Source organism: Sulfitobacter sp. G5_S2_6_S6, assembly GCF_054968505.1.
On the sequence record NZ_JBQKUI010000003.1, the window covers coordinates 335,022 to 390,102 of the forward strand.

The following is a 55,081-nucleotide window of genomic DNA, read 5'->3' on the forward strand; positions in this document are numbered from 1 at the left end:
ACCTCGGGGTGGGTGTAGATCACGCCGGGGATCACGCCATAGTTCACGTGGCCATGTTTGCCCGCCACGACCTCTGCTGCGGCCATGCCTTCGTCTTCGGCCTTATGCGCCAGCATCGGACCTTCAATGACGTCGCCGATGGCGTAGATGCCTTTGACCGAGGTTTCCCAGGTGTCGCTTACCGCGATCTGGCCGCGTTTGGTCAGCTCGACCCCCAGACCTTCAAGGCCCAGACCGTCGTGGAACGGCTTGCGGCCGGTGGAGACGAGAACGACATCGGCGTCCAGCGTGTGTTCGCTGTCATCCTTGCGCAGCTTGTAGGTCACCTTGGCTTTGGTCTTGGAGGCTTCGGTGCCTTGTACGGCGGCGCCCATGACAAAGTTGACGCCCTGCTTTTTCAGGATACGCATAAAGTTCTTTTGTACTTCGCCGTCCATGCCGGGGGTGATCGCATCGAGATATTCGACAACCGTCACCTCGGCTCCCAGACGCGCGTAGACAGAGCCGAGTTCGAGCCCGATGACGCCCGCGCCGATCACGACCAGCTTTTTCGGGATCTTGTTCAGCGACAGCGCGCCGGTAGAGGTGACGACGACCTTTTCGTCAACCTCGACACCGGGAAGGGCAGAGGGTTCGGACCCTGTGGCGATGATGATGTTCTTGGCCTCGTGGATCTCGTCACCGACCTTGACCTTGCCAGCTTCGGGGATGGTGGCCCAGCCTTTGATCCAGTCGATCTTGTTCTTCTTGAACAGGAACTCGATCCCCTTGGTGTTGGTGTCGATCGTGTTCTGTTTGTAGGTTTGCATCTGCGCCCAATCGACCGAAGGGCTTTTACCCTTGAGGCCCATATCGGCAAAGTTGTGTTCGGCTTCGTGCAGCATATGCGTGGCATGCAGCAGCGCCTTGGACGGGATACAGCCGACGTTCAGGCAGGTGCCGCCCAACGTCTCGCGGCCCTCGACACAGGCGGTTTTGAGGCCCAGTTGGGCGCAGCGGATGGCGGATACATAGCCGCCGGGGCCGGAGCCGATGATGATGACATCGTAGCTGGACATGGAAGGTCTCCTTGGTGGTCGGGAATTGGGGTAGAGTAGAAAGTGTGGCGTTCAGGCATGCAGGGGCGGGGCGTGTTGCGGTCAAGGCTAGGGGGCGCTGCCCCCGTGCGCAAGCGCACGCCCCCGGGATCTATGCCATTTGGAAGATCAAAACAGCGCGGCCAGCAGCATCAGCACCGTAGCACCCAGGCCCACGGCCCAGATCAGCGAGCGTCCGGGACGCAGGCCAAGCGCATAGGCTGGCACATAGGCGACGCGGGCCGCGAGGAAGATCCATGCGAGAATGGCGGTGTAGGTCGTATTCTGGCCGGACATTTGCAGCACCACGACGGCGACGGCGAAAAGCGCCAGCGCTTCGAACATATTGTTGAAGGCGCGGCCCAGACGGGCGGTCCTGTCAGAGAGCGATTTCGACGGTTCTCGGTCGCGCGCGGACATGGTGTAGCCGGGGCCGACCTCGCGGTTGGCAGGGATCGCATAGGCGACAAAGGTCACGACCTGGAGCAGCGCCGCGAGGGTCAGAACAGTGAGTTCGGGTGTCATCTTGGCGGTCCGCTATAGCGCGAGGAAATAGAGAATGGCGGTGGCGGCAAAGCCCGCCAGCCATGCGAGGGTCCGGATCGCGGGCACGCCAAGCGCATAGACCGGCAGATAGATGATCCGCGCGATGAGGAAGACCTGCGCGGCCAGCAGGGACGTGGCATTGGTGCGGTCCAGCATTTCGAGGATCAGCACCGCCGGGGCAAAGAGCGCCATTGCCACGATGGAGTTGTCCAATGCGCGTTTCAGCCGGGCCGTCATTCCGGTCATCGACCGGTCCTCGTCGCGCGACGAGAGCAGATAGCCCAGGCTGAGTTGTTGTGCACCGCCCAGAACCTGAAGCAAGATTGTCAGCATAACGAGCAGGCCATAGGCGGCGAGTATCGTGGTCTCTGTCATCATTTGTCCTTTCTGGGCGGTGGGTGTGGTGGGTTACAGGTCCATCAGCAGGCGGCGTGGGTCTTCGAGCGCTTCTTTCACGCGGACGAGGAAGGTCACGGCACCTTTGCCGTCCACGATGCGGTGGTCATAGCTGAGCGCCAGATACATCATCGGACGGATCACGACCTGACCATTGATCGCCATGGGGCGGTCCTGGATCTTGTGCATCCCGAGGATACCCGATTGTGGCGGGTTCAGGATCGGCGAGGACATCAGCGAGCCATAGACACCACCGTTAGAGATAGTGAAAGTGCCGCCCTGCATTTCCGCCATGGAGAGTTTGCCGTCGCGGGCCTTGGCCCCCAGTTCACCGATTTCCTTTTCGATGTCGGCAAAGGACATCGCTTGCGCGTCCTTGACCACGGGCACGACCAGGCCGGTGGGTGTGCCGGCCGCGATGCCCATGTTGACGTAGTTCTTGTAGACCACATCGGTGCCGTCGATTTCGGCATTCACTTCGGGTACTTCGTTCAGGGCGTGGATACAGGCCTTGGTGAAGAAGGACATGAAGCCGAGTTTGACGCCGTGCTTTTTCAGGAACAGGTCTTTGTATTCGTTCCGCAGGGCCATGATCTCTGTCATGTCGACCTCGTTATAGGTCGTCAGCATGGCAGCGGTGTTCTGGCTGTCTTTCAGACGTTTCGCGATGGTCTGGCGCAGACGGGTCATCTTGACGCGTTCCTCGCGGGCGGCGTCCTGGGGGGCCGATGGGGCGCGTGGCGCAGCGGCGGCAGGCTTTGCCGCGTTCTTGCCAGCGGCAACGGCCTTGGCCACGTCTTCCTTCATCACGCGTCCGTCCCGGCCTGTGCCGGTGACCTGATCGCGGCTGATGCCGGCTTCGGCCATGGCTTTCTTGGCGGAAGGCGCGTCTTCGACATCGCCCGAGGGCGCGTTGCCGGGGGCAGGGACCTGACCGCCCGCTTTAGGTTCGGTCGTATCATCGGCGGGTTTGCTTGCGCTGCCGCCTTCGCCCTGGCTGATCACGGCGAGCTTGCCGTTGGCCTCGACCGTGCTGCCTTCTTCGGCGATGATCTGGGTCAGCGTTCCCGATGTCGGCGCGGGCACTTCGACGCTGACCTTGTCGGTTTCCAGCTCGCACAGCATTTCATCTGCTTCGACGTGGTCACCGACGGTCTTGAACCACGTGCTGACGGTCGCCTCGGACACGGATTCGCCCAAGGTGGGGACCATGACGTCGACATCGTCGGCAGCGTCGCGGGGTTTCACGTCTTCTGCACCGGCATCGACCGCCTTGGGGGCTTCGGATTTCGCCGGGGCCGCATCCCCTTCGGAGATATTGGCCAGCAGCGCGTCAACGCCGACGGTTTCGCCTTCGGCGGCGACGATGTCGGCCAGAGTGCCCGCCACGGGGGAGGGCACTTCGACGGTGACCTTATCGGTTTCCAGCTCGCAGAGCATTTCGTCGACTGCGACGCTATCGCCGGGCTTTTTGAACCATGTTGCCACGGTCGCTTCGGTTACGGATTCACCCAAGGTAGGGACGCGTACTTCGCTTGTCATGGTTATTTTCCTTCGATGGTCAGCGCTTCGTCAACGAGGGCTGCTTGTTGTGCTTTGTGTTGGGAGGCAAGGCCGGTCGCAGGCGAGGCCGAGGTGGCGCGACCGACATAGGTCGGACGGGTGTGGGTGGCGTCGATACGGCCCAGAACCCATTCGATATTGGGTTCAATGAAGGACCATGCCCCTTGGTTCTTGGGCTCTTCCTGACACCATACCATTTCCGCATTCTTGAAGCGTTCCAGCTCTTTCACAGCGGATTGCGCGGGGAACGGGTAGAATTGTTCGAAACGCAGCAGGTAGATGTCGTCGATGCCACGGGCGTCGCGTTCTTCCAGCAGGTCATAGTAGACCTTGCCCGAACACATGACGACGCGCTTGATCTTGTCGTCCGCCGCCAATGTGGTGTCCGAGTTGCCCTGTTCCGCATCGTCCCAGAGGACGCGGTGGAAAGAGGAGCCGGTGGTGAATTCCTCGGCCTTGCTGACGGCCAGCTTGTGGCGCAGCAGGGATTTCGGCGTCATCAGCATCAGCGGCTTGCGGTAGCTGCGGTGCAGCTGGCGGCGCAGCAGGTGGAAGTAGTTCGCGGGCGTGGTGCAGTTCGCAACGATCCAGTTGTCGCCGCCGCACATGGTCAGGAAGCGTTCCAGACGCGCGGAGGAGTGTTCGGGCCCTTGCCCTTCATAGCCATGGGGCATCAGGCAGACGAGGCCGGACATGCGCAGCCATTTGCTTTCGCCCGAGGAAATGAACTGGTCGAACATGATCTGCGCGCCGTTGGCAAAGTCGCCGAACTGCGCTTCCCACAGGGTCAGCGCGTTGGGTTCCGCCAGCGAGTAGCCGTATTCAAAGCCCAGAACCGCGTATTCCGACAGCATGGAGTCGATGACTTCGTATTCTGCTTGACCTTCGCGGATGTGGTTCAGCGGGTAGTAGCGGTCTTCGTTTTCCTGATTGATCAGGGCCGAATGACGCTGCGAGAAGGTGCCGCGGGCGGAGTCCTGACCGGACAGGCGGACCTTGTACCCTTCGGTCAAGAGCGAGCCAAAGGCCAGCGCCTCGGCTGTGGCCCAGTCGAAGCCTTCGCCGGATTTGAACATCTCGGCCTTGGCGTCCAGCAGGCGCGCCACGGTTTTATGCAGCGGAAAGCCGTCGGGTGCGGCGGTCAGCGCCTTGCCCACATCCGCCATGGTTTCGGCGGCGATGGCTGTCTTGCCACGCTGGTATTTCTTTTCCTTGGCCTTATCGAGGTGCGACCACTTGCCATCCAGCCAATCGGCCTTGTTGGGGCGGTATTCCTTGCCGGCCTCGAATTCGGTGTTCATCTTCTCCTGGAAGGCGGCTTTCATATCCTCGATCTCGCCCTCGGGGATCAGGCCGTCTTTCACCAGCCGCTCGGTATAGAGCGTCAGCGTGGTCTTTTGCTTTTTGATCTTCTTGTACATCACCGGATTGGTGAACATCGGCTCGTCGCCTTCGTTGTGACCAAAGCGGCGGTAGCAGATCAGGTCGATGACCACGTCTTTCTTGAACTTCTGACGGAATTCCGTCGCCACGCGGGCCGCGTGCACGACCGCTTCGGGGTCGTCGCCGTTGACGTGGAAGATCGGAGCCTCGACGACCAGCGCGTTATCGGTCGGATAGGGGCTGGAGCGGCTGAAGTGCGGCGCTGTGGTGAAACCGATCTGGTTGTTCACCACGATATGCATGGTCCCGCCGGTACGGTGCCCGCGCAGGCCCGAGAGGGCGAAGCATTCGGCCACGACACCCTGACCGGCGAAAGCCGCATCCCCGTGCAGCAGGATCGGCATCACGGAGGTGCGCTCCTTGTCGTTCAGCTGGTCCTGCTTGGCGCGGACCTTGCCCAGAACAACGGGGTTCACCGCTTCAAGGTGGGACGGGTTGGCGGTCAGCGACAGGTGGACGGTGTTGCCGTCGAATTCACGGTCGGAGGACGCGCCGAGGTGGTATTTCACATCGCCGGAGCCGTCGACGTCATCGGGTTTAAAGCTGCCGCCCTGAAACTCGTTGAAGATCGCGCGGTAGGGTTTCTGCATGACGTTTGCCAGCACCGACAGACGGCCACGGTGCGGCATGCCGATCACGATGTCCTGAATGCCCAGCTGACCGCCGCGCTTGATGATCTGCTCCATCGCGGGGATCAGGCTTTCGCCGCCATCAAGGCCGAACCGCTTGGTGCCCATGTATTTGACGTGCAGGAATTTCTCGAAGCCTTCGGCCTCTACCAGCTTGTTCAGGATGGCTTTGCGGCCATTGCGGGTGAACTGGATTTCCTTGCCGTAGCCCTCGATCCGCTCTTTCAGCCACGCGGCCTGTTCGGGATCAGAGATGTGCATGTATTGCAGCGCGAAGGTGCCGCAGTAGGTGCTTTTGACGATATCGACGATCTGTTTCATCGTCGCGATCTCAAGGCCAAGCACATTGTCGATAAAGATCGGGCGATCCATGTCCTTGGGCCCGAAGCCATAGGCGGCCGGGTCCAGTTCAGGATGGGTGTCGCTGTCGCGCATGCCAAGCGGGTCAAGATCGGCGGCAAGGTGACCACGGATACGGTAGGCGCGGATCAGCATCAACGCGCGGATACTGTCGAGCACGGCACGTTGCACCTGCGCGTCAGACAGTTCGATCCCCTTGGAGGAGGCTTTTTCGGTAATCTTCTGACCGGCGGCTTTCGCTTCGGTCGGGACGGGCCACTGGCCGGTCAATGCAGAGGTCAGATCGTCCTGCGGGACGGGGGGCCAATCACTGCGCGCCCAGGATGGGCCTGCGGCCTCCGCCTGAACATCGGCGTGGTCATCGTCCATCGCTTCGAAGAACGCCTGCCATGCGCCATCAACCGCATTGGGATCGCTGGCATAGCGGGCATACATTGCCTCTAGGTATTCGCCGTTCTGCCCCTCGAGAAAGGAGGTATCGTGGAACTGGTCGTTTTTGGGTTGGTCTGTCATGGCGATACCTCTGATGAGAGCGCGACGTTTAAGTAAGAGCGGCGGGGCCTGCAAAGTCAGGCCCCACCATCTGGCGTTAGCCTTTGTTGATAGCTTCTTGAACAGCTTCACCCAGCGTTGCGGGGCTATCCGCAACAACGATGCCTGCTTCTTTCATAGCTGCGATCTTGGATTCCGCGTCACCTTTGCCGCCTGCGACGATCGCACCGGCGTGGCCCATACGACGGCCGGGAGGGGCTGTGCGGCCCGCGATGAAACCGGCTGTGGGCTTCCAACGGCCTTTTTTCTTCTCGTCGGCCAGGAATTGTGCCGCTTCCTCTTCGGCAGAACCGCCGATTTCACCAATCATGATGATCGACTGTGTTTCTGGATCGGCCAGGAACATCTCGAGGATATCGATATGCTCGGACCCTTTGATGGGGTCGCCGCCGATACCAACCGCAGAGGATTGGCCGAGGCCAAGATCGGATGTCTGTTTCACAGCTTCGTACGTAAGCGTGCCCGAGCGCGAGACAACCCCGCAGGTGCCGCGCTTGTGGATGTGGCCGGGCATGATGCCGATTTTGCAGGCGTCAGGCGTGATCACGCCGGGGCAGTTTGGCCCGATCAAGCGGGATTTGGACCCTTCGAGCGCGCGCTTGACGCGCATCATGTCCAGAACCGGGATGCCTTCGGTGATGCAGATGATCAGCTCCATCTCGGCGTCGATCGCCTCGAGGATGGAATCCGCGGCGAAGGGGGGCGGCACGTAGATGACCGTGGCGTTGGCTTCGGTGACGTGACGGGCTTCGTGGACAGAGTTGAACACGGGCAGGTCAAGGTGCGTCTGGCCGCCTTTGCCGGGGGTCACACCGCCGACCATTTTGGTGCCATAGGCGATGGCCTGTTCGGTGTGGAACGTGCCCTGCGAGCCGGTGAGGCCCTGGCAGATCACTTTGGTGTTTTCGTTTACGAGTACGGCCATGTTATGTGCTTTCTTCTCAAGTTCAATTCAGGTGGCGCCGGTCTCAGGGCGCGGTGGAAGGTGCCGCCGCCGCAAGGCGCGGCAGTCGGTATGTCAGATAGATTGCAACAGCGAACATCAGCGGGATGCCCAGTTCGCCGACTTCCTCGATGACGTAGGCCAGATCGATCTGATCCTGGCCTAGCGTGATGCCAAAGGGTTCCAGCTTGCGCGCCAGCCCGTCGGTCAGCTTGTAGACGACGATGAACAACAGCCCGATCAACACAGCAAGCTGCGGTGCCGCGCCTTTGGCGACCCCACGGATGAAGCCCCATGTCTCGCGGCGCAACAGGATCAAACCGGTTGTGATGATCGCCAGCAGGATGACGCCGGCAACGCCCTTTTCCATCAGGCTGACGCCATCGCTGGAAAATTGCCGCGCTTTCAGCAGGCCTTCGGTGAACGGCTTTTTATCAAGGTCCAGTTCGCGGGCCGCGAACAGGGCCATGAACACCGCAAAGTACCACCGACGCGCCGCCGAAGCCGCGGGCCACAGCACGAACATCAGCAAGATGCATAGGCCATAGCCAACGACCGACAGTGTCTCGAACGGGCCGCCTTCGGCCAGCAGGGAATCCTGCATCGGCATGGGCAGCTGTGCGACGACAGCCATCATTGCGAAGACCAGAACGGTCATCCCAAAGACGATGGCCTTGCCACCGGTGACGGTGTTTTGCGCGGACGCGGTCATTGGCTTGCCTCGTTCAGCGGGATCAGGCGTTCGACGCGGGCAAAGGTTTCAACTCCCTGCGCCCCGTCGCGTACCCCCGATTGTACCACAGCCATGCGGTTGGGGTTCAGCATGACGGCGGCGCGATAGGTGGCCCCCGTCGTGACGGGAAACCCCGCGGGGACATCTACCAGATCGGTCAGGTTTTCCTGTGCCAATCCGGTGGCGATCCCCTGTTGCGCAACCTGCGGTGCCGCCCCGTCAAAGGACACTTCGCAGCGACGGTCTGTGCCCGCCGTTGCTGCCGCGCCAATCACCGGAGACTGTGGTGCCGAGGTAAAGGGACGCAGATCATAGAAATCGACCCGTGCCCCGGTGCTGCCAAGCTGTGCCTGCGCTGTCCGTGCGGTCAGACGCGGGCTGAAACAATGGTCTGCAAAGGCCTGGGCGATGTCCGCCGCGCGCGTTGTCTGTGCCATAGCGTTACTGGCCGCCCCGAAAGGGACAGCCAGCGCGGCAATGGAAAAACAAAAGGCGAGACGATGCATCATCCAAGCTTTCCAGCCAGTTTTAGCCTTTGACCGCTTTCACGATCTTTTGCGCGCCATCTTTCAGGTCGTCCGCAGCGATCACGTCCAGGCCGGAGTTGTTGATGATGGCTTTGCCTTCTTCAACGTTTGTGCCTTCCAGACGGACAACCAGCGGAACCTGCAGGCCGACTTCCTTCACGGCTGCGACCACGCCTTCGGCGATGACGTCACAGCGCATGATGCCGCCGAAGATGTTGACCAGAATACCTTTGACCTGCGGGTCGGAGGTGATGATCTTGAACGCTTCGGTTACTTTCTCTTTGGTGGCACCACCACCAACATCAAGGAAGTTCGCAGGCTCGGCACCGTAAAGCTTGATGATGTCCATTGTGGCCATCGCCAGACCGGCACCGTTCACCATGCAGCCGATTTCACCGTCCAGAGCGATGTAGTTCAGGTCGTACTTGGACGCCTCGAGCTCTTTGGGGTCTTCTTCGGTGGTGTCGCGCAGATCGGCAATATCGCCGTGGCGGTACATTGCGTTGCCGTCAAAGCTGACTTTGGCGTCCAGCACTTTCAGGTCGCCGGCGTCGGTGACGATCAGCGGGTTGATTTCCAGCATTTCCATGTCTTTTTCGACGAAGGCTTTGAACAGCTGGCCCATCAGGGTCACACATTGTTTGACCTGCTTGCCTTCCAGCCCCAGGGCGAAAGCAACGCGGCGGCCGTGGTAGGGCTGGAAGCCCGCGGCGGGGTCAACAGAGAAGCTGATGATTTTCTCGGGGGTGGACTCGGCCACTTCTTCGATGTCCATGCCGCCCTCGGTGGAGCAGACGAACCCGATGCGCGAGGTCTGGCGATCCACCAGCAGCGCGAGGTACAATTCGGTTTCGATGCCCGAACCGTCTTCGATGTAGATCCGGTTGACCTGTTTGCCCGCGGACCCGGTCTGATGCGTGACCAGGGTGCGGCCCAGCATTTTCTTGGCTTCCTCGGCGGCTTCTTCAACCGATTTGGTCAGGCGTACACCGCCTTTGTCGCCAGCGTCGGCTTCTTTGAAAGACCCCTTGCCGCGGCCACCTGCGTGGATCTGTGCCTTGACGACCCAAAGAGGTCCGTCCATCTCGCCTGCGGCTGTTTTCGCTTCTTCAGCTTTCAGCACGACCCGGCCGTCGGATACTGGCGCGCCGTAGCTACGCAAAAGGGCTTTTGCCTGATATTCGTGGATGTTCATAAAAAACGGTCCCGTCTTTGTTCCAGTCTAATCGCGGTATACGATTGAGTCTTGATACTCGGTAAACAGTTTTTCGGAGAAATACAGGGTTTTCCAGATAAAAGCGACATTTGTGATCACACGAATTTCGCGTGTGATCACAAAATAGCGCTAACGGTGGAAAATCTGCGGAATGTTGCCGACGCAGCGGCTGTCGCGCTCGGAAACCCCACGTTTTAAGGGCCGAACGCGACATATAGTTGTTTGTTTTGCGACCGGTCGGCCGTCGTCAAGGGGGCGTCTTACTTGGGAATCAGTGCCCAGTAATCGAGGTCGAGCAGGACATCGGGCAGGTATTTGCCGTCTTCACCCTTCAGCTTGAACGGCTCTCCGCCTTTGGTGGCGACCAAGCGCAAGCGCAATGCGCCGACGCCGGGTTTGTCGGTATCGGCTTTGTCCAAAACCTCGGTCCAGGCGCGGATTGTGTCGCCGGACAGGCAGGGGTTCGCATGCGCCCCGCCGTTCAGCCCCACGATCATCTGCGCATTGGCCAGCCCGTTGAACGACAGCGCCCGCGCCATAGAGATCACATGACCGCCATAGATCAGCCGCGACCCGTCGGGGCGGGCGGAGGTGTCAAAGTGCACTTTCGCCGTGTTCTGCCACAGGCGGGTGGCCATCATATGCTCCGCCTCTTCGACGGTGACGCCATCCACGTGGTCGATCATCTCGCCCACGGTATAATCGCCCCAGCGATGCGCCTCGCCCGCGAGGGTAAAGTCGTAATTGCTGAAGTCGAGCGTTTCGGGAATCGACAGATCGTCAACCGTCAGCGCCTTGGGTAGATCGGGCACGACCGTTTCGGGGGCGGAGGCATCGACATCACGTTTGCGCACCATCACCCAGCGGACATACTCCAGCACCTTGGTGTCGTTCTGGTTGAAGCCGGTGGTGCGTACATAGACGACCCCGGTTTTCCCGTTAGAGTTCTGCTTGAGGCCGATCACCTCGGATTCAGATCGCAGCGTGTCACCTGGCCAGACCGGTGCCAGCCAGCGCCCCTGTGCATAGCCAAGGTTGGCGACCGCGTTCAGCGATACATCCGGCACGGTTTTCCCGAACACGATGTGAAAGGTGATCATATCGTCCAACGGGCTGGCAGGCAGGCCGCAGCTTTGCGCAAACTGGTCAGAGGAATAAAGCGCATGACGTGCGGGATAAAGTGCGTGGTACAGCGCGCGTTCGCCATCCTTGACCGTGCGGGGCACAGCATGATGCAACGTCTCGCCTACTTTATAGTCTTCAAAGAAACGGCCCTTATTGGTCTTTGCCTGTGCCATCAATGCGCCCCCAGTTTGGTGTCGGGCGTATAGGTGCCTTCGACTTCCTTGGTCACGGCCTGACCGCAACGCATGACATTTGCCTTGGCATCCCATGTCTGCGTGGGCGTGCCGTAAAGCTCCCACCCTTTGTTCAGCGCGTCGGTGACCTTGTGGCAAAAGGCGGAAGTGTCCTCTTCGGACAGGAAACGATAGAGTTTCATGGGGGTTCTTTCAGTAACTCAGGAAAAGGGAGAGACGCCAAGCAGGGTATGGATCGCGGTCACAACGACCAGCATCACCAGCGTGATCACCGCCAGGCGGATATAGGTGGCCTTGCCCGCTGGGGTAGGGGGTGTCCAGCTGGGTTCGGCGCGGTTGATCAGGATCACGGAACCGACCGCCCATGCCAGCATAGTGCCAAACAGCAGGATAGAGGCGAGATCCCCGTTCACCAGCAAATGCGCGACCGCCCAGATTTTGACAGCCATCAGCTGCGGGTGGCGGGTTTTATAGGCGGGCCAGGCCTTGGCCCCTTTGGCCGCACTGGACCCGTAGACCCAGAATGCCAGCACCATCAGCAGGTTGTTTAGATGCGTCAGGAAGGGCGGGGGCGTCCAGATGGGGACAAACGCGTCCCCGCGGTATCCGATGATGATCATGACCAGCGCCGCCACGATGGCGACGGCGATGATGCCTTTGCCCTGTCGGCCCATAGCTGCGCGCTGGTCCGGCATGAAACGACGGAAATAATGGGCACCGACCCATAAGATCAGACCAAGGATCAAAAGTGCCATCATCAGGTTTACTCCGTTTGCAGGGCCGCGATCGCGTCCAGCTTTGCCAATGTTTCGCGTGCGGTGGCGACATGCAGGTTTTCAACGATGCGCCCGTCCACAACGGCCACACCCTGACCTGTCGCCTGCATTTCGTCAAACGCCTCGATCTGGCGGCGGGCCAGGTCGGCTTCGGCCTCGGAGGGGGAGAATGCCTCGTTCGCGACGTCCAGCTGCGCGGGGTGGATCAAGGTCTTGCCGTCAAAGCCCATGTCGCGGCCCTGATCACATTCAACGCGGTGGCCTTCGTCGTCCTTGAACGCATTGTAAACGCCATCGACAATCGCGATGCCGTTGGCCTTGGCTGCCAGTACGCAGAGGCCAAGCCCGGTCATGAGGGGTAGGCGGTCGGCGCGCACGCGGGTTTGCAGGTCTTTGTTCAGGTCGTTGGTGCCCATCACCATACATTGCAGCTTGGGATGCGCGCCAATCGCGGCGGCATTCAGCATCGCACCCGGCGTTTCCATCATCGCCCAAAGCGGGATGTCGCCCGTGATTTCGGCCAAAGCGTCCAGATCGGCGGGGTTGCCGACTTTGGGCAGCAAAATGGCGTCGCAGTCCATCTTCGCCGCGGCGCGGGCATCGTCGGCACCCCATTCGGTGTCCAGCCCGTTGATGCGGATCACCTTATACCGGCTGCCATAGCCGCCATCCTTCAGCGCGGTGGCGAGTGTTTCACGTGCAGCGGTTTTTTCTTCCGGGATCACGGCGTCTTCGAGGTCAAAGATAATCGCATCGGCTGGCAGCCCGCGGGCTTTGTCTAACGCGCGGTCCTTGGAGCCGGGGATATACAGAACGGAACGCAGGGGGCGGGTGATTTTCGACATTTGCGACTCTCCAAGAAATAATGTTGCGTGCAGGTCTGCATTTTTAGACGAAAACTTCAAGCGCAAACGCGCCGCAGCGCAGCGTCAGATAATTTGCGGCTTTAACGCGGCCTTCAGGTTTTGCTGCCAGAAGGAAAGGCGTCTTTGTGCAAGTGTAAGTGTAAGAGGTGTAGAATGGTAAAACTGTTTAACCTGATCGGGCTGGCAACTGCCGCGGCGGCGGTGGTGGCGCTGACGCAGGATGTCGCGGCGGGGACGCGAACCGGAGGTTGTGACGGATGCCACAAGATTTCCGCGAAAATTTCGCACCCGCCGCAGGCTCAACAAACTAAGGAGGCGGGCCCCGTTTGATATGTCATAGATTATAAAAGCGGCGAAAAAAGATGCGGATCGCCGGAACGCAATCGCCACATCATCGTTGATATCACAACCGAGTGATTATCACCCGGAACTTCTAAAGGAGTATCAACAATGAAACGTATTCTTGGCACAACCGCAATCATCCTGAGCTTGACTGGTCCCGCATTTGCAGATGCACATGCAGCTGGTTTTGGTACCGTGACAGCGCAAGAAACTGACTTCTTCGCGTCCGACCTGATCGGCATGCGTATCTACAATTCCGAGACAGAAGTTGAAGCAAACTCCACCATCGCCGCTGACGGCGAAAAGGAATGGGACGACATCGGCGAGATCAATGACGTCCTGCTGGATTCGGAAGGCAACGTTAAGGCCGTTATCCTCGGCATTGGCGGCTTCCTCGGCATGGGTGAGCGTGACGTAAGCGTGAACATGGACGAGATTCGCATCGTGACCGAAGAAGGTGACAGCGACGACCGTTTCCTCGTGGTGAACACAAGCAAAGAGATGCTTGAAAAAGCCCCAGCGTTCGAACGTATGGACGACGAAGCTGACATGGAAACCGAAGCTGACATGGAAACCGAAGCGAACATGGACGCCGACGCCGACATGAAGGCTGACACAGACATGGCAGCGACCGACATGAACGCCGAAACTGAGGTCGACACAGAGACCGAAATGGAAGCGGATGCCGAAGCACTGGCAAACGAAGCTGAAATGGAAGCCGAAGAAGCAGCCGCTGAAACAGAGCAGGCCGTTGATGAAGCGACCACCGAAATGGCCGACGGGGCAAACGAACTTGAGCAAGAGATGGAACGCCCCATGCTGACAGCCCCAGCAGTTGAGCGTGAAGGCTATGCAAACGCCACAGCTGATGAAGTTGCCGCGCTGACAGCAGAAGACCTTGAAGGGTCCTATGTTTACGGTGCCAACGACGAGACCGTCGGTGAAATCGGTGCCCTCGTTATGGGTGACAACGGCGAAGTTGGCCAAGTTGTGATCAACGTCGGCGGTTTCCTGGGCATTGGCGAAAAGCCTGTTGCCGTGACTTGGGACGAGCTGCAAATCATGAAGAACGCTGAAGGCGACGACTTCCGCATCTACATCGACAGCAGCGAAGAAGCGCTTGAAGCACAGCCCGAATACCAAGGCTAAGCTTCACGCTCAGTCAAATTCGGCAATAGCTTGCTGAAAAGCTGACCAAGACGGGATCGTTTCGAAAGGAACGGTCCCGTTTTTTATGGCTCTGCGCGATGTGACGTGATGCCGGACCAAGCGCAACTTGCACGGTGCGCTTCATTTCGGTATCCCGAAGCGAAATGTAACCCTGTCGGAGTATACCACATGGCCAGACCCAAGATCGCGCTTATCGGCGCAGGGCAAATCGGGGGCACGCTTGCCCATCTCGCAGCAATCAAAGAACTGGGCGACGTTGTCCTGTTCGACATCGCCGAAGGTATCCCGCAGGGTAAGGCCCTCGATATCGCAGAATCGGGCCCATCCGCCAAATTCGACGCGACCATGACCGGCGCGAACGACTACTCTGAAATCGCTGGCGCAGACGTTTGCATCGTGACTGCCGGTGTTGCGCGTAAGCCCGGTATGAGCCGTGATGACCTGCTGGGAATTAACCTGAAGGTTATGAAATCCGTTGGCGAAGGCATTGCTGCCCACGCGCCAGACGCATTCGTTATCTGCATCACCAACCCGCTGGACGCGATGGTTTGGGCGCTGCGCGAATTCTCCGGCCTGCCCCACCACAAGGTGTGCGGCATGGCCGGTGTGCTTGATTCGGCACGCTTCCGTCACTTCCTCGCGACTGAATTCAACGTCTCCATGAAAGACGTCACTGCCTTCGTTCTGGGCGGCCACGGCGATACAATGGTGCCGCTGACGCGCTATTCCACCGTTGCGGGTATCCCATTGCCTGATCTGGTGAAAATGGGCTGGACCACACAGGATAAGCTGGACGCGATCGTTCAACGGACCCGTGATGGCGGTGCCGAAATCGTTGGCCTGCTGAAAACCGGTTCGGCGTTCTACGCGCCTGCGACATCGGCAATCGAAATGGCCGAAGCCTATCTGAAAGACCAAAAACGCGTTCTGCCATGCGCCGCCTATGTTGACGGTGCCTATGGTCTGGACGGCTTCTATGTCGGCGTGCCCACCGTGATCGGTGCTGGTGGCGTCGAACGTGTGGTCGAGATTGCGATGAACAAGGACGAACAGTCCATGTTCGACAACTCTGTGAGCGCCGTTAAAGGCTTGGTCGATGCGTGCAAAGGTATCGATGAATCGCTGAAGTAATACCCTAAGGTGCAGCGGGCGGACGTGGTCGAGATCACGGTAAACCCCGCCCGCTGCGCCTGCACTTTGCTATTGGACGATCCCGCGGGATGAAGCCAAAGCCGCTTGCTCCCCCCGCTCAGATCAGTCTTCGCAGGTAGCCAAATCTGCCGCATCGCAAGTTGAAGACATACGCATCATGCGGCGCGCAAACGGACGCTAGGGGCTGAGTTTTCGCCCAAACGGCTGCCGAAAAGCCCGATGAATTTGGTTGGCTTTAGTGCTTGTGATCACAGCTGGAAAATTAGTGATCACAAATTGCGGAAATGTCCGGCGCTAACCGAAGGGTTTGGGCAACTGCGCCAATAAACCGCTTCAAATTCACGCCTCTGGACGTGACAGTCCCAAAAATACCGTTATCTATGACCGCAACCTGACGAGAAAAGGAATCCATCATGGCAGATGTGAACCGGGGCAATCGCCCGCTGTCACCCCACCTGACGATCTATCGCCCGCAACTGACCTCCATGACGTCGATCCTGACGCGGATCACCGGCAACGCGATGCTGGTTGCCGCGCTGCTGATCGTCTGGTGGTTCCTCGCGGCGGCAACGTCGGCGGAGTATTTCGATATCGCGAACGGTTTCATCACCAGCTGGTTCGGTGATCTCGTCATGTTCCTGTCGCTGCTGGGGCTGTGGTATCACACGCTGGCTGGTATCCGGCACCTGATCTGGGACAACGGCTATGCGCTGGATATCCCGACGGCTGAAAAGCTGGGCTGGGCCGCGCTGATCGGTTCAGTCGTATTGACCATCATCACCGCGCTGATCATCTGAGGGATAGACACATGGCTTATTTGACAGACCGCAAACGCGCTATGGGCATGGGCTCGGCCAAATCGGGCACCGCACATTTCTGGGCGATGAAAGTCAGCTCTGTTGCGCTGCTGATCCTGATCCCGCTTTTCGTCTTTACCTTCGGGTCCGCCCTTGGGGGCACCTACGAAGAGATCATCGCCTACTACAGCAGGCCTTTCCCCGCGATCGTCGCCGCCCTGACGCTGATCGTTGGCTTCAAACATTTTAACGACGGTGTCCAAGTGCTGATCGAGGATTACGTCCACGGGCTGTCGCAGAAAGTTGCGATCATCCTGATGACCTGCCTCAGCTATGGTGCGGCCGCGGTTGGCGTTTTCGCCATCGCCCGCATCGCGCTTTAACACACGCCTACGCTATACCGGAGACCGAGACATGGCTGCATATGAATATGAAACGCATGAATATGATGTCGTTGTCGTGGGGGCTGGCGGCGCTGGCCTGCGTGCGACACTTGGCATGGCAGAGCAAGGGCTGAAAACAGCCTGCGTGACCAAAGTTTTCCCGACCCGTTCGCACACGGTTGCGGCGCAGGGCGGTATCGCGGCGTCGCTGTCCAACATGGGCCCCGATAACTGGCAGTGGCATATGTATGACACGGTCAAGGGCTCTGACTGGCTGGGTGACACCGATGCGATGGAATACCTCGCACGCGAAGCCCCAAAAGCGGTGTACGAGCTTGAACACTACGGTGTGCCTTTCTCGCGGACCGAAGCGGGCAAGATCTACCAGCGTCCCTTCGGCGGCCACACTACCGAATTCGGCGAAGGCCCCCCCGTGCAGCGGACCTGTGCCGCAGCCGACCGGACCGGCCACGCTATCCTGCACACGCTTTACGGTCAGTCGCTGAAGCATAACGCGGAATTCTACATCGAGTATTTCGCCATTGATCTGATCATGTCGGATGATGGTGTGTGTCAGGGTGTGCTGTGCTGGAAGCTGGACGACGGCACCATGCACCTGTTCAGCGCCAAGATGGTTGTTCTGGCGACAGGTGGCTATGGCCGTGCCTATTTCTCGGCGACATCGGCGCATACCTGCACCGGCGACGGCGGCGGTATGGCGGCGCGTGCGGGCCTGCCTTTGCAGGATATGGAATTCGTGCAATTCCACCCCACCGGAATCTATGGCGCGGGCTGTCTGATCACCGAAGGCGCGCGTGGCGAAGGCGGGTATCTGACCAACTCCGAAGGCGAACGCTTTATGGAGCGGTATGCCCCCACCTACAAAGACCTTGCCAGCCGTGACGTTGTTTCGCGCTGTATGACGATGGAAATCCGTGAAGGCCGCGGTGTGGGCGAGAACAAGGACCACATCCACCTGCACCTGAACCACCTGCCCAAGGAAACGTTGGACCTGCGTCTGCCCGGTATCTCTGAATCCGCGCGCATCTTTGCCGGTGTAGACCTGACCAAGGAACCGATCCCGGTTCTGCCGACCGTACACTACAACATGGGCGGCATCCCCACCAACTATTGGGGCGAAGTGCTGGCACCGACCGAAGACGCGCCGGACCGCGTGGCCCCGGGCCTGATGGCCGTGGGCGAAGCGGGCTGTGCCTCGGTACACGGGGCGAACCGCTTGGGTTCGAACTCTCTGATCGATCTTGTGGTCTTTGGCCGTGCCGCCGCGATCCGCGCGAAAGAGGTCGTCGACGCAGAGGCCCCCGTGCCGACGCCGAACCAGAAATCGGTCGATGCCGCCTTTGAACGCTTCGACAGCCTGCGCTATGCCAAGGGCCAGATCCCGACCGCCGAGCTGCGGCTTGAGATGCAGAAAACCATGCAGGCCGATGCTGCGGTTTTCCGTACCGACAAGACGCTGAACGAAGGCAAGGTCAAGATGGACGAGGTCGCCGGCAAGATCGCTGACCTGCACGTGACCGACACATCGCTGGTCTGGAACTCTGACCTGATGGAAACGCTTGAGCTGACCAACCTGATGCCGAACGCTGTGGCCACAATCACCGCCGCTGCTGCCCGCAAGGAAAGCCGCGGGGCGCATGCCCACGAAGATTACCCTGATCGCGATGACGAGAACTGGCGCAAGCACAGCCTCGCGTATTTCGACGGGAACGCGGCAACGCTCAGCTACCGTGGTGTGCACCTTGATCCGCTGACCGAGGAATCCGAAGGCGGGATCGACATGAAAAAGATCGCACCCAAAGCACGGGTCTATTGATCTGAAACCCTGCCTCCGCTTTTGGGGGCAGGGGACCAAACCGGGGGCCATGCCCTCGTCCTGCAGGCGGAGGGCAGGCGACATGAAACAGTTTATCGCTATGACCATGATTTTGGCCGCGTCCGCTTGTGCGCAAGCAACGCAGCAGGTCGACAGCATCGCCCGCGAAGGCACCAAGGGGGTCATCACCGAAACCCTTGCCACGCGCTTTCCGCAGGTGCCCAAGCAGCTGATCACGCCCTTCACCGATTGTATCGTCGACAATGCCGATGCGGCTCAGGTGCGCGTCTTCGCCAAATCCGCCGTGATCGGCGTGGATGACACCACCGTCGCCACCGTGCGCGCCGTACTGTCACGCCCCGAAACCGTGCAATGCCTGTCGCGTTCCGCTGGCAGCGTCCCGGGGTTGCTGGGCTAATGGGTCACCCGAACGTCACGCCGGATACGCAGGGCAAGGATGCAGGCCATATGGCCGATCTGCGCGCGCAATTCCGTGACGGGGACACCAGCGAACGCACCCGCATCAAGGCGCAGCTTGGCCCCACACAGGTGGAGTTCGCTGACATCCGCATGGTGGTGGACCCGCGCGATAACTACACCGAAACCTGCCTTTGGCTGAACGAATACCCGCCCGAGATCAAATCGCTGGTGGCTTTGGTCGAACTGGTGGAAGACCGCAACATGCTGGTCTTTGACATCGGTGCCAACTGCGGGGCCTATTCGATCCCGCTGGCGATGGCCGCAGGCGACGGGTCGCGCGTGGTGGCATTCGAACCCAACCCGCTGATGATTGGCCGGCTTGGCATGAACATCGCGCTGAACAATCTGACCGATCGTGTCCGTATCGAAGGCTGCGCGCTGTCCGACCGCGAGGGGGAGGCGATGCTGAACTTCCGCGGGCACAATTACGGTCAGGCATCGCTGCTCCCGATCGAGGGCAAGCAACAGAACGGCGGCGTGCTGGTGCCCACACGGCCCCTGTCCGCCTTTACACACGCCGCACGGCACCATGACGGCACGATCCTCAAGATCGATGTCGAAGGGGCCGAGGAGGTCGTGCTGAACCCCATCCTCGCGCAGGGCAAATCCGGCGGCTGGCTGCCGGATGCGATCTTGATAGAGGTCCGCCATGCGGATCAGTGGGACGGCGACCTTTGTGCAGAGATACTGGCCGCCGGGTACCGTCAAACCCTGCGCGCCGAGGGAAATGCGCTTTACATCCGAAAGACGTAAGCGCCAGAATTGTAACGAACTGGGCAACTGCCCGACAGACCAGGAGAAGCGATATGGTTCAACTCACGCTCCCCAAGAACTCCCGGATGACGACCGGTAAAACATGGCCCAAACCCGAAGGTGCCAAGAACCTGCGGCAGTTCCAGATCTATCGCTGGAATCCGGATGACGGAAAGAACCCGGCCATCGACACGTATTTCGTCGATATGGACACCTGCGGCCCGATGATTCTGGACGCGCTGATCAAGATCAAGAACGAGATCGACCCGACCCTGACCTTCCGCCGGTCCTGCCGCGAAGGCATCTGCGGATCCTGCGCGATGAACATCGACGGGATCAACACGCTGGCCTGTACCTATGGCGTGGACGAGGTGAAAGGCGCGGTGAAGATCTATCCGTTGCCACATATGCCCGTGGTCAAGGATCTGATCCCCGACCTCACGCATTTCTACGCGCAGCACGCCTCCATCCAGCCGTGGCTTGAAACCAAGACGGCAGAGCCCGCGAAAGAATGGAAACAGTCGATCGACGACCGTGCCAAGCTTGACGGGCTTTATGAGTGCATCATGTGCGCCTGCTGCTCGACATCCTGCCCCAGCTACTGGTGGAACGGCGACCGCTACCTCGGGCCAGCCGCGCTGCTGCATGCCTACCGCTGGATCATCGACAGCCGCGATGAAGCCACAGGCGAACGTCTGGACGATCTGGAAGACCCGTTCAAACTGTACCGCTGTCACACCATCATGAACTGCGCCAAGACCTGCCCCAAGGGCCTGAACCCTGCCGCAGCCATCGCCAATATCAAGAAGATGATGGTCGAACGCACCGTTTGATCCCATCGCAACCTGCGCCTCCCGCTGCCCATTGGCGCGGGGGGCGTGACATGTGCTCCCTATGATCCTGATTGCCTTTGCCATCGCTTTTGCGATCGTCGCCTATTTTGCCTACCGTGATAAGGGGGTGCGTGGATGCCGCTGGCGCAAGGACAGTACCCGCGACAAAGGCAGCCTGCAGTTCTACCACTGTGTCGCCTGCGGAGCAGAGGCCTATACCGCCACCCAATCGGCCCCCCGCGACTGTAAGGCCAATGTCGGCGGCCGGCCTCTCTGACGCCGTGCGCGATGGCCTCAGGATCGGACCCAACCGTCAGGAGTTTCCGCTATGACACCGCCCCATGATGCCGACGCCCGCCGCGCTGTTGCGCCCGTGATCTGCTATCCCGTCGAGACGCTGCCCGTGCCTGACATGGCACTTTACGGGCGCGCGCGCGAAACGCTGACCAAAGTGGACGAGGTCACCGTCGCCCCCCGGGAGGCAAGCTGCTTTACCGTGCCTGCGGGGCATTTCTTTCGGATCACCTCGGTCGAGGGGCCACAGGTCGGTGACCTGAACCTCTGGTCGCAAAATGATCTGTCCGAGCGGTTCTACTCCGGCAAAACCCGCGCGCTGCATGGCACGCATATCACCACTGGACAGCGCATGTGGAGCAGTTTTCCCACGCTGCGCCCTATGGCGACGCTGACCCATGATACGCTCGACTGGTACGGCATGGATGCCTTCGGCGGCTCGGTGCATGATGTGATCGGCACGCGCTGTGATCCCTATACCAACCAACTGTTGTCGGGCGGGCAATACCACCATTGCTGCCACTCCAACCTGATCCGGGCCTTGGCGGATCATCAGGGCATGTCCTACGCCGAGGCAGAGCCTTTCGTGCATGACGTGCTGAACGTCTTTATGTGCACCGGCTTTACCCGCGACACCGGCCAGTATTTCATGAAGGCTAGCCCCGTGCGCCCCGGCGACTACCTTGAGTTTTTCGCCGAGATCGACCTGCTTGGCGCGCTCAGCGCCTGTCCGGGGGGGGATTGCTCCGCCAAACACTCCTCGGACGTTGCCGCCTGCTATCCGCTGCTGGTAGAGGTGTTCGCCCCCGCCAAAGGCGCGCTTGAGGGGTGGCAAAGCCCGCCTCCCAACGGCTACGACCGCAGCCACGGGGGCTAAGGGATCGGGATAGCGCCCGGCCGTGCTTCCAAATGGATATAAATCCCCCGCGGAGCGTCCGACGGGGGATCATCGCGCATCAGCTGTTGGGGAAAGCCGCCTGTAGCGCGATTTCTACCATATCGCCAAAGGATTTCTCGCGCTCTTCCGCGGGCAGCGCTTCGCCGGTTTGCAGGTGGTCGCTGACCGTCAGCACCGCCAGCGCACGGCGTTTGTGACGCGCGGCGAGGGTATAAAGCTCTGCCGCTTCCATCTCGACGCCCAGAATACCGTGGCGGGTCATCTGCTCGTCCAGATCGGGGCGTTCGGCATAAAAGACATCCGAAGAATAGATCCCGCCGACATGGGTTTTCGTGCCTTTCGCCTCTGCCGCGTCCACGGCAGCACGCAGCAGGGACCAATCGGCGCAGGGGGCGTAATTCATCTCGCGGAAGATACCGGAAGAAGGCGAGGTAATTGTCGTGGCGGTCATGGCAATAATGACATCGCGAATACCAACCTGCGGCTGCATCCCGCCACAAGATCCAATCCGAATAAGGGTTTGCGCGTTGTATTCGGAAATCAATTCATTGGCATAAATCGACAGCGAGGGCATCCCCATGCCAGAGCCTTGAATAGTGACGCGGTTGCCATTCCATGTGCCGGTGAAACCCAGCATGCCGCGCACTTCATTTACAAGTTTTGCATCTTTAAGGAATGTTTCAGCAGCCCATTTCGCGCGATACGGGTCGCCGGGCATAAGGACTGTTTCGGCAATATCGCCGGGTTTTGCGCCAATATGAATTGTCATGGGATGCTCTTTATATTTCCAAAGCCAAGAGGATGCGCCGAGGGGACGCAATAATCGCACGCGGTGCGCAGGTCAGGCCGATTTACAGTTCCAACGTTTCCGGATCGGTGCCGCTGGCGATCAGGTCGCGGAACCAGTTGGGCTGGCGGCCCTTGCCGGTCCATGTCTGGCTGGGGTCTTCTGGGTTGGCGTATTTCGCGGCAGCTTTCGCGGCTTTGCCCTTTTTCGCACCGCCGGATACTTCATCCAGCGAGAACCCGTATTCGGCGGCTGCTTTTTCAGCGGCTTTGCGGGCTTCTACGCGGTCGCGTTCATATGCGTTTTTAATCGCCATCTTCACGTCTTCCAAATGCTGTTCCAGCTGTTTGTGGGACATTGTGCTTAGATCAATACTCATTCTCGCTCATTCCTTTGTCGAAAAGCCAATTAATGCTTTACGCCAAAAGAATGAACAAACAAAGAGTTTTTGAATTGGCCGCTTTTTATTCGGCGGCCACAGTTTCGGGATCGGCGAGTGTGACGATGTCTGCCATAATTGTATTCAATTCAAAGTCTTTCGGCGTGTAAACGCGGGCGACTCCCATAGCGCGCAATCTTTTGGCGTCTTCTTCTGGAATAATACCACCCACGATTACGGGAATGTGATCCAATCCGGCGGCGCGCATTTGTTTCATTAAATCCTCGACCAATGGAATATGTGATCCCGAAAGAATCGAAAGCCCGACAACGTGATGTTCCCCTACAGCGGCGGCGGAAACAATTTCCGACGGCGTCAGGCGAATACCCTCATAGGCAATTTCCATGCCGCAATCGCGGGCGCGGACGGCGATCTGTTCCGCGCCGTTCGAATGGCCGTCGAGCCCCGGTTTCCCGACAAGGAAACTCAGCCGGCGGCCCAGGCGGCTGCTGACGGCGTCCACGGCGTCGCGCAGGTCGTCCAGCCCCTCGGTCTTGTTTGACCGGCCAGAAGCAACGCCTGTTGGCCCACGGTATTCACCGTGCACGCTGCGCATCTGTTCGGCCCATTCGCCGGTGGTAACCCCCGCCTTGGCGGCGGCGATAGAGGGCTCCATTACATTGCGCCCTTCGGCAGCGGCGGCGCGCAGATCGGCCAGCGCCTTGTCCACGGCGGCCTGATCACGGCTGTCGCGCCATGCGTTCAGACGGTTGATCTGGTCGGCCTCGACCGCGGGGTCCACGACCATGATGCCGCCATCGCCCGTCATCAGCGGCGAGGGTTCGCCCTGTTGCCATTTATTCACGCCCACGACGATGGTCTCGCCGGCCTCGATCCGACCCAGACGGTCCGCGTTGCTTTCGACCAGACGCGACTTCATATAGTCAATCGCCGAAATCGCGCCGCCCATATCGTCAAGGTTCGCCAGCTCGGCCCGTGCGCCCTCTTTCAGCGCTTCGACCTTGCGGTCCACGGCGGGGTTGCCATCGAACAGGTCGTCAAACTCCAGCAGGTCGGTCTCGTAGGCCATGATCTGCTGCATCCGCATCGACCATTGCTGGTCCCACGGGCGCGGCAGGCCAAGCGCTTCGTTCCACGCGGGCAGCTGCACGGCGCGGGCGCGGGCGTTCTTTGACAGGGTCACCGCCAGCATCTCGATCAGGATGCGGTAGACGTTATTTTCGGGCTGCTGTTCGGTCAGCCCGAGCGAGTTCACCTGCACCCCATAGCGGAAGCGGCGATATTTCGGGTCTTCAACGCCATAGCGGTCGCGGCAGATTTCGTCCCAAAGGTCGCCAAAGGCGCGCATCTTGCACATCTCGGTGACAAAGCGGATGCCCGCGTTCACAAAGAAAGAGATCCGCCCCACCAGCATGGGGAAGTCCTCTTCGGGGACGCGGGGGCGCAAGGCGTCCAGTACGGCGGTGGCGGTGGCAAGGGCAAAGGCCAGCTCTTGCTCGGGCGTGGCACCGGCCTCTTGCAGGTGGTAGGAACAGACGTTCATCGGGTTCCACTTGGGCACGTTGGTATAGCAATACTCGGCCACATCCGCGATCATCTTGAGAGACGGGGCAGGCGGGCAGATATAGGTGCCACGCGACAGGTATTCCTTGATCAGGTCGTTCTGCACGGTGCCTTGCAGCTTGGACACATCCGCGCCCTGTTCCTCGGCCACAGCAATATACAGCGCCAGCAGCCACGGCGCGGTGGCGTTGATCGTCATCGAGGTGTTCATCTGCTCAAGCGGGATATCCTTGAACAGGCTGCGCATATCGCCCAGATGCGCCACGGGCACGCCCACTTTGCCGACTTCGCCGCGCGACAGGATGTGATCGCTGTCATATCCGGTCTGGGTGGGCAGGTCGAAGGCGACCGACAGGCCGGTTTGCCCTTTCAAAAGGTTCGCGCGGTACAGCGCATTGGATGCCTCGGCGGTGGAGTGTCCGGCGTAGGTGCGGATCAGCCAGGGGCGGTCTTTTTGCGGTTGCGACATGGGGCGGCCTTTCGTGAATCGAATGGGTAATATTCTTGCGCTGGTCGATTGATACGTGAAATAATCAGGCTCTGTCAATTCGCTGCATTGCGGCATGGGCGAAAGCCGCTGCGTTACGGTCGCGTGTGCCGTGCCTAGGGGTGCCCTATGTGTGGTTGACTGTTTTATGTTGCCCAGACAGCGCGGGTCCTGCAAGGGTTGGGCGATGACGCAAACGATTGAACTTCCCGTCTGGCTTTTCGCGGTGATCCTGCTGTTCGCGGCTGTGACCGCGCTTAGCCATTTCCTGTTGCCCTCGGTCCGGTGGTTCTTTCGCAGACGGCTGGAGAAAGCTGTCGCGCAGCTGAACACGCGGCTGACCCGCCCGATTGAACCGTTCAAGCTGGCGCGGCGGCACGATATGATCCAGCGGTTGATCTATGACCCGCAGATCAGTCAGGCGATTGTGGATCACGCGCGCGCCGAAGGTATCCCCGAGAACGTCGCCTCCGAACAGGCGCGCCGCTATGCCCGCGAGATCGTCCCGAGTTTTAGCGCCTTTGCCTATTTCAGCTTTGGCATCCGGCTGGCGCGGTTTCTGGCGAATGCGCTGTATGATGTGCGCACCGGATCGCAAAACGACGCGGTGATCGAAGGTATCCCGTCAGAGGCCACGGTCATCTTTGTGATGAACCACCGCAGCAACATGGACTACGTGCTGGTGACCTACCTCGCGGGGGAGGCGTCGGCGCTCAGCTATGCTGTGGGGGAATGGGCGCGTGTCTGGCCGCTCAGCCGGTTGATCCGGTCGATGGGGGCGTATTTCATCCGACGCAAGTCGCGCGGCGCGCTGTATCGCAAGGTCTTGGCCCGCTATGTGCAGATGGCGACCGAAGGCGGGGTGACCCAGGCGATCTTCCCCGAGGGCGGGCTGAGCCTGAACGGCAAGTTGATGCCGCCCAAGATGGGGCTGCTTGGCTATGTGCTTGAGGCCGAGTTGAAAGACCGCGATGTCGTCTTTGTACCGGTGGCGATCAACTATGACCGCGTACTGGAAGACCGCGTGTTGATTGCTGCGGACGCGGCAGGCACGCGCCGCTTCGATGCGCAAATCTCGGTAATTTTGAAATTCATTGTTCGCAAGATCTGGCTGCGTCTGCGCGGCAAATTCCTGCGCTTCGGCGAGGCGGTGGTCGTGTTCGGCACGCCGGTACATTTGCGCGACTATGGCGACGCGCCGAATGTGGACGGGCTGGCGCAGGATCTGATGGGGCGGATCGAACACGAGATGCCACTGTTGTTCGTGCCCTTGCTGGCGCGGGTGCTGTTGCTGGCGGAAAAGCCGCTGGATGGCGTCGCGCTGGAACAGGAAATGCAAGGCATGGCCGCGCGGGCCTCTGACGAGGCTACGGTTGTGGCGCAGGACTTCGCCGCCAATGTCGCCAGAGCACGCGATCATCTGGTGCAGCGCGGGATGATCACGGCGTCCGATCGTGGCTATGCCCCCGCCGACGGGCAACGCCCCGCCTTGCGGTTCTACGCCAACTCTATCGCCCATTTCTTTGACAGATAGGTCACACAAGCAAAACTGCTGCCGAAATTGCTGCGACTGCAAAGTCATAAAATTACAATTACAGGTCAAATGGTGTTGCATTGTTGCGCGAAGGATCATATTCCACCAGTAGACGCCGCGATTCTGCACTGCGGCACAAACCTATTCTGACTGTGGAGACCGACATGGCCTTGGACACGAATATCGCGCAATACGACGCACCGGAAAAAGACCTTTACGAGATCGGGGAAATCCCGCCGATGGGCTACGTTCCAAAGCAGATGTACGCATGGACCATCCGCAAGGAACGCCACGGGAACCCCAATACCGCGATGCTCGAAGAGGTCGTGGACGTGCCGACGCTCGACAGTCACGAGGTGCTTGTCCTCGTGATGGCGGCGGGTGTGAACTATAACGGTGTCTGGGCTGCCTTGGGCAAACCCATCAGCCCCTTCGACGGCCACAAGCAGCCCTTCCACATTGCGGGCTCTGACGCGTCGGGCATCGTCTGGGCGGTCGGCGACAAGGTAAAACGCTGGAAGGTCGGCGACGAAGTCGTGATCCATTGCAACCAGGATGACGGCGACGACGAAGAGTGCAACGGCGGCGATCCGATGTATTCCCCCAGCCAGCGTATCTGGGGCTACGAGACCCCCGACGGATCCTTCGCCCAGTTCACCAATGTGCAGGCGCAGCAGCTGATGCCACGCCCCAAGCACCTGACATGGGAAGAGGCCGCTTGCTACACGCTGACGCTGGCCACGGCCTACCGGATGCTGTTCGGCCACGAGCCTCATGACCTGAAACCGGGCCAGAACGTGCTGGTCTGGGGCGCCTCGGGCGGTCTGGGGTCCTATGCGATCCAGCTGATCAACACCGCTGGCGCGAATGCGATTGGTGTGATCTCGGATGAATCCAAGCGTGACTTTGTCATGGATCTGGGCGCCAAGGGCGTTCTGAACCGGAAGGACTTCAACTGCTGGGGCCAGATGCCCACAGTGAACACGCCCGAATATGCGGCTTGGTTCAAAGAGGCGCGCAAGTTCGGTGCCGCGATTTGGGAGATTACAGGCAAGGGCGTGAACGTCGACATGGTGTTTGAGCACCCCGGCGAGGCGACGTTCCCTGTTTCCACCTTCGTCTGCAAAAAGGGCGGCATGGTCGTGATCTGCGCGGGGACTTCGGGTTTCAACCTGACGTTCGACGTGCGCTATATGTGGATGCACCAGAAGCGTTTGCAGGGCAGCCACTTTGCCCACCTCAAGCAGGCGTCCGCCGCCAACAAACTGATGGTAGAGCGCCGTCTTGATCCGTGCATGTCCGAAGTGTTCACTTGGGCCGATCTGCCCGACGCGCATATGAAGATGATGGCGAACGAGCATAAGCCGGGCAACATGTCGGTACTGGTGCAATCGCCCAAGACCGGCCTGCGCACGCTCGAAGACGCGCTGGACGCGAAAAAATAAGTCGGTGGCCCCTGTTCAGGGGGCGCTGACAACCGGCTGACCAGACACCCGCGCACCAATCCATCGGTGCGCGGGTGTTGTCGTATTTGGCATCACGCGGCGGTTTGGCACGGGCTGATTGCGCGAATAGCGGCGATGCCATCTGGCCCCCGGTGCCGCGCTGAATTAGGGTCGCGCCATGACAGTACCTGCCCTTACCTATTCCGCCGATCAGGCGGCTGCCTTTGACAGCGTGACCGAGATGTTGCGCCATGCGGGCATCGATCTGGATGACAATCTGCTGATGCCCCCTGCGGGCGGGGCGGACCAAGTGCTGGCGGTGACCGGCAAGGCGGGGTCGGGCAAAACCCTGCTGCTGGCAGAACTGTACAAGGCGCTGGAAAATGCCGGCGTCGACATCGTTTCGGGCGATTACGAGCGCAAGAAGAAAGACAAGCGCACCCTTGCCATTCTGGCCCCCACCAACAAGGCGGCATCGGTCCTGCGGCTGCGTGGCGTGCCCGCGACGACGATCCACCGCATTCTCTATACGCCGGTCTATGACCCCGAATATGAACGCATCGCGGAATGGCTGGCGGGCAGCGGTGAACGCCCGGTGATCGAGGGGATGAACGAAGTCTCGCTGGACCGCGCCTTCGCGTTCTACGAGAATAACAAATCCATTCCCGGTGCCTTGGCCGCTGCGGGTCTGCGCGGGAGCGATTTCATCACCGGATGGAAGCGTCGCGAGGAACCGCTGGATATCGGGTTTGTCGATGAAAGTTCGATGCTGGACGACAAACAGTTCGAGGACTTGAAAGAGATCTTCCCGACGTTGCTGCTGTTTGGCGATCCGGCGCAGTTGGCTCCGGTGGGGCAGTCGGGCACGATGGTGTTTGAAAAGCTGCCCAAGGAACGGGTGCTGAACCTTAGCCGAATTCACCGGCAGCAGGCCGACAACCCGATCCTTGATTTGGCCCATGCGCTTGCCGACCCTGACCTGAGCTTTGAACAGTTCGAGCGTATGGTCGAAGACGCGTCAAAGAAGGACGACCGTGTCGTCTGGGGCCAGCGGGTAGAAGTGGACTTGATGGCGCGGTCGCCTGTGCTGGTCTGGCGCAATGCCACGCGCATCCGGCTGATCAACGCTTTCCGGTCGGTCTATGGCGCGCCCGAAGACGCGCTGCTGGAGGGGGAGCCGCTGATCTGCGACGGGATCGAGCTGCCGTTGAAACACCGCAAGAAACGGCTCGACCTTGAAGCGCGCGGCCTGATCAAGGGCGCGCAGGTCGTTTATCTGGGGGCAGGGCGCAAGCCGGGCTTTAGCCGCCTGCATGTGATGGGCGCGGAAGACCCGCAAATCTCTGCCGCGTCGATCGTGAAGATCGAAAAACCGGACGAGGAAGAACCCTTCATCCCTTTTGCCGCGCGCATGGGGGCGACGTTTTTGCATGGGGCGGCGGTGACGATCCATAAGGCGCAGGGCAGCCAGTGGGACACGGTGCAGGTCTTTGCGCCCGACCTTTATGCAGCGGCGCGGATGGGCCGGTCAGAGGCGGGGCAACCGCTGTGGAAGCGGCTAGCCTATGTGGCGATCACCCGCGCGCAAGAGCGGCTGATCTGGGTCGTGCGCAACCGCCTGTCAAAACCGTCCGGAATGCTGCGGGTGGATGATCTGCGCGCGGCCCCTGCCGCCCCGCTGAGCCTTGAGGCCCAGACAGATGATCCGGCCTAGCGGCGCAGCGCCGCAAAAAGGCTAGAGGCCCCCCAGCCCGCCGCGATGGCAATCGCCAGCGATAGCAGCCCGTAGACCAGCGCATTTTCGCGCGACAGGTTGAAAAGCCAGCGTTCCAGCCCGACCTTGCGAACGTCGATCAACGTCCCGTATTGCGCCACGACGGACCCGCCACGGGTCAGGAAAATGCGGGTGTTGTAATCGCCTTCGATCAAGGAGGCGGGCAGCTGCACCGTCGCGCGGAACAGGGTCTGTTCGTCCACGGTCACGCCTTCCTCGTCCAGTTGGTACTGGTTCGCCTTGCTGCGGATGCGCACCAGTGCGTCCGAGAAGGCGGCGGAATCCTCGATATTCATCGGCGCACCGACCGACCGGATCGCCCGCGGGACAGAGATTTTATAGCGCAGGTCCTCGGTGCGGTTCAGCACGTCCTGCAAGGGGCCACTGGTGGCGACGGCATAGAAGCTGGGGGCGCGGTCTACCTCTACGGCGGCGGTGTTCACCCAGATGCCAAAGGTCTTTTCCTTGCGCCGCACCGTGACGGGGGCCGACGGGCCGGACACGGTCACCACGACCTCAAGCTCGGGGCCTTCGGGGATCGGGGTCTCGCGTTTGACGGCCCCGAAGATGATGATCTCGGACCCGTTGAAATTGGTGGAGATAGAGACTTCGCTTTGGTTCAGGCCCAGCACAATCGCCTCATCCGCGGTGGCGGAGAAAGACAGGCAGGCCAGCGCCGCCACCAAAAGGGCACGCAGACGGATCATGATGTGAACCCGACGGAATAAAGCTCTGCCGGCTGCAGCAACAGTTCCAGCGCCAGCTTGCCGCAGACGACCAGCACCAGAAGTGCAAGCAGGATCCGCAGCTGTTCCGCCTTGAGCTTGGTGCCAAGGCTGGTCCCGAACTGTGCGCCGATCACCCCGCCGATCAGCAGCAGCACGGCCAGTACGATGTCGACGGTATAGTTGGTGGTGGCGTGCAGCATCGTGGTAAACGCAGCCACAAAGATGATCTGGAACAGTGAGGTCCCGACAACCACCTTGGTCGGCATCCCCAGCAGATAGATCATCGCCGGCACCATGATAAAGCCGCCGCCCACGCCCATGATCGCGGCCAAAAGCCCAACAAACGCCCCGACCAGCAGCGGTGGGATGACCGAGATATAAAGCCCCGTGACCCGAAAGCGCATCTTGAACGGCAGCTTCTGGATCCACGTGTGTTTCTTGCGCGGGGGGCGTTTGCCGCTGCGGGTCTTGTACATCGCATTCAGCGATTCAATCAGCATCAGCCCACCGATGATGCCAAGGAAAACGACATAGCACAGGTTGACCAGCAGATCGACCTGACCCAGCGATTTGAGGTAGTTGAAGATGGTGACGCCCGCCGCGGCCCCGACCAGCCCGCCCGCCAGCAGCACGCTGCCCATGCGCAGATCCACCGTCTTGCGTTTCAGATGCACCAGCAGCGCCGAGAAGGAGGAGGCAACGATCTGGTTCGCGCCGGTCGCCACAGCCACCGCAGGGGGGATGCCGATGAAGAACAGCAGCGGCGTGATCAGAAATCCGCCCCCGACGCCGAACATGCCGGATAGAACGCCCACGATACCGCCCAACCCCAAAAGGAGGAACGCGTTGACCGACAGCTCGGCAATGGGCAGGTAAATTTGCATAGAAGCAGTTAGACCGATCCAAAGGTTGAAATCAATCGTGGATGCTGCGCCGCCGCAATTTGCGACGGCGCGGGGAGCGTTAACGCTCTTTGACGTAGGGCTCGCCGCCGGCACGGGGCGGGATCGCCTTGCCGACAAAGCCCGCGAGGATGATCACGGTCATCACATAGGGCAGGGCGGCCAGCAATTGGCCCTGAACCTTGAAGTTCACCAATGCCTCGATCACGTCGGGGCGGGTTTCCAGCGCGCCGAACAGGCCGAACAGCAGCGTGGCCCACAGCGCGTACCACGGGCGCCACTTGGCAAAGATCAGTGCCGCCAGCGCGATATAGCCACGGCCTGCGGACATATCCTTGATGAAGCCGGCCTGCAGCGCCGTGCTGAGGTAGGCACCGGCAATACCGCAAAGCACGCCACAGATCAGCACCGCAGCATAGCGCAGCCCGATAACGGAAACCCCTGCGGTATCCACCGCAGCGGGGTTTTCGCCCACAGCGCGCAGACGCAGGCCAAAGCGTGTCCGATACAGCAGCCACCATGTCGCAGGGACCGCGAGGAAGGCGAGGTAGACAAGGATCGAATGACCCGAGATCAGCTCGGCATAGAGCGGGCCGATGATCGGGGTCTGGGCAATGTCATCGGCAAAGGGCAGGGTGATCGGATTGAACCGCGCCCCGCCGATCAGCGACGGCGTGCGACCGCCTTGCTGGAACCAGTCTTGCGCGATCAGCACCGTCAGACCGGCGGCAAGAAAGTTGATCGCGACGCCGGAAATCAGCTGGTTGCCGCGGAAGGTGATGGAGGCAAGCCCGTGCAGCAGGCTCAGCGCCATCGACGCGGCGATGCCGGCCAGCAGCCCCAGCCAGACGTTCCCCGTCAGCGACGCCACGGCCGCCGAAAAGAACGCCGCCGCCAGCATCTTGCCATCAAGGCCGATGTCGAAAATACCGGCGCGTTCGGAAAACAGACCGGCAAGGCAGGCCAGTAGCAGCGGTGTGGCAAGGCGCACGGTGCTGTCGAACAGTTGGATGAGCGTGATATAATCCATTATTCAGCAGGCTCCACCGGTTTGCGTTCGGGCTTGGGGGCCCGTGCGGCGCGCAGCGCCAGAAAGATCTTCTCGAGCGGCATACGCACCATGTTATCCAGCGCTCCGGTAAAGAGGATCACCAGCGCCTGAATGACGACGATCAGCTCGCGCGGGATCGAGGTCCAGAGCGCCAGTTCAGCACCACCCTGATAGAGGAACCCGAACAGGATCGCGGCAAGGAAAACGCCCAGAGGATGGCTGCGCCCCATCAGCGCCACAGCGATCCCGATAAAGCCCGCGCCTTCCGTGGCGTTCAGCACCAGCCGTTCAGCCTCGCCCATGACGTTGTTGATCGCCATCATGCCCGCCAAACCACCCGAGATGATCATCGCGATCATCGTGATCTTGACCGGAGAGATACCGGCGTATTTCGCGGCCGATTCCGAATGGCCATAGGCGCGGATCTCATACCCCAGCCGCGTGCGCCAGATCAGCACCCACAGGAAGATACAGGCCGCAACCGCCACCAGAAGCGAGATATTGGCGGGCGCTGCCTTGGAAAACTCGATCCCCAGCGGGGCAAGGATATCATGCAGCGTCGGCAGCTTGGTCGCGTCAGGAAAGCGCGCCGTTGCGGGGTCCATGCTGCCTTGGGGGCGCAGCATATTGACCAGAATATAGTTCAGCACCGCCGCCGCGATAAAGTTGAACATGATCGTGGTGATCACGATATGGCTACCCCGTTTGGCCTGCAGGAACGCGGGGATCGCGGCCCAGGCGGCGCCGAACACGGCAGCCATCGCAGCCGCACCGATCAGGGCCAGCGACCAATGGGGCCACGGGATATACAGACAGGCCAGCGCCACGCCCAAACCGCCCAGCATCGCCTGGCCTTCACCACCGATATTGAACAGCCGCGCGTGAAAGGCGATGGCAACGCAAAGGCCTGTGAACATGAAGTTCGTGGCGTAATACAGCGTATAGCCCCAGCCATAGGTGCTGCCCAATGCGCCGGACACCATCAGTTTGACGGCAGCAACGGGGTCTTCCCCGATGCCCAGAATGACCAACGCCGACAGGATCGCTGCCAGCAATAGCGAAATCAAAGGCACGAGGACGACCTCGGCCCATTTTGGCATTACGTCCATGTTACACTTCCTTATGCGGATCGCCGCCCGCATGGGCCAGATTGTCTTCGATCTCTTCGATGGAATGGGGCGCATCGGTATCGGTGATGCCCGCCATCAGCAAGCCCAGTTCCTTTTCATCGGTCTGGCTGGCGTCTCGGATGCCCATGACCTGACCGTCGAACATGACAGCCACCCGGTCGCTGAGTGCGAGAATCTCTTCCAGCTCGACCGAGACCAGCAGGATCGCCTTGCCCTGATCGCGCAGGGCGACGATCTGTTCGTGGATGAATTCGATCGCGCCGATATCCACACCACGGGTCGGCTGGCCGATCAGCAGCAGGTCGGGGTTGCGTTCGATCTCGCGCGCCAGAACGATCTTTTGCTGGTTCCCGCCGGAAAAGTTCTTGGCCGCCAGTTTGGGGTTTGGCGGACGCACGTCGAAACGTTCCATCTTTTCGACGGTGTCGGCCTTGATCGCGGCGTTGTCCATCAACATGCCGCTGCGGTAGGCAGGGTCTTTGTGATAGCCGAAGGCGGTGTTTTCCCACGCCTGATACTCCATGATCAGACCTTCGCGCTGGCGGTCTTCGGGGACGTGGGCGATGCCGTGGTTGCGGCGGGATTGGCCGTCGGATTTGTTGCCGGTCAGGTCCAGTGCCGTGCCATTGACGCGCACGCTGCCCTTGCCGGTCTGGTATCCGCCCAGAACCTCAAGCAGTTCGGACTGGCCATTGCCGGCCACCCCCGCAACGCCAAGGATTTCGCCCGCGCGGACTTGCAGATCGATGCCGCGCAGACGCTCGACGCCCTTGTCATCAACGACGCGCAGCCCTTCGACATCCAGAATGACCGGACCGGGGGCCGCGGGTTTCTTGTCGACACGCAGCAGAACCTTGCGGCCGACCATCAGCTCCGCCAGTTCGGCGGGCGAGGTTTCGGCGGTCTTGACGGTGGCGGTCATCTCGCCGCGGCGCATGACCGATACGGTGTCCGTCGTCTCCATGATCTCGCGCAGCTTGTGGGTGATCAGGATGATCGTCTTCCCCTCGGAGCGCAGACGCCCGAGGATGCGGAACAGCTGGTCCGCCTCGGCTGGGGTCAGTACGCCGGTGGGCTCATCCAGAATGAGGATATCGGCCTGACGATACAGCGCCTTGAGGATTTCCACCCGTTGCTGCATGCCGACGCCGATGTCTTGCACCAGCGCGTCGGGATCGACCTTGAGCCCGTAGTCATCGGCCAGCTTCATCAGCGATTTGCGCGCCTTGGCCAGCGACGGTTTCAACAGCCGCCCGTCTTCGGCACCCAGAATGATGTTTTCCAGGACCGTGAAATTTTCAACCAGTTTGAAGTGCTGGAACACCATCCCGATGCCTGCGGCAATCGCGGCCTGGCTGTCAGGGATGTCGGTCTTTTTACCGGCGATAAAGATGTCGCCTTTGTCGGCTTTGTAGAATCCGTAAAGGATCGACATCAGCGTCGATTTGCCCGCGCCGTTTTCCCCGATGACCCCATGGATCGTGCCGGGCATGACGCGGATAGAGATGTCTTTATTGGCCTGTACCGGACCAAAGGCCTTGGAGATGCCTTTCAGCTCGATCGCCGGAGCGGCAGTTTCCTGCCGCTCCGTATGTGTTGCAGTGCTCACGCTTAGAAGCTCAGGCTCGGGCAGCTGTCGTCGGACATGTAGTCATGTACCTCAAGCGACCCGTCTGCGATCTTGGCTGCTGCTTCATCCACAGCGGCCTGCATTTCAGCGGTAACCAGTGCCTTGTTGTGTTCGTCAATCGCGACGCCCACGCCTTCGTTGCCAACGCCCATGACGTTAAAGCCTTTTTCCATGCCGGGACCATCGGACATCGCGTCAAACACAGCATTGTCCACGCGTTTGATCATCGAGGTCAGGACTTTGCCCGGGTGCAGGTGGTTCTGGTTGCTGTCCACGCCGATCGACAGGATGTCTTCGTCGGCTGCGGTTTGCAGAACGCCAACGCCTGTGCCGCCCGCGGCGGCATAGACAACATCAGCACCCTGGCTGATCTGCGCTTTGGTCAGCTCGGACCCTTTCACGGGGTCGTTCCATGCGGCAGGGGTCGAACCTGTCATGTTCGAGATCACGGTCGCGTCGGGGTTCACGGCCAGAACGCCTTGGGCGTAGCCGCAGGCGAATTTGCGGATCAGGGGGATGTCCATGCCGCCGATAAAGCCGACAGTGTTGGATTCAGAGGCCATCGCCGCCATCATGCCGACCAGATAGGAGCCTTCGTGTTCGTTGAAAACAACGGAACGGACGTTGGGTGCGTCGACAACCATGTCGATGATGACAAAATCGGTATCAGGGTAATCGCCTGCAACCTGACCAAGCGCATCACCAAAGGCAAAGCCGGTCATCACGATGGGGTTGGAGCCCGCTTCGGCGAAACGGCGCAGCGCCTGTTCACGCTGTGCTTCGGACTGCAGTTCGATCTCGCGGAAGCTTTCACCGGTCTCTTCGGCCCAGCGTTGCGCGCCAGCAAAGGCGGCTTCGTTGAAGGATTTGTCGAATTTGCCGCCAAGGTCGAAGATTAGGGCGGGTTCGGCCAGAGCCGCACCGGCACTAAGAGCCGTGGCCGCAGCAGCGCCGAGGAATTTGGTCATAAGGGTCATGGAGTGTCTCCCGGTTTATTGTGTTGGGGCGCAAGCGCGAAGCCTTTGCCCGGTCGCAGTTCCGCGCTTGCGCCCGGTTCCGTCGATCAGATGTACGATACTGCGTAGCCCATGGGTAGGGTCAACCGGATTCTCAAGCGCTTGGGGATGATATTGCCTATTAACCGTGCGTAAACTGACGCGAAAGGATCAATGCATCAACGGATGGCGCATCTTTACGCTGATAATACCCGCGACGTGTGGCCGTCTGGCGAAACCCTGCGGAAGTGTAAAGTGCGATGGCAGCGGTATTGTCGGCGGCGACCTCTAGAAAGGCGGTGCCGGCCTGCGTTTCAAGCCCGTCCATCCAGCGTTGCAGCAAGCGGCGGCCAATACCCTGACGTTGGGCTGCGGGATCAACGGCGAGGGTCAGCAGCTCTGCCTCTCCCGCGATGAGGCGGGTCAGGGCAAAGCCCTGCGGTTCCGCCAGATACGTCACAAAGGGGGAGGCCAGCAGATCGGCGATCTCTTGCGCCGTCCACGCACGGTCGTGCACAAAAGCGGCGGCGTGAATCCGCGCCATATCCTGCGGCGTCATGAAAAGATCGCGGGCGGTGTGTCGCGGGCCGGGGCGGCATCGGCGGGGCGCAGATACAGCGGGGCAGGGCGCGGGGTCCGGGTGCCAAGCTTCGTGGCGGCAATGCGTGCCGTTGCCTCTGCCACGGGCATACAAGGGGGCAAGGCGGTGCCGTTACAAAGTGCTGCGATCATATCGGCCTGATGACCCACACAGACGGGATCAGCGCGCGAGGGCACTGAAGGCAGATCATCCAGCCCACACATCACAGGGTCGCGGTCGTCCATCGTGCCGAACACCTGCACGAACAGCTTGTCCTGCCGCGCATCGATGCTGCTGATGACAACGCCGTCATGCCCGAAGGCCAGCGCCTGAAGATGCGAAACACCTATCGCGGGCACCCCAAGGCCAAGCGCGAGCCCGCGCGCGGCTGAGACCGCGATGCGGATACCGGTGAAGTTCCCCGGCCCGATGCCGACGCCAATCGCTGTCAGATCGCTATAGGCCACATCTGCGCTGGCCAGCACCTCGGCACATAGGCCAAGCAGCCGTTCGCCCTGACCCTTGTTCATCGGTTCCTCGACGCTGGCGATGATCTGGTCGCCCGACAGCAAAGCGGCCGCACAATGTGCGGCCGATGTATCAAACGCCAGGAGAAGAGGCGTCTTAGGCAACCGGGCGTACCTCGGTTACTTCGGGGATGTAGTGGCGCAGCAGGTTCTCGATGCCCATTTTCAACGTCAATGTGGACGATGGGCAGCCCGCGCAGGCCCCTTGCATGTGCAGATAGACAACGCCGCGCTCGAACCCGTGGAAGGTGATGTCGCCGCCGTCCTGTGCCACGGCAGGGCGCACGCGGCTGTCCAGCAATTCCTTGATCTGGCCGACGATCGCACCGTCTTCGCCCGTATGCTCCGCATGGCCCGACGCGTGGTCATGGCCGGTTTCCATCACTGGCTGACCGGATTGAAAATGCTCCATAATCGCGCCAAGCAGGGCGGGTTTCAGGTGGTCCCATTCGATCCCGTCGGCCTTGGTGATGGTCACGAAATCGGTGCCGAAGAACACGCCGGTCACGCCTTCGACAGCGAACAGACGCGTGGCCAAAGGCGAGGCGCTGGCGGCTTCGGGGGCGGGGAAATCGGCGGTGCCCATCTCCAGCACGGTCTGACCGGGCAGGAATTTCAACGTTGCGGGGTTGGGCGTGGATTCGGTCTGAATAAACATCACATGCTCCTGAAAGGGTTGATGCAGATATGCGACCTGAGCGCGCGCAAGTCAAGGTTTGGAACGATTCTAAGTTTGCGACGGCCTGCGGTGCCGCCTCAGGTGATCATCTCGAGCCGTTCTTTGCTCATGTCACCGGGAACGATGGTGATCGGCACCGGCAGCGAGCCTGCGTTGCGGGAAAGCTGGGTCACCAAGGGGCCGGGGCCAGATTTCTTGTCGGTGCCCGCGCCAAGGACCAGCACGCCGACTTCGGGGTCATCGGCCAGCTGGTTGATGATCTCGTCCACGATCACACCTTCGCGAATAACCAGCGCGGGCTCCACGTTCAGCCGGTCGCGCATCCATTTGGCGAAGACCTCGAAATGCACCTCGATCCTTTCGCGGGCTTCCTCGCGCATGACCTCGGCCACACCGATCCAGTGATTGAATTCGTCAGGCGGGATGACCGACAGCACCACCACCCCGCCGCCAGAGTTGGACGCCCGCATCGCGGCAAATCGCATGGCGTTCAGGCATTCGCGGCTGTCATCCAGCACAACCATAAACTTACGCATAGCATCCTCCTGTTGAACGGCGGGGGGCGGGGTCAGCCACGGTCAGAGGCCGCCCAATCCCAATACATCTCGCGCACGCGGCGGGTCATGGGGCCGATCTGGTACTGCGTGTCGTCAAACGCTTTGACCGGCGTGACCTTCATCATGTTGCCGGACAAAAAGACCTCGTCCGCGGCATGGAAGTCATCAAAGCTAAGCACTGTTTCGTGCACCTTGATCCCGTCGGCGCGCATGTTCGACATATGCCGCGCGCGGGTGATACCGGCCAGAAACGTGCCATTGGGGATCGGGGTGAACACCTCGCCATCCTTGACCATGAACACATTGGCAGAGGCCGATTCGGCGACATTGCCCATGGCGTCGGCGACCAGCGCGTTGCCAAAACCTTTGGCGCGGGCTTCAACCATCATGCGGGCGTTGTTGGGATAAAGGCAGCCCGCCTTGGCGTTGACGACGTTGTCTTCAAGCACGGGACGCCGGAAACGGGTCCGTGTCAGCGTCGTGGCCGCATCGGGTGCCGCCATAGGGATCTGTTCAAGGCTGATGGCAAAACCGGTCGCGTCCTTTAATGGCACGATCCCCAGCTCGTCGCCCGCCAGCGCCCAATACATCGGGCGGATATAGACGGCGGCGTCCTTGGGGTAGCTTTTCAGACCCTCGCGTACCATCTCGACCATATCGGCGGTCTCGACCGTGGGGGTGATCATCAGTGCCTTGGCCGACCGGTTGATCCGCGCGCAATGCGCCTCCAGATCGGGGCTGAGACCGTCGAACAGCCGCGCCCCGTCAAATACGGTCGTGCCCAGCCATGCACCGTGGTCCGCGGCCTTGATGACAGAGATGTCACCCTCGTGCCAACTGCCTTCGTAAAATGTCTTGATATGTGTGCCAGTGGCCATTGCGTGTCCTTTGGTTACCGCTTGGGCGCGGTGCGGTAGATGCCCTCGGGCAGGTTCAGCGCGGCTGTCAGATCGTGCAGCTGTTCGGGCGAGAGGCTGATCTTGCAGACAGAGTTGGTGCGCGGGTCCCATTGCTCGAATGTGATAACGCTGGCAAAGGCCTGCACCGTCACATCTTCACGCAAGGGTGCTTTGCCTTCGTCGATCAGAGTGATCACACTGGCATCGAATTCGTGTTCAATCGTAAACATGAAGGCACAGTATTCTTTCGGTGGTCCAATGCAAGAGCAGCACTGCGCCGTCTGTTCAAATCCGCGCCGCCGCGTTAAAACGGTGGCAGATCTATTCGTTGCCCTTTTGAGGATGCGTTACGTGATGTTGAGATACTGTCTTGCTCTGGCCGCTGCGGCATTTATGGCTGCCTGCGAACCGACGACCATGTCGGGGCCTGTCTCCACCCAACCCGAGCAAGGGCAACCCGCTAGTTTTTCCGCCAATGAATCCGCCCGCAGCTTTATCCGCGTGTTGCAAACGGTCGAACCTGTCGCTGAACGCGAATGTCGCGTGCGGACCTCGCAGGTGAATTGCGATTTCAACATCGTGGTCGATGACCGCCCCGGCCAGCCCGCCAACGCCTACCAAACCGAGGATAAGGCCGGGCGTCCGGTCATCGCCTTCACCCTCGCCCTGATCGCGGATGCGCGTAACGAGGACGAGCTTGCCTTTGTCATGGGGCACGAAGCTGCCCACCACATCGAAGGGCATATCGCGCGCCAGCAGCAGAACGCGGTCGCCGGTGCGGTGATCTTTGCCGGTCTCGCCACGCTGAGCGGGGGCGATGCCACTGCGGTCGAATCGGCACAGCGCCTTGGGGCGCAGGTGGGCGCGCGGACCTATTCCAAAGACTTCGAGCTTGAGGCAGACGCCTTGGGCACCATTATCACCGCACGCGCAGGGTATAACCCGCTGCGGGGGGCCGAATTCTTTACCCGTATTCCTGACCCCGGTGACCGTTTCCTGGGCACGCACCCGCCCAATGCATCGCGTCTGGATACCGTACGGCGGACCGCGGCGGGGCTATAACGGCACCGCATGAAGCAGCTTGGTCAGATACTGACGGACCGCGGGTCCAAATATGCCGTGTCAGGCTGCCCCGCGTCCGATCGCGCCGCCGTGGATGCTGCGCTGAAAGAGCTCAAGCGCGATAAATCCTATGCCAAGGCAACCCACAACACCTGGGCGGTGCTGCTGTCAGACGGCGGCCCGCTGAAAGGCGATGATGGGGAATCCGGTGCGGGGATGGTGATCATCCGGATGCTAGAGCGTGAGGGTCTGGAGGATCACCTGATCGTGGTCACGCGCTGGTACGGCGGGAAACATCTGGGCGGTGACCGGTTCCGCCACGTGCAATCCTGCGTGCGCGCCTATCTGGACGCGGCCTGACACGGGCTTACAAGCTGATAGAGATGGCGGCGAAAAAGCAGATAGAGGCGGCAAGCACAAAGCTGTGCCAGATCGCATTCTGAAAGCGCATGCCGGGGTGTGCAAAGACGATCGTCCCCAGCGTATAGATCAACCCGCCGATGCCAATCAGCGTCAGCGCCGTGGTAGGCAGGTTTTGCCACATCGGCCAGACCAGCAGCACAGACAGCCACCCCATGCCAAGATAGAGATACAGCGACGCTCTGGACTCCGTGCTCCAGAAAGACAGTTTGGCGACCGCGCCGATAATGGCCAGCGCCCAGACCACGGCGAGGATGCCATAGGCGAACCCCGTTCCGATGAGCACAACAAACGGTGTGTAGGTGCCCGCGATCTTGAAGTAGATCGCCGCATGGTCAATCCGCCCCAGCAGGGCGCGGGTACGATCAAACGGCAAAAGGTGGTAAATCGCCGAAGCCAGAAGCGACAGAACGAAGCAGGCCGCATAAACCAGCGTCGGTGTAAGCTGCTCCCCCTGGCTTGCAGCATAGGTTGTCAGCAGGATTGTTGCCGGTATCGCAAATCCCAGACCCAACACGTGGATCGTGCCATCGGCGAGAGTGTCAGCGGTTGGGTGCGGATAAGCCATAGGTCAAATCTAGCACCCGTTTGCAACATTCCCATGTCAGATTTCGTCTAATTAATGGCGCTTTGGTATCTCGACCTATCCATTCGTATAGGAGGTTATGCCGACGCGCGGCGCGCGTCCGGATCAACGGGGTTTATTGCCGTCGATCCAGCGCGACATCATCGTCTTGTCGCGGAAACATTCCTGCGGGATATCGCGGCGCTTCAGGCGGGCGATGCGTTCGGCAAAAGCGACCTGCTTTGACGAGGGATACTGCGAAAACGGCCCGTCCACCGGCTTGGGTTTATGGGCGTCGATCCATTCAGACAGCGCGGCACGATCGGTCAACGCCCGTTTCGGCACAGGCGCGCCAGTCTTGAGGCTAAGCGAGGTAGCATAGTGCATCTGCTTTTCCGTCGGCGGCAAAGCGGCGCGCGCGTCGCGGGCTGAATCTTCTGCATGGGCAGGTACGGCCCCGTTGTCGGGATCGAACATGCCGGGAAACTGCGGTTGGTAGGACATCGTATAGGCCCCCTTGTTCTGGTTGGAACATATATAGAACATCGCGTGCGCTTTTCAAGGGTTTCACCTCTGATACGCCATCATTTGTCTATATGTAGGGTGCGGATTTACAATTTCCACAACATGGGCTGCGCCTGCAATCGGGTCTACCTGCGCGAATAGGAACGCCAAGGCGCTTGCTTTGTTCCATGGTTGAGAAAGGGGGAGAGCGGTGGCCTAGACCACGCGCCCCCAAAGATCGTATTCGCCGGCTTCTTCGACTTCGACGGTCACGATCTGGCCAACGCTCAGGTTTTCGAACCCTTCGTCGATGAACAGGTTGCCGTCGATCTCTGGCGCGTCTGCCTTTGTGCGGCAGGTGGCGGCCTCGTCGTCGATCTCGTCGATGATCACATCCATGCGGCGACCCACTTTGGCTTCCAGCTTGGCGGCCGAGATGGCTTGCGCCTTCTCCATAAAGCGGTTCCAGCGGTCCTGTTTGACCTCGTCCGGCACGTGATCGGGAAGCGCATTTGACCGCGCCCCGTCAACGTTTTCGTACTGAAAACAGCCCACGCGATCCAGCTGCGCCTCGTCAAGCCAATCCAGCAGGGTCTGGAACTCTGCCTCTGTCTCGCCGGGGTAGCCAACGATGAAAGTCGACCGCAGGGTGATGTCGGGGCAGGTGTCACGCCACGCGGCAATTTCATCCAGCGTCTTAGCCGCCGCCGCAGGGCGGGCCATGCGTTTCAGCACGTCGGGATGTGCATGCTGGAAGGGAATATCCAGATAGGGCAGCACCAGACCTTCAGCCATCAGCGGGATCAGGTTGCGCACATGGGGGTAGGGGTAGACGTAATGCAGCCGTACCCACGCCCCGAGCGACCCCAGATCACGCGCCAGATCGGTGATATGCGCGCGATGGCCACGGTCTTCGGCATGTTTGATATCGACGCCGTAGGCCGAGGTATCCTGAGAGATCACCAGCAGTTCGTTCACGCCGTTCTGCACCAGCTTTTCAGCCTCGCGCAGGATCGCATGGGCAGGGCGCGATTGCAGGCGGCCGCGCATGTCGGGGATGATGCAGAACTTGCACTTGTGGTTACAGCCCTCCGAGATCTTCAGATAGCTGTAGTGGCGCGGCGTCAGGCTGACGGCCTGCGCGGGCAGCAGATCGATAAACGGATCGGGCGAAGGCGGCACGGCCCCATGCACCGCGTCCAGCACCTGTTCATATTGGTGCGGGCCGGTGACGGCCAGAATACGCGGGTGATGTTCGCGGATATAATCCGGCTCGGCCCCGAGGCAGCCGGTCACGATCACTTTGCCATTTTCGTTCAGCGCCTCGCCAATCGCGTCAAGGCTTTCGGCCTTGGCGGAATCAAGGAACCCGCAGGTGTTCACAATCACCGCATCCGCCCCGGCGTAGTCCGGCGACACGCCGTAGCCTTCGGCGCGCAGGCGCGTCAAAATCCGTTCGCTGTCGACCAGCGCCTTGGGGCAGCCCAGCGATACCATGCCGATGGTCGGCTGGCCGGGGCGGGACGGATTGCTGATCTGGGCCTTTGGCGCAAGATCGGGGCGTAGATTTGGTGGGTTTGTGCTCATGAACTGCGCTATAAGCCATGCAAAGGGTCTGGGAAAGGCCCCGCATCAGGCAAGGAGACGGGCGATGAAGTGGATTATTCGGGCAATTGGCATACTGCTGCTGATTTTGGTGGTCGCGGTGGGGTCGCTGTTCTTGCTGCCCGCCGACCGTATTGCGCGAATCGCGGCGGACCAGCTGCGCAACCTGACAGGGCGCGAGGTCACGATCACGGGCGATGTGGGGCTGACCTTCTGGCCGGTGCTGGGGGTGACCGCAGGCGGGCTCGAGGTCGGGAACGCCGATTGGGCCAAGGATGGGGCGATGCTCTCGGCCGCCAATGCCGCCATCGGGGTTGATGCGATGGCGCTGATCCGGGGCGAGATCAAGATCACCAACATTGAAGCGCAAAGCCCCACCATCCGGCTGGAGCAACGCCGCGACGGGCGCGCCAGCTGGCAGTTCAGCGACGGCGGCGGCGAGGCAGCCATCGAGACCGCTCCGACCGCGCCTGCGCGCAGCCCGCGCCCGCTGACGATCCAGCGGCTCAATATCACCGACGCCACGTTGATCTATGATGCCGAGGGCAGCGATCTGGTGCGATTTGACGGTGTGGACCTGTCGCTCGACTGGCCCGAACGGGCGGGCGATGCGGTGATCAAGGCCGCCCTGCGCCCCGCGGCCGATCGTGTGTCGATCGAGGCGACGATCAACCGGTTTGACCAATTCCTGAACGGCGACATCCGCCCGCTGCGTGCCCGTGTGGACACCAAGGGCGGCGGCGTCTCGCTGACCGGACGGGCGGGGCTGACCGGCGCTGTTGCGGGGGATCTTTGGCTCAAGACGTCGGACACGGGGCGTTTTCTGGCAGCGCTCGGGGTGGGTGACATCGCACTGCCGCAGGGCTTGGGAAAGACGGCGGATATCAACCTTGATCTGACCCTGACGCCCGACCGGCGCTTGGCCCTGCGCGAGGTGGTGGCCGATCTGGGCGGGAACGCCCTGACCGGTGCGGCGGATATCACGCTGAACGGCACGCCCGATGTGAACGCGCAGATCAACGTCGGTGCGCTGGACCTGACCGGCTTTGCGGGCAGCGCCCCCAGTGGCACCGCGCCCGCGTCCGCCACCCCCGCGCCTGCGTCCCCGACTGGTTGGTCGAAAGCACCGATTGATGCGTCCGCGCTTTCCGCCTTCAACGGCGAGATCGCGCTGCGGGCAGATAGCATTGATCTGGGCACGCTAAGCTTGGGCGCGACGCGCGTATTGCTGCGCAACGACCGGTCGCGTCTGGTCGCCGAGCTGCGCGAGATCAGGGCCTATGCCGGTGTGATCAGTGGCGAGTTCGTGGTCAACAACCGCAACGGCCTGTCGGTGGGCGGGGCGCTGAACGCGACCTCCATCGCCATGCAGCCTTTGCTGCAACAGACCGCAGGGCTGGGCCGGTTCCACGGTACCGGCGATGCAGAGGTATCTTTCCTCGGGTCCGGCGCATCGCTGGACGCGATCATGCGGTCGCTTAGCGGATCGGGCGCGGTGAATGTCGGGCGTGGGCATATCGAGGGGATCGACCTTGATGCGCTGATGGGCAATTTCGATGTCGAGGGTGGCACGACGGTCTTCGATTCCCTTGCCGCGACATTCGACATGGATCAAGGCGTGCTGCGCAACGACGACCTGCTGATGCAGCTGCCGAACTTTACCGCCACGGGCACGGGGCAGGTGGGGCTGGGGGCGCAGACGCTTGATTATACCGTCACGCCCAAGGCACTGCGGGTGAACGGCGATCGGGGGCTGGCCATTCCGGTGCGTATCTTCGGGCCGTGGGCCGCACCGCAGATCAAGCCGGATTTGCAGGCGGCGCTGGACATGAACTTTGCCAAGGAAAAGGAACAGGCCCGCCAAAAGCTGAACGAAAAGCTGGAGGAGGAACTGGGCGTATCGCGGCAGGACGGGCAATCGGTCGAGGATGCGGTGAAACAAAAGGTAGAGGACGAGCTGCGGCGCGGGCTGTTCAAGCTCTTTGACTAGCGGCGCGCCACACGGGCGGTGTATTTCCAAAACCCCGGTTCGGAAAACTGCAATTTTCCGTGGCGTTTTACGGGCGAGGGGCGGTACGGGCCCTTCGCCGCCCCCGCCCCGTCTTTACCTGTCGCGGCGGGGGCGTTAAGGCTGGTCGCCAAGCGCAAGGAGCACCTCCATGGACAACGATCTTTTCAACTCTTTCATGACCGGACCTGACGAGAATGGCCGCTTTGGCGATTTTGGGGGGCGGTTTGTGTCGGAAACCCTGATGCCGCTGATCCTCGAACTGGAAGCGGAATATGAAAAGGCCAAGACGGACGACAGCTTTTGGGCCGAGATGGACGACCTGTGGACCCACTATGTCGGTCGCCCCAGCCCGCTGTATTTCGCAGAGCGTCTGACCGAACATCTGGGCGGTGCCAAGGTTTACATGAAGCGCGACGAGCTGAACCACACCGGCGCGCATAAGATCAACAACGTGTTGGGCCAGATCATTCTGGCGCGGCGCATGGGCAAGAAACGGATCATCGCGGAAACCGGTGCGGGCCAGCACGGTGTGGCCACGGCCACCGTCTGTGCCAAGTTCGGTCTGCAATGCGTTGTCTATATGGGCGCGCATGATGTTGAACGGCAGGCCCCCAACGTCTTCCGCATGCGTCTGCTGGGCGCCGAAGTGATCCCCGTCACCTCGGGCCGTGGGACGCTGAAAGATGCGATGAACGACGCGTTGCGCGATTGGGTCACCAATGTGCGCGACACATTCTATTGCATCGGCACGGTCGCAGGGCCGCACCCCTATCCGGCGATGGTCCGCGACTTTCAGGCGATCATCGGCAAGGAAGTGCGCGAACAGATGGACGCCGCCGAAGGCCGTCTGCCCGACACGCTGGTCGCCGCGATCGGTGGCGGGTCGAACGCGATGGGGCTGTTCTATCCGTTCCTTGATGACAAAGACGTCAATATCATCGGCGTCGAAGCCGGCGGCAAGGGCGTGAACGAAAAGATGGAGCATTGCGCGTCATTGACCGGTGGCCGCCCCGGCGTGCTCCACGGGAACCGCACCTACCTGTTGCAGGACGACGACGGTCAGATCCTCGAAGGCTTCTCTATCTCGGCCGGTCTGGATTACCCCGGTATCGGGCCCGAACATTCCTGGCTGCACGACATTGGCCGCGCGCAATATGTGTCGATCACCGATAAAGAGGCGCTTGAGGCGTTCCAGCTGAGCTGCGCGCTTGAAGGGATCATTCCCGCGCTCGAACCCAGCCACGCGCTGGCGCATGTGATGAAGATCGCACCAGATCTGCCCAAGGATCACATCATCTGCATGAACATGTGTGGGCGCGGCGACAAAGACATTTTCACCGTCGCCAAGGCGCTTGGTTTTGACATGAAGGTCTGAGGATCAGACGAAAGCTTAGACACTCACGATCACGAAGGGGGCGGCGCATCGCCCCCTTTTCTTTTGGCGCTGGCCCTATCGGGTCAGCTCTAGGATATCAAAGTCGCTTTCGACCACCGGCGCGGGAAACATCAGCCGCGCCCGCTGGTTGCTGACACGTTCGAACACCGCGACATCGGGTTGCATCGTGCCATCACCGGCAAAACCGGGTGGCAGGGCGTCGTAAGCGGGCGGTACCTCTCCCGCGACATAGCCAACGCCAGCATAGACCGCACGCCCGTCTCGCAGCGTGATGACCCCCGTGGTGCGCTGCGACCCGCTGAGCTTTTCAAACAGATACCCGTTGCCCTGAAAGGTCAGGCGGCATTTGAACGGGCTATAGACCACCAGCGCGGGCAGGCCGCCCAGTTTCATCGTGCGGCAGGACCAATCGCCTGCCAGCCCCTCGTCAAAGGCAACCTGCGGTGTGCCGGACAAGGCGCGCGACAGAGCGGCCAGATCATCCGCGCTGCCGCTTTGGAACGCTTGCAGCAGGGCATCGCCCGCCGTGGCCTCGAACCGGTCGAGGCGAAGCTGCTCTTGCGGGCGCAGGGCGTCTTGGGCGATGGCTGGGGCGGTGCAGAGCACTGCGGTCAAGACAGCAGTCAGGGCAGCAGTCAGGCGCAGCATCAGTCTGCCCCGCCGTTAGGGCGCAGGGCATGGGCCTGCAGGATATTCAGCGGCACGATATCCAAGGCGCGCTGATGGGTTGCCTCAAGATGCACCTTTGGCGCGCAGCCCTCGTCCGCCGCTTGCAAGAAACGCCCCGCACAAAGACACCACGGATCGCCCGCCGACAGTCCGGCAAAGCCGAATTCGGGGCGCGGTGTGCTGAGGTCGTTGCCGACATATTTGGAATAGGCCAGAAACTCGGCCGTCATGATCGCGCAGACCGTGTGGCTGCCCTGATCGGCGGCACAGGTGTTGCACGACCCGTCGCGGAAAAAGCCCGTGACGGGGTCGCTGCCACAGACGGCCAGCGGGCCGCCAAGGATATTGATGCTTTCGTCAGGTGTCATGGGCCCCCCAAGGCTGCGCTGATCTGGCGGAAGATGGCGATGTTCTGATCGCTGACCCCGGCCTCGCGGAACTTGCGGTCGGCGGCATTGGTCGCGATCACCACCCCGTCAGCGCGGTTGATGTAGATATACTGACCATACACACCGCGGGCCATGAATTCACCCTCTGTCGCACCTTGGGGAATCCACCACTGATAGCCATAGCCGATCTGCCCCTCTGCCGTCGGGGCCGATGGCGCGGTAGAGGCGGCGACCCAGTCTGCCGGTACAATCTGCTGACCGTTGTAGCGACCGTTTTGCAGGAACATCTGCCCCATGCGGGCGTAATCGCGGGTCGTCAGGTTCAACCCGCCCAAGACAAAGGCGACACCCGCGCCGTCAGTCACGTAATAGGGCGCGTGCTCCAGCCCCATGGGGGTGATGATCTTTTCCGACAAAAGATCGGTGACGGACCGGCCTGTTGCCCCCCGAACGACCATGCCGATGACATGGGTGTCGATCGACACATAATGCCACTGGCTGCCGGGCGTGGTGAAAGTATCTTTCAGGCTTGCGGTGAAATCGTCCAGCTCTCCGCCAAGGGCGAGTGCGCGGCCCATCTTGTTGATGTCGGAATCCGGGTCGAGGTAATCTTCGTCAAAAGTAACCCCGCTGGCCATGTTAAGCACGTTGCGCAACGTCGCCCCGTCATAGGCGGTGCCTTTCAGCTTGGGCGCGTAGGTCGTGACGGGGTCGTCAAGCGATGCAATCGCCCCTTCGTCCAGCAGGATACCCACAAGCGCGGAAAGGTAGCTTTTAGCGACAGACCAGCTGATCCGCAGATCATCGGGCTGGGTGCCTTTAAAGTAGTTCTCATAGACAATCTGACCATCTTTCAGCACAACCAATGCCGTCACATCCCGCGCTTCGATCCAGTCGTTGACCGGGGCCGAGGGGGCGTATTCGGGTCCATAAGAAAGCTCTGCCGTGGGGCCATCACCGCGCGACAGAGGCTTGGACAGGAAGGCCTCGTCCATATGGCTGAAGTTATGCACGATCTTGTCTTCGGCAAAGAGCGAGTTCACCGCCAGCAGCCGCGTGATCTCTTCGCGTTTCCACAGGCCGACAACGACCACAGCCACCACTAGAGCCAGTAAAATACGGCCCAGCCATTTCCCGAATGTGCGCATGAAATCCTCCCTGATATGCGGGGATACCCAAGCACGAAGGCTGCGGTGGTGCCAGATAAACTTGGCGTCAGCCGGTGTAGGTCCAATCGATCCAACGACCGTGGAAATCGACCCGCGCCAAGGGCAGGGTGATGTCACCGGGCCAGAGCCTGAGCGTCAGCGCGGCCCCCTTGAGGCCGGATCCGTCCTGCTCCATCGACAGCCATGCCAGCGGGCGGTTGCGCGTGGCGCGTTTTCCAGCAGCCTCGATCAACGCTTGGCCACGGGCCTGCGCCTCTTTGGGAAAATACTGCCACGCGACGGTGTGCTGGATCAGGTGCAGACACCCTTCGGGGGATTGGGGCAGGGTGCGCGCCAGCCAGTCAATCGCATCGCCGCGTTGCACCTGCGCCGTCATGACAGAGGCCGCGGTCCGCGTCAGTGTCAGGCGTTCGGGTTGGTCCGCCCAGATATAGGACATCAGCCGCAACAGGTGGTCGGGCCGCGTCGGGTCCAGCGGGTTCAGATCAACGCCGCGACGTTTTTCGACCTGCGGGTTGATCGCCGGTGGCAGTTTGCCGGTCCAGTCAGGCGACATCAGGATCGTGGACATGTTCGACCCGAAGCGATGCCCCTCGATCTCGAGCACGAAGTGGTCCCACATCAGGTTGAGCCCACCGCTGGCCCCGAGTTCGGACAGGCGGATCGGCAGATTGAAATGCTGCGCCGCGACGCGGGCCCCGGCGATCAACGCGGCAGAGCGGCGGACCTCGTTCGTTTGCGGCGCGCTGTCGGTCCAATCAAGCAAGAAGGCTTCATGCGTGGTGATCGCGTCGCGCACGGCCTCTGACAGGGCTTGGTCGCTCGCCTTGTGCGGGGGGTAAACGGCCATCAGCGCAGGCGCTTTGCGTTTCAACACCAGCGCATGCAGCCCGCCCGCGATGCGCAGGGGAAGGGACGCGCCCGACGGGCCGATATCCCCTTTGAGCGCCGCAAATTTACGGCCAAGGGCTGTGTCGGCGGGCCAGTCCCGCGCCAGCACGCCCATCAACTGCCCCATGAAGGGAGACCCAAGTGCGATGCAATGCCCGGCTTGCTCTTCAAAGGCTTCTCGCAGTGTCACTTGAACCGGTCCAACAGTTTTTGCATGGCGCTGCGGTCGTCGGTCTGGGGGGCAGGCTCTGCCTTGGGCTGCGTTGGGGCCGGCTGCGCGGGCTTTGGCGCAGGGGCTTGAGCTTTGGCCGCAGTGCCCGCGGGTTTCTTGGTGCCCGTGCCGGATCGTGGCGGGGCAACACGCAAGGCCACGGCGTTCATGAACTTGGCCGTATCGCCGCGCGCCAGGTCCGCAGCACCGTCGCTGATCCCGCGCAATACGTCGTCCAGCCATTCCTGCTCTGCCTTAGCAAAGTCGCGCAGGACATAGCCCGGTACGGCGTCCTTATGCCCCGGATGGCCTACGCCAAGGCGCACACGGTCATAGTCGGGACCGATATGCGCATGGATCGACCGCAAGCCATTGTGCCCCGCATGCCCGCCGCCGGTCTTGCATTTCACCTTGCCGGGGGCGAGGTCGATTTCGTCGTGCAAAACGATCACGTCCGCCGGTTCAAGCTTGTGGAACCGCATGGCCGATTGCACCGACTGACCAGAGTTGTTCATGAATGTCTCGGGCTTGAGCAAGACCACGCGGTCCGCGCCAAAACGCCCTTCGACCGTTAGCCCGTTGTGCTTGGTCTTCCATCCGGCAAAGCCGTGGTCCTGCGCGATGCGGTCCAGCGCCATAAAGCCGATGTTATGCCGGTTGCCCGCGTATTTGGCACCCGGATTGCCAAGCCCTACGATCAGTTTCATGCGGACCCCTTCAAGTGGATAAAAACGTTTGTTTGGCCAAGGATAGCAGACCGTGGGGCCAAACGAAATAACGCCCCAACGAAAAACGGGGCCGCCCATGGCGACCCCGTCTCGACCCATCCGCGCCCGCAGGCGCGACGGATATATCAGTATCAGTCTTCTTTGACTTCTGTTGCGGGCACTTCGTCTGCTGCAACATCTTCGTCTTCATCATCGTCCTGGCTGGCCAGACCGGAAGGCGCGGAAATCTGCGCGATCACGAAGTCACGGTCGATGACCGGCTTGGTGCCGTTTGGCAGCTTCACGCTCGAGATGGTGAGGCTGTCACCGATTTCCAGTTCGGAAACGTCGATTGTGATGTGATCAGGGATATCGCCTGCGGTCACAACCAGTTCAACTTCGGGACGTACCAGCGTCAGAACGCCACCTTTTTTCAGGCCGGGGCTGACTTCTTCGCCTTCGACTTCAACCTGGATGAAGAGGTTGATTTTGGTGGTGCGCTTCAAACGCATCAGGTCGACGTGCGTTGGCAGGTCTTTAACAACGTGACGCTGAACGTCGCGGCAGATGACGCGGACGTCTTCTTGGCCTTCAACCTTGAGGTTGAACAGGGTCGCCTTGAAGCGGCCTGCGCGCAGTTTGGTCAGCAGCTTGTTAAAGTCCAGGTTGATCGGCAGCGGATCAAGGTCACCACCGAAAACGATACCAGGAACCATGCCATCGCGGCGTGCCTGACGAGCGGCGCCCTTGCCTGTCCCCGTGCGTTCGAAAGCTTCAAGATCAGGAATCTCTCCAGCCATTGTAATCTCCAATATGTTTAGGGCGGACATCCTCCAAGGCTGTATGTCCGCGTGAAGCCGCGCGTATAGACGGGTTTGGGCGTTTGGGAAAGACTAAAACGCCGCTTTTGCGCAAGTTGGCCTTGGTTTGCGACCTATGCGGGGCGGGGCAGGGGCTGCGCGCAGGGTTTTCGCCCGCCCTGACATATCAGCCAAGGCGGGCGTATCATGCGAAGAAGGCGCGGCCTCAGGGCTGCCAGTCGCCTTCAAAACCTTTTGGAATAAGCAGGTTATGCTTGCCCAAACCCGCAACAGAGGTTTCACCGCAAAGCGCCATGGACAGGTCGAGCTCCTTGTGGATGACCTCCAGCGCCGAGGTAACCCCCGCCTGACCCATCGCGCCAAGCCCGTAGATGAAGGCGCGCCCGATATAGGTGCCTTTGGCCCCCATCGCCATCGCCTTGAGCACGTCCTGACCGGACCTGATTCCACTGTCCAGATGGACTTCGATCTGGTCGCCCACGGCCTCCAGGATTGACGGCAGCGCCCGGATAGAGCTGATCGCCCCGTCCAGCTGGCGCCCGCCGTGGTTGCTGACGATGATCGCATCCGCCCCGACTTTCAGCGCCATCCGCGCATCGTCGGCGTCAAGAATACCCTTGAGGATGACCTTGCCGCCCCATTGCTCTTTCAGCTTGGCGATCTTGCCCCAATCGAGGGTGGGGTCGAATTGCTCTGCCGTCCATGCGCCGAGGTTGGCTGTGTCGTCGACGCCGTGCACATGGCCCACGATATTGCCAAAGCTGCGCCGCTTGGCCCCCATCATGCCGATGCCCCAGCTCCATTTGGTTGCCAGATTGGCGAGCGTTTTGGCGGTCAGCTTGGGCGGGGCAGAGAGGCCGTTCTTCAGATCCTTGTGGCGCTGGCCAAGGATTTGCAGATCAAGCGTGATGACAAGGGCTGAGCATTTGGCATCCTTGGCGCGCTGGATCAGCCGCGCGACATAGTCTTCGTCGCGCATGGTATAAAGCTGGAACCAGAAGGGTTTCGTCGTCGCCTCTGCCACATCCTCGATCGAATTGATGGACATGGTCGACAGGGTGAAGGGCACGCCAAAGGCTTCGGCGGCGCGGGCGGCTTTGATCTCTCCGTCGGCGTGCTGCATGCCGGTTAGCCCGACTGGGGCCAGTGCCACAGGCATCGCCACATCCTGCCCGATCATCTGCGTCTTGGTGCTGCGCCCGCTCATATCCACGGCGACGCGCTGACGCAGGCGGATCTGTTCAAAATCGGTCGTGTTCTCGCGAAAGGTCTGCTCTGTCCAGCTGCCCGATTCCGCGTAGTCATAGAACATCCGCGGCACGCGGCGTTCATGCAGGCGCTTGAGGTCGTCGATGGTGGTGATCACGGGCATGGTGGCAAGTTCCTATGTATTGGTCAGATGATCTAACCAATACGGCCCGTTGAAATCAATTGCTTTACGCCACGACATCGGGCGTCGGGCGGGGCGCTCAGGCCCGATGCGCACCATCCGACAGGGTTTTGACAAAGCTCAGCACGTCTTCGACAGGCAGCCCATCCGCGATTTTCGACACGATGGCAGAGCCGACAACAACCCCATCAGCAACGCTTGCAATGGCTTCGGCCTTGGCGGGGGTGTTCACACCGAACCCGACAATGACGGGCAGGCCGCTGGCCTTCTGGATGCGCTCAACCTCGGGGGCGACATCGCCCGCATCCGCTTCGGCAGAGCCGGTGATGCCGGTAATCGACACGTAATACACAAAGCCCGAGGTGTTCTGCACAACCCGCGGTAGACGTTTGTCATCAGTCGTAGGGGTCGCAAGGCGGATAAAGTTCATACCGGCAGCTTGCGCGGGCAGGCACAGTTCGGCGTCTTCTTCCGGTGGCAGGTCCACGACGATCAGCCCGTCCACGCCGGCCTTCTTGGCCGCCTCTAGGAAGTTATTCACGCCTTTGGAATAGATCGGGTTGTAATAGCCCATCAGCACGATCGGGGTCGTGTTATCTTGTTCGCGGAACGCCGCGGCAAGCGCCAGCGTCTTGTCCAGCGTCATCCCGCCTTCAAGCGCGCGCTGTCCCGCCAGCTGAATGGCAGAGCCATCGGCCATCGGATCGGTAAACGGCAGCCCCAGTTCGATAATATCGACGCCCGCGCCAGGCAGGCCGCGCACCACCTCGAGCGACGTGTCAAAGTCGGGATCGCCTGCCATCACATAGGCGACAAAGGCTTTCTTGCCTTGGGATTTGAGGTCAGCGAATTTGGCGTCGATACGTGTCATGAGGGCGGCCTTTTTACGTTACCCTGCTGCAATGCCGAATATATCACGGGAAATCAATCCAACTCCGCCGGTGGGCTTGGGCGATTTTCCGAAAAACAGGTGCCAAGGGCGTTGGATTTATGCAGGTGTGCATAACATAGTCCTTTAAATCCCGCCGCCGGTGCCTACATTTATCGCATGAATTATGTACTCGCCCTGCTGTTGCCGCCGCTTTCCATCCTGCTGACAGGACGGATCTTCACGGCGATTATCGTCTTCCTGATCTGGATTCCGGCCGTGATCTTTTCGGGCGGGTTGACCCATCCGATGTTCATCGTGCTCGCATGGATCCTGATTTACCAGACGCACGAGGACCGACGCCTGCGCTAAGACTTGCGCAAAGGCGGCCAAATCCCTAGGACAACGCCAACTTATAAAGGATGCTTGTCATGGGCTTTAAGATGGGAATCGTGGGTCTGCCGAATGTCGGCAAGTCGACCCTCTTCAACGCGCTGACCAAAACAGCGGCAGCGCAGGCGGCCAATTTTCCGTTCTGCACAATCGAACCGAACGTCGGTGAAGTCGCGGTGCCGGATTCGCGCCTTGATAAACTCGCCGCGATTGCGGGCTCCAAGCAGATCATCCCGACGCGGATGACCTTTGTGGATATCGCAGGCTTGGTCAAAGGCGCGTCCAAAGGGGAAGGCCTCGGCAACCAGTTCCTGGCCAATATCCGCGAGACGGACGCGATCGCCCATGTGCTGCGCTGCTTCGAAGACGGCGATGTGACCCACGTCGAAGGGCGCGTGGACCCCGTGGCCGACGCCGAGACCATCGATACAGAACTGATGCTTGCCGATCTGGAAAGC

Annotated in this window: 59 protein-coding genes (2 of these 59 only partly in view); 20 read left to right on the plus strand and 39 right to left on the minus strand. The window is 60.8% G+C overall.

Going from position 1 to position 55,081, the window contains the following annotated elements; genetic code table 11:
* The 13 genes from lpdA to ACTRWK_RS07955 form a co-directional block, all read right to left on the minus strand.
* Positions 1-1,058 carry the 5' portion of a dihydrolipoyl dehydrogenase gene (gene lpdA / locus ACTRWK_RS07895; RefSeq protein WP_037943245.1) on the minus strand. It extends 331 nt beyond the left edge of the window, so only the first 1,058 of its 1,389 coding nucleotides appear in the window; the start codon lies at positions 1,056-1,058; its stop codon lies off the left edge, out of view.
* A gap of 147 nt (positions 1,059-1,205) precedes the next feature.
* Positions 1,206-1,601 (minus strand): MAPEG family protein, encoded by a 396-nt coding sequence (locus tag ACTRWK_RS07900; protein ID WP_005851499.1) that lies wholly within the window; start codon positions 1,599-1,601, stop codon positions 1,206-1,208.
* Positions 1,602-1,613: 12 nt separating this feature from the next.
* Positions 1,614-2,000: an MAPEG family protein gene (locus ACTRWK_RS07905; protein ID WP_005851501.1), complete on the minus strand. Its 387-nt coding sequence runs from the start codon at positions 1,998-2,000 to the stop codon at positions 1,614-1,616.
* A gap of 30 nt (positions 2,001-2,030) precedes the next feature.
* Positions 2,031-3,560: a 2-oxoglutarate dehydrogenase complex dihydrolipoyllysine-residue succinyltransferase gene (odhB, locus tag ACTRWK_RS07910; RefSeq protein WP_289081433.1), complete on the minus strand. Its 1,530-nt coding sequence runs from the start codon at positions 3,558-3,560 to the stop codon at positions 2,031-2,033.
* Between the two features lie 2 nt (positions 3,561-3,562).
* Entirely contained in the window at positions 3,563-6,526 is a 2,964-nt protein-coding gene (locus ACTRWK_RS07915; protein ID WP_037943252.1) for a 2-oxoglutarate dehydrogenase E1 component, read from the minus strand.
* A 76-nt stretch (positions 6,527-6,602) separates the two neighbouring features.
* On the minus strand, positions 6,603-7,490 hold the full coding sequence (gene sucD, locus ACTRWK_RS07920) for a succinate--CoA ligase subunit alpha (RefSeq protein WP_009826038.1): 888 nt from the start codon (positions 7,488-7,490) through the stop codon (positions 6,603-6,605).
* Between the two features lie 43 nt (positions 7,491-7,533).
* Complete coding sequence (locus ACTRWK_RS07925) at positions 7,534-8,220, minus strand: hypothetical protein (RefSeq protein WP_132997163.1); 687 nt, start codon at positions 8,218-8,220, stop codon at positions 7,534-7,536.
* On the minus strand, positions 8,217-8,678 hold the full coding sequence (locus tag ACTRWK_RS07930) for a succinyl-CoA synthetase subunit beta (protein WP_289081432.1): 462 nt from the start codon (positions 8,676-8,678) through the stop codon (positions 8,217-8,219). Before ACTRWK_RS07930 ends, ACTRWK_RS07925 begins: the two co-directional genes overlap by 4 nt.
* A gap of 91 nt (positions 8,679-8,769) precedes the next feature.
* Positions 8,770-9,963, minus strand: coding sequence for an ADP-forming succinate--CoA ligase subunit beta (sucC, locus tag ACTRWK_RS07935; protein WP_289081431.1), 1,194 nt, complete (start codon positions 9,961-9,963; stop codon positions 8,770-8,772).
* Between the two features lie 281 nt (positions 9,964-10,244).
* Positions 10,245-11,282 carry a MaoC family dehydratase gene (locus tag ACTRWK_RS07940; protein ID WP_289081430.1) on the minus strand — a complete coding sequence of 346 codons (1,038 nt, stop codon included), beginning with the start codon at positions 11,280-11,282 and terminating at the stop codon, positions 10,245-10,247.
* Positions 11,282-11,485: a DUF1737 domain-containing protein gene (locus ACTRWK_RS07945; RefSeq protein ID WP_009826044.1), complete on the minus strand. Its 204-nt coding sequence runs from the start codon at positions 11,483-11,485 to the stop codon at positions 11,282-11,284. The genes ACTRWK_RS07940 and ACTRWK_RS07945 overlap by 1 nt, the downstream gene beginning before the upstream one ends.
* Positions 11,486-11,503: 18 nt before the next feature.
* Positions 11,504-12,061 carry an NnrU family protein gene (locus ACTRWK_RS07950; protein WP_462843870.1) on the minus strand — a complete coding sequence of 186 codons (558 nt, stop codon included), beginning with the start codon at positions 12,059-12,061 and terminating at the stop codon, positions 11,504-11,506.
* A gap of 5 nt (positions 12,062-12,066) precedes the next feature.
* Positions 12,067-12,924: an HpcH/HpaI aldolase/citrate lyase family protein gene (locus tag ACTRWK_RS07955; RefSeq protein WP_064216135.1), complete on the minus strand. Its 858-nt coding sequence runs from the start codon at positions 12,922-12,924 to the stop codon at positions 12,067-12,069.
* A gap of 174 nt (positions 12,925-13,098) precedes the next feature.
* Between ACTRWK_RS07955 and ACTRWK_RS07960 the strand changes: the two genes are divergently transcribed.
* From ACTRWK_RS07960 to ACTRWK_RS08010, 11 genes are all read left to right on the plus strand, one after another.
* Positions 13,099-13,275 (plus strand): hypothetical protein, encoded by a 177-nt coding sequence (locus ACTRWK_RS07960; RefSeq protein WP_162840118.1) that lies wholly within the window; start codon positions 13,099-13,101, stop codon positions 13,273-13,275.
* A gap of 120 nt (positions 13,276-13,395) precedes the next feature.
* Complete coding sequence (locus tag ACTRWK_RS07965; RefSeq protein ID WP_462843871.1) at positions 13,396-14,436, plus strand: PRC-barrel domain-containing protein; 1,041 nt, start codon at positions 13,396-13,398, stop codon at positions 14,434-14,436.
* A 189-nt stretch (positions 14,437-14,625) separates the two neighbouring features.
* Positions 14,626-15,588 carry a malate dehydrogenase gene (gene mdh / locus ACTRWK_RS07970; protein WP_462843872.1) on the plus strand — a complete coding sequence of 321 codons (963 nt, stop codon included), beginning with the start codon at positions 14,626-14,628 and terminating at the stop codon, positions 15,586-15,588.
* Between the two features lie 434 nt (positions 15,589-16,022).
* The gene (sdhC, locus tag ACTRWK_RS07975) at positions 16,023-16,406 is read left to right on the plus strand and encodes a succinate dehydrogenase, cytochrome b556 subunit (RefSeq protein WP_005851524.1); all 384 of its coding nucleotides are present in this window, start codon (positions 16,023-16,025) and stop codon (positions 16,404-16,406) included.
* An 11-nt stretch (positions 16,407-16,417) separates the two neighbouring features.
* Entirely contained in the window at positions 16,418-16,789 is a 372-nt protein-coding gene (gene sdhD, locus ACTRWK_RS07980; RefSeq protein ID WP_037964988.1) for a succinate dehydrogenase, hydrophobic membrane anchor protein, read from the plus strand.
* A gap of 31 nt (positions 16,790-16,820) precedes the next feature.
* The gene (gene sdhA / locus ACTRWK_RS07985) at positions 16,821-18,626 is read left to right on the plus strand and encodes a succinate dehydrogenase flavoprotein subunit (protein WP_005851527.1); all 1,806 of its coding nucleotides are present in this window, start codon (positions 16,821-16,823) and stop codon (positions 18,624-18,626) included.
* An 82-nt stretch (positions 18,627-18,708) separates the two neighbouring features.
* Positions 18,709-19,044, plus strand: coding sequence for a hypothetical protein (locus ACTRWK_RS07990; RefSeq protein WP_005851528.1), 336 nt, complete (start codon positions 18,709-18,711; stop codon positions 19,042-19,044).
* On the plus strand, positions 19,044-19,859 hold the full coding sequence (locus ACTRWK_RS07995) for an FkbM family methyltransferase (RefSeq protein ID WP_037943264.1): 816 nt from the start codon (positions 19,044-19,046) through the stop codon (positions 19,857-19,859). The genes ACTRWK_RS07990 and ACTRWK_RS07995 overlap by 1 nt, the downstream gene beginning before the upstream one ends.
* Positions 19,860-19,912: 53 nt before the next feature.
* A complete protein-coding gene (locus ACTRWK_RS08000) occupies positions 19,913-20,692 on the plus strand; it encodes a succinate dehydrogenase iron-sulfur subunit (protein WP_037943266.1) in 780 nt (259 codons plus the stop codon).
* A gap of 61 nt (positions 20,693-20,753) precedes the next feature.
* Positions 20,754-20,969, plus strand: a complete 216-nt coding sequence (locus ACTRWK_RS08005; RefSeq protein ID WP_037943268.1) for a hypothetical protein — start codon at positions 20,754-20,756, stop codon at positions 20,967-20,969.
* A 51-nt stretch (positions 20,970-21,020) separates the two neighbouring features.
* Complete coding sequence (locus tag ACTRWK_RS08010; RefSeq protein ID WP_037943269.1) at positions 21,021-21,863, plus strand: urea carboxylase-associated family protein; 843 nt, start codon at positions 21,021-21,023, stop codon at positions 21,861-21,863.
* A gap of 79 nt (positions 21,864-21,942) precedes the next feature.
* On the opposite strand, the gene deoD is transcribed toward ACTRWK_RS08010, so the two are convergent.
* The 3 genes from deoD to ACTRWK_RS08025 all read right to left on the minus strand — a co-directional run bounded on the left by deoD (position 21,943) and on the right by ACTRWK_RS08025 (position 25,127).
* Positions 21,943-22,653 carry a purine-nucleoside phosphorylase gene (deoD, locus tag ACTRWK_RS08015; RefSeq protein ID WP_005851536.1) on the minus strand — a complete coding sequence of 237 codons (711 nt, stop codon included), beginning with the start codon at positions 22,651-22,653 and terminating at the stop codon, positions 21,943-21,945.
* An 82-nt stretch (positions 22,654-22,735) separates the two neighbouring features.
* Positions 22,736-23,050 carry an H-NS histone family protein gene (locus ACTRWK_RS08020; protein WP_005851537.1) on the minus strand — a complete coding sequence of 105 codons (315 nt, stop codon included), beginning with the start codon at positions 23,048-23,050 and terminating at the stop codon, positions 22,736-22,738.
* A gap of 85 nt (positions 23,051-23,135) precedes the next feature.
* The gene (locus ACTRWK_RS08025) at positions 23,136-25,127 is read right to left on the minus strand and encodes a methylmalonyl-CoA mutase family protein (RefSeq protein ID WP_375071252.1); all 1,992 of its coding nucleotides are present in this window, start codon (positions 25,125-25,127) and stop codon (positions 23,136-23,138) included.
* Positions 25,128-25,308: 181 nt separating this feature from the next.
* Between ACTRWK_RS08025 and ACTRWK_RS08030 the strand changes: the two genes are divergently transcribed.
* The 3 genes from ACTRWK_RS08030 (at position 25,309) to ACTRWK_RS08040 (ending at position 29,814) form a co-directional block, all read left to right on the plus strand.
* Entirely contained in the window at positions 25,309-26,655 is a 1,347-nt protein-coding gene (locus ACTRWK_RS08030) for a 1-acyl-sn-glycerol-3-phosphate acyltransferase (protein ID WP_289081425.1), read from the plus strand.
* A 164-nt stretch (positions 26,656-26,819) separates the two neighbouring features.
* Entirely contained in the window at positions 26,820-28,100 is a 1,281-nt protein-coding gene (gene ccrA, locus ACTRWK_RS08035) for a crotonyl-CoA carboxylase/reductase (RefSeq protein ID WP_009826059.1), read from the plus strand.
* A gap of 178 nt (positions 28,101-28,278) precedes the next feature.
* Positions 28,279-29,814 (plus strand): ATP-dependent DNA helicase, encoded by a 1,536-nt coding sequence (locus tag ACTRWK_RS08040; RefSeq protein WP_009826060.1) that lies wholly within the window; start codon positions 28,279-28,281, stop codon positions 29,812-29,814.
* Here ACTRWK_RS08040 and ACTRWK_RS08045 read toward each other — a convergent pair.
* The 12 genes from ACTRWK_RS08045 to ACTRWK_RS08100 all read right to left on the minus strand — a co-directional run bounded on the left by ACTRWK_RS08045 (position 29,811) and on the right by ACTRWK_RS08100 (position 39,782).
* Positions 29,811-30,581, minus strand: coding sequence for a TIGR02186 family protein (locus tag ACTRWK_RS08045; protein ID WP_005851546.1), 771 nt, complete (start codon positions 30,579-30,581; stop codon positions 29,811-29,813). The genes ACTRWK_RS08040 and ACTRWK_RS08045 overlap by 4 nt on opposite strands.
* Positions 30,578-31,486, minus strand: coding sequence for a sulfite exporter TauE/SafE family protein (locus ACTRWK_RS08050; protein ID WP_005851548.1), 909 nt, complete (start codon positions 31,484-31,486; stop codon positions 30,578-30,580). Before ACTRWK_RS08050 ends, ACTRWK_RS08045 begins: the two co-directional genes overlap by 4 nt.
* Positions 31,487-31,565: 79 nt before the next feature.
* The gene (locus tag ACTRWK_RS08055; RefSeq protein ID WP_005851549.1) at positions 31,566-32,534 is read right to left on the minus strand and encodes an ABC transporter permease; all 969 of its coding nucleotides are present in this window, start codon (positions 32,532-32,534) and stop codon (positions 31,566-31,568) included.
* On the minus strand, positions 32,534-33,664 hold the full coding sequence (locus ACTRWK_RS08060; protein ID WP_005851551.1) for an ABC transporter permease: 1,131 nt from the start codon (positions 33,662-33,664) through the stop codon (positions 32,534-32,536). Before ACTRWK_RS08060 ends, ACTRWK_RS08055 begins: the two co-directional genes overlap by 1 nt.
* 1 nt (position 33,665) lies before the next feature.
* A complete protein-coding gene (locus tag ACTRWK_RS08065) occupies positions 33,666-35,294 on the minus strand; it encodes an ABC transporter ATP-binding protein (protein WP_289081424.1) in 1,629 nt (542 codons plus the stop codon).
* Between the two features lie 2 nt (positions 35,295-35,296).
* Complete coding sequence (locus ACTRWK_RS08070; protein WP_005851554.1) at positions 35,297-36,292, minus strand: BMP family lipoprotein; 996 nt, start codon at positions 36,290-36,292, stop codon at positions 35,297-35,299.
* Between the two features lie 160 nt (positions 36,293-36,452).
* On the minus strand, positions 36,453-36,869 hold the full coding sequence (gene rimI / locus ACTRWK_RS08075) for a ribosomal protein S18-alanine N-acetyltransferase (RefSeq protein ID WP_306285487.1): 417 nt from the start codon (positions 36,867-36,869) through the stop codon (positions 36,453-36,455).
* On the minus strand, positions 36,866-37,522 hold the full coding sequence (tsaB, locus tag ACTRWK_RS08080; protein WP_037943280.1) for a tRNA (adenosine(37)-N6)-threonylcarbamoyltransferase complex dimerization subunit type 1 TsaB: 657 nt from the start codon (positions 37,520-37,522) through the stop codon (positions 36,866-36,868). The genes rimI and tsaB overlap by 4 nt, the downstream gene beginning before the upstream one ends.
* Complete coding sequence (locus ACTRWK_RS08085; protein WP_005851560.1) at positions 37,515-38,075, minus strand: NifU family protein; 561 nt, start codon at positions 38,073-38,075, stop codon at positions 37,515-37,517. The genes tsaB and ACTRWK_RS08085 overlap by 8 nt, the downstream gene beginning before the upstream one ends.
* 98 nt (positions 38,076-38,173) lie before the next feature.
* Positions 38,174-38,632, minus strand: a complete 459-nt coding sequence (locus ACTRWK_RS08090; RefSeq protein ID WP_005851562.1) for a universal stress protein — start codon at positions 38,630-38,632, stop codon at positions 38,174-38,176.
* Between the two features lie 32 nt (positions 38,633-38,664).
* The gene (locus tag ACTRWK_RS08095; protein ID WP_005851564.1) at positions 38,665-39,531 is read right to left on the minus strand and encodes a branched-chain amino acid aminotransferase; all 867 of its coding nucleotides are present in this window, start codon (positions 39,529-39,531) and stop codon (positions 38,665-38,667) included.
* Between the two features lie 14 nt (positions 39,532-39,545).
* Complete coding sequence (locus tag ACTRWK_RS08100) at positions 39,546-39,782, minus strand: hypothetical protein (protein ID WP_005851566.1); 237 nt, start codon at positions 39,780-39,782, stop codon at positions 39,546-39,548.
* 124 nt (positions 39,783-39,906) lie between these two features.
* Between ACTRWK_RS08100 and ACTRWK_RS08105 the strand changes: the two genes are divergently transcribed.
* Both ACTRWK_RS08105 and ACTRWK_RS08110 read left to right on the plus strand, forming a co-directional pair.
* Positions 39,907-40,614 carry a M48 family metallopeptidase gene (locus tag ACTRWK_RS08105; RefSeq protein WP_005851568.1) on the plus strand — a complete coding sequence of 236 codons (708 nt, stop codon included), beginning with the start codon at positions 39,907-39,909 and terminating at the stop codon, positions 40,612-40,614.
* 9 nt (positions 40,615-40,623) lie between these two features.
* The gene (locus tag ACTRWK_RS08110) at positions 40,624-40,974 is read left to right on the plus strand and encodes a YigZ family protein (RefSeq protein ID WP_005851570.1); all 351 of its coding nucleotides are present in this window, start codon (positions 40,624-40,626) and stop codon (positions 40,972-40,974) included.
* 7 nt (positions 40,975-40,981) lie between these two features.
* Here ACTRWK_RS08110 and trhA read toward each other — a convergent pair whose 3' ends face one another.
* The 3 genes from trhA to rimO all read right to left on the minus strand — a co-directional run bounded on the left by trhA (position 40,982) and on the right by rimO (position 43,690).
* The gene (trhA, locus tag ACTRWK_RS08115) at positions 40,982-41,602 is read right to left on the minus strand and encodes a PAQR family membrane homeostasis protein TrhA (protein ID WP_289081422.1); all 621 of its coding nucleotides are present in this window, start codon (positions 41,600-41,602) and stop codon (positions 40,982-40,984) included.
* A 123-nt stretch (positions 41,603-41,725) separates the two neighbouring features.
* Positions 41,726-42,145 carry a hypothetical protein gene (locus ACTRWK_RS08120; RefSeq protein ID WP_005851574.1) on the minus strand — a complete coding sequence of 140 codons (420 nt, stop codon included), beginning with the start codon at positions 42,143-42,145 and terminating at the stop codon, positions 41,726-41,728.
* A 174-nt stretch (positions 42,146-42,319) separates the two neighbouring features.
* Positions 42,320-43,690 (minus strand): 30S ribosomal protein S12 methylthiotransferase RimO, encoded by a 1,371-nt coding sequence (gene rimO / locus ACTRWK_RS08125; protein ID WP_037943285.1) that lies wholly within the window; start codon positions 43,688-43,690, stop codon positions 42,320-42,322.
* Between the two features lie 64 nt (positions 43,691-43,754).
* Between rimO and ACTRWK_RS08130 the strand changes: the two genes are divergently transcribed.
* Together ACTRWK_RS08130 and trpB are read left to right on the plus strand one after the other, a co-directional pair.
* Positions 43,755-45,698 carry an AsmA family protein gene (locus ACTRWK_RS08130; protein WP_289081421.1) on the plus strand — a complete coding sequence of 648 codons (1,944 nt, stop codon included), beginning with the start codon at positions 43,755-43,757 and terminating at the stop codon, positions 45,696-45,698.
* Positions 45,699-45,867: 169 nt separating this feature from the next.
* Positions 45,868-47,094 carry a tryptophan synthase subunit beta gene (trpB, locus tag ACTRWK_RS08135; RefSeq protein WP_289081420.1) on the plus strand — a complete coding sequence of 409 codons (1,227 nt, stop codon included), beginning with the start codon at positions 45,868-45,870 and terminating at the stop codon, positions 47,092-47,094.
* A gap of 75 nt (positions 47,095-47,169) precedes the next feature.
* Here trpB and ACTRWK_RS08140 read toward each other — a convergent pair whose 3' ends face one another.
* The 8 genes from ACTRWK_RS08140 to trpA all read right to left on the minus strand — a co-directional run bounded on the left by ACTRWK_RS08140 (position 47,170) and on the right by trpA (position 54,233).
* Complete coding sequence (locus tag ACTRWK_RS08140) at positions 47,170-47,763, minus strand: DUF4893 domain-containing protein (protein WP_289081419.1); 594 nt, start codon at positions 47,761-47,763, stop codon at positions 47,170-47,172.
* On the minus strand, positions 47,763-48,152 hold the full coding sequence (locus tag ACTRWK_RS08145) for a DUF2237 family protein (RefSeq protein ID WP_005851586.1): 390 nt from the start codon (positions 48,150-48,152) through the stop codon (positions 47,763-47,765). The genes ACTRWK_RS08140 and ACTRWK_RS08145 overlap by 1 nt, the downstream gene beginning before the upstream one ends.
* Positions 48,149-49,321, minus strand: a complete 1,173-nt coding sequence (locus ACTRWK_RS08150; RefSeq protein ID WP_289081418.1) for a serine hydrolase domain-containing protein — start codon at positions 49,319-49,321, stop codon at positions 48,149-48,151. Before ACTRWK_RS08150 ends, ACTRWK_RS08145 begins: the two co-directional genes overlap by 4 nt.
* A gap of 67 nt (positions 49,322-49,388) precedes the next feature.
* Entirely contained in the window at positions 49,389-50,423 is a 1,035-nt protein-coding gene (locus ACTRWK_RS08155) for a DUF2332 domain-containing protein (RefSeq protein WP_289081417.1), read from the minus strand.
* On the minus strand, positions 50,420-51,151 hold the full coding sequence (pth, locus tag ACTRWK_RS08160) for an aminoacyl-tRNA hydrolase (protein WP_289081416.1): 732 nt from the start codon (positions 51,149-51,151) through the stop codon (positions 50,420-50,422). The genes ACTRWK_RS08155 and pth overlap by 4 nt, the downstream gene beginning before the upstream one ends.
* Positions 51,152-51,303: 152 nt before the next feature.
* The gene (locus ACTRWK_RS08165) at positions 51,304-51,951 is read right to left on the minus strand and encodes a 50S ribosomal protein L25/general stress protein Ctc (RefSeq protein WP_005851594.1); all 648 of its coding nucleotides are present in this window, start codon (positions 51,949-51,951) and stop codon (positions 51,304-51,306) included.
* Positions 51,952-52,177: 226 nt separating this feature from the next.
* Entirely contained in the window at positions 52,178-53,344 is a 1,167-nt protein-coding gene (locus tag ACTRWK_RS08170; protein WP_009826077.1) for an alpha-hydroxy acid oxidase, read from the minus strand.
* A 97-nt stretch (positions 53,345-53,441) separates the two neighbouring features.
* Positions 53,442-54,233: a tryptophan synthase subunit alpha gene (gene trpA / locus ACTRWK_RS08175; protein ID WP_037943294.1), complete on the minus strand. Its 792-nt coding sequence runs from the start codon at positions 54,231-54,233 to the stop codon at positions 53,442-53,444.
* Positions 54,234-54,410: 177 nt separating this feature from the next.
* Here trpA and ACTRWK_RS08180 point away from each other — a divergent pair, with 177 nt between their 5' ends.
* Entirely contained in the window at positions 54,411-54,602 is a 192-nt protein-coding gene (locus ACTRWK_RS08180) for a hypothetical protein (protein WP_005851599.1), read from the plus strand.
* 59 nt (positions 54,603-54,661) lie between these two features.
* A protein-coding gene (ychF, locus tag ACTRWK_RS08185) for a redox-regulated ATPase YchF (protein WP_005851601.1) crosses the window boundary here: on the plus strand, positions 54,662-55,081 show its start. 678 nt of this gene lie beyond the right edge of the window; 420 of the gene's 1,098 nt are visible here — the first part of the coding sequence; it begins with the start codon at positions 54,662-54,664; its stop codon lies off the right edge, out of view.

What these genes read in the sequence shown, in the direction of transcription:
- ACTRWK_RS07900 (WP_005851499.1), bottom strand. Translation starts at nt 1,601, where the DNA reads ATGACACCCGAACTCACTGTTCTGACCCTCGCGGCGCTGCTCCAGGTC.
- ACTRWK_RS07905 (WP_005851501.1), bottom strand. Translation starts at nt 2,000, where the DNA reads ATGATGACAGAGACCACGATACTCGCCGCCTATGGCCTGCTCGTTATG.
- odhB (WP_289081433.1), bottom strand. Translation starts at nt 3,560, where the DNA reads ATGACAAGCGAAGTACGCGTCCCTACCTTGGGTGAATCCGTAACCGAA.
- ACTRWK_RS07915 (WP_037943252.1), bottom strand. Translation starts at nt 6,526, where the DNA reads ATGACAGACCAACCCAAAAACGACCAGTTCCACGATACCTCCTTTCTC.
- sucD (WP_009826038.1), bottom strand. Translation starts at nt 7,490, where the DNA reads ATGGCCGTACTCGTAAACGAAAACACCAAAGTGATCTGCCAGGGCCTC.
- ACTRWK_RS07925 (WP_132997163.1), bottom strand. Translation starts at nt 8,220, where the DNA reads ATGACCGCGTCCGCGCAAAACACCGTCACCGGTGGCAAGGCCATCGTC.
- ACTRWK_RS07930 (WP_289081432.1), bottom strand. Translation starts at nt 8,678, where the DNA reads ATGGCACAGACAACGCGCGCGGCGGACATCGCCCAGGCCTTTGCAGAC.
- sucC (WP_289081431.1), bottom strand. Translation starts at nt 9,963, where the DNA reads ATGAACATCCACGAATATCAGGCAAAAGCCCTTTTGCGTAGCTACGGC.
- ACTRWK_RS07940 (WP_289081430.1), bottom strand. Translation starts at nt 11,282, where the DNA reads ATGGCACAGGCAAAGACCAATAAGGGCCGTTTCTTTGAAGACTATAAA.
- ACTRWK_RS07945 (WP_009826044.1), bottom strand. Translation starts at nt 11,485, where the DNA reads ATGAAACTCTATCGTTTCCTGTCCGAAGAGGACACTTCCGCCTTTTGC.
- ACTRWK_RS07950 (WP_462843870.1), bottom strand. Translation starts at nt 12,061, where the DNA reads ATGATGGCACTTTTGATCCTTGGTCTGATCTTATGGGTCGGTGCCCAT.
- ACTRWK_RS07955 (WP_064216135.1), bottom strand. Translation starts at nt 12,924, where the DNA reads ATGTCGAAAATCACCCGCCCCCTGCGTTCCGTTCTGTATATCCCCGGC.
- ACTRWK_RS07960 (WP_162840118.1), top strand. Translation starts at nt 13,099, where the DNA reads ATGGTAAAACTGTTTAACCTGATCGGGCTGGCAACTGCCGCGGCGGCG.
- ACTRWK_RS07965 (WP_462843871.1), top strand. Translation starts at nt 13,396, where the DNA reads ATGAAACGTATTCTTGGCACAACCGCAATCATCCTGAGCTTGACTGGT.
- mdh (WP_462843872.1), top strand. Translation starts at nt 14,626, where the DNA reads ATGGCCAGACCCAAGATCGCGCTTATCGGCGCAGGGCAAATCGGGGGC.
- sdhC (WP_005851524.1), top strand. Translation starts at nt 16,023, where the DNA reads ATGGCAGATGTGAACCGGGGCAATCGCCCGCTGTCACCCCACCTGACG.
- sdhD (WP_037964988.1), top strand. Translation starts at nt 16,418, where the DNA reads ATGGCTTATTTGACAGACCGCAAACGCGCTATGGGCATGGGCTCGGCC.
- sdhA (WP_005851527.1), top strand. Translation starts at nt 16,821, where the DNA reads ATGGCTGCATATGAATATGAAACGCATGAATATGATGTCGTTGTCGTG.
- ACTRWK_RS07990 (WP_005851528.1), top strand. Translation starts at nt 18,709, where the DNA reads ATGAAACAGTTTATCGCTATGACCATGATTTTGGCCGCGTCCGCTTGT.
- ACTRWK_RS07995 (WP_037943264.1), top strand. Translation starts at nt 19,044, where the DNA reads ATGGGTCACCCGAACGTCACGCCGGATACGCAGGGCAAGGATGCAGGC.
- ACTRWK_RS08000 (WP_037943266.1), top strand. Translation starts at nt 19,913, where the DNA reads ATGGTTCAACTCACGCTCCCCAAGAACTCCCGGATGACGACCGGTAAA.
- ACTRWK_RS08005 (WP_037943268.1), top strand. Translation starts at nt 20,754, where the DNA reads ATGATCCTGATTGCCTTTGCCATCGCTTTTGCGATCGTCGCCTATTTT.
- ACTRWK_RS08010 (WP_037943269.1), top strand. Translation starts at nt 21,021, where the DNA reads ATGACACCGCCCCATGATGCCGACGCCCGCCGCGCTGTTGCGCCCGTG.
- deoD (WP_005851536.1), bottom strand. Translation starts at nt 22,653, where the DNA reads ATGACAATTCATATTGGCGCAAAACCCGGCGATATTGCCGAAACAGTC.
- ACTRWK_RS08020 (WP_005851537.1), bottom strand. Translation starts at nt 23,050, where the DNA reads ATGAGTATTGATCTAAGCACAATGTCCCACAAACAGCTGGAACAGCAT.
- ACTRWK_RS08030 (WP_289081425.1), top strand. Translation starts at nt 25,309, where the DNA reads ATGACGCAAACGATTGAACTTCCCGTCTGGCTTTTCGCGGTGATCCTG.
- ccrA (WP_009826059.1), top strand. Translation starts at nt 26,820, where the DNA reads ATGGCCTTGGACACGAATATCGCGCAATACGACGCACCGGAAAAAGAC.
- ACTRWK_RS08040 (WP_009826060.1), top strand. Translation starts at nt 28,279, where the DNA reads ATGACAGTACCTGCCCTTACCTATTCCGCCGATCAGGCGGCTGCCTTT.
- ACTRWK_RS08045 (WP_005851546.1), bottom strand. Translation starts at nt 30,581, where the DNA reads ATGATCCGTCTGCGTGCCCTTTTGGTGGCGGCGCTGGCCTGCCTGTCT.
- ACTRWK_RS08050 (WP_005851548.1), bottom strand. Translation starts at nt 31,486, where the DNA reads ATGCAAATTTACCTGCCCATTGCCGAGCTGTCGGTCAACGCGTTCCTC.
- ACTRWK_RS08055 (WP_005851549.1), bottom strand. Translation starts at nt 32,534, where the DNA reads ATGGATTATATCACGCTCATCCAACTGTTCGACAGCACCGTGCGCCTT.
- ACTRWK_RS08060 (WP_005851551.1), bottom strand. Translation starts at nt 33,664, where the DNA reads ATGGACGTAATGCCAAAATGGGCCGAGGTCGTCCTCGTGCCTTTGATT.
- ACTRWK_RS08070 (WP_005851554.1), bottom strand. Translation starts at nt 36,292, where the DNA reads ATGACCCTTATGACCAAATTCCTCGGCGCTGCTGCGGCCACGGCTCTT.
- rimI (WP_306285487.1), bottom strand. Translation starts at nt 36,869, where the DNA reads ATGACGCCGCAGGATATGGCGCGGATTCACGCCGCCGCTTTTGTGCAC.
- ACTRWK_RS08085 (WP_005851560.1), bottom strand. Translation starts at nt 38,075, where the DNA reads ATGTTTATTCAGACCGAATCCACGCCCAACCCCGCAACGTTGAAATTC.
- ACTRWK_RS08090 (WP_005851562.1), bottom strand. Translation starts at nt 38,632, where the DNA reads ATGCGTAAGTTTATGGTTGTGCTGGATGACAGCCGCGAATGCCTGAAC.
- ACTRWK_RS08095 (WP_005851564.1), bottom strand. Translation starts at nt 39,531, where the DNA reads ATGGCCACTGGCACACATATCAAGACATTTTACGAAGGCAGTTGGCAC.
- ACTRWK_RS08100 (WP_005851566.1), bottom strand. Translation starts at nt 39,782, where the DNA reads ATGTTTACGATTGAACACGAATTCGATGCCAGTGTGATCACTCTGATC.
- ACTRWK_RS08105 (WP_005851568.1), top strand. Translation starts at nt 39,907, where the DNA reads ATGTTGAGATACTGTCTTGCTCTGGCCGCTGCGGCATTTATGGCTGCC.
- ACTRWK_RS08110 (WP_005851570.1), top strand. Translation starts at nt 40,624, where the DNA reads ATGAAGCAGCTTGGTCAGATACTGACGGACCGCGGGTCCAAATATGCC.
- trhA (WP_289081422.1), bottom strand. Translation starts at nt 41,602, where the DNA reads ATGGCTTATCCGCACCCAACCGCTGACACTCTCGCCGATGGCACGATC.
- ACTRWK_RS08120 (WP_005851574.1), bottom strand. Translation starts at nt 42,145, where the DNA reads ATGTTCTATATATGTTCCAACCAGAACAAGGGGGCCTATACGATGTCC.
- rimO (WP_037943285.1), bottom strand. Translation starts at nt 43,690, where the DNA reads ATGAGCACAAACCCACCAAATCTACGCCCCGATCTTGCGCCAAAGGCC.
- ACTRWK_RS08130 (WP_289081421.1), top strand. Translation starts at nt 43,755, where the DNA reads ATGAAGTGGATTATTCGGGCAATTGGCATACTGCTGCTGATTTTGGTG.
- trpB (WP_289081420.1), top strand. Translation starts at nt 45,868, where the DNA reads ATGGACAACGATCTTTTCAACTCTTTCATGACCGGACCTGACGAGAAT.
- ACTRWK_RS08140 (WP_289081419.1), bottom strand. Translation starts at nt 47,763, where the DNA reads ATGCTGCGCCTGACTGCTGCCCTGACTGCTGTCTTGACCGCAGTGCTC.
- ACTRWK_RS08145 (WP_005851586.1), bottom strand. Translation starts at nt 48,152, where the DNA reads ATGACACCTGACGAAAGCATCAATATCCTTGGCGGCCCGCTGGCCGTC.
- ACTRWK_RS08150 (WP_289081418.1), bottom strand. Translation starts at nt 49,321, where the DNA reads ATGCGCACATTCGGGAAATGGCTGGGCCGTATTTTACTGGCTCTAGTG.
- pth (WP_289081416.1), bottom strand. Translation starts at nt 51,151, where the DNA reads ATGAAACTGATCGTAGGGCTTGGCAATCCGGGTGCCAAATACGCGGGC.
- ACTRWK_RS08165 (WP_005851594.1), bottom strand. Translation starts at nt 51,951, where the DNA reads ATGGCTGGAGAGATTCCTGATCTTGAAGCTTTCGAACGCACGGGGACA.
- ACTRWK_RS08170 (WP_009826077.1), bottom strand. Translation starts at nt 53,344, where the DNA reads ATGCCCGTGATCACCACCATCGACGACCTCAAGCGCCTGCATGAACGC.
- trpA (WP_037943294.1), bottom strand. Translation starts at nt 54,233, where the DNA reads ATGACACGTATCGACGCCAAATTCGCTGACCTCAAATCCCAAGGCAAG.
- ACTRWK_RS08180 (WP_005851599.1), top strand. Translation starts at nt 54,411, where the DNA reads ATGAATTATGTACTCGCCCTGCTGTTGCCGCCGCTTTCCATCCTGCTG.